This window comes from Pseudomonas fortuita (assembly GCF_026898135.2).
GTDB classification, from domain to species: Bacteria; Pseudomonadota; Gammaproteobacteria; order Pseudomonadales; family Pseudomonadaceae; genus Aquipseudomonas; species Aquipseudomonas fortuita.
Genome location: NZ_CP114035.2, coordinates 4630735 through 4686867, shown reverse-complemented (window position 1 = coordinate 4686867; position 56133 = coordinate 4630735). Strand labels below are relative to the sequence as shown.

The window sequence follows — 56133 nt, the reverse complement described above, 5'->3', positions numbered from 1 at the left end:
GGACAATGACGCAGGTAATCGGCAGCAGCGGTTTCATCCTTTTTACCTCTAGCGGTGGCTATGCGCGGTGGAACGATGCGGCGGCAAGCAAGTTCAACCTTGGCGACCGATGGCGCAGATGCGTTGTCAGCCAGCGAGGTGAGGCCGCGCCGTCATGTCTATTCCCAATGCCTTCATCACGGTCAGAAACGACTTCAGCGTGGGGTTGCCATGCTCGCTGAATGACCTGTAAAGCTGCTCTCGGGACAGCCCCGTCTCTTTCGCCAGTTCGCTCATGCCCTTGGCACGTGCAACCACGCCGACAGCTTTAGCGACATAGCTGGCATCGCCGGTTTCAAGTGCATCGGTCATGAACTGCGCGATTGCTTCAGGTGTAGTGAGGTACGCGGCAGGATCGAATTCAGAGAAGGTTTCAGTCATTTTGCATCCTCCACGAACGCAGAATCTGGTGGGCAACCTTGATGTCTCGCTTTTGACTGCTTTTGTCGCCGCCACAGAGCAGAATGACGAAGGTGCTGCCCGTCTGATGGAAGTACACCCGATAGCCGGGACCATAGTGAATTTTGAGCTCACTCACGCCATGGCCTACCGGAGATCCGTCGCCCGGCAGACCCTCCATCAACCGGTTGATCCGAGAAATGATTCGGGCTCTGGCGCTTAAGTCCCGTAGTCCGGTCACCCAATGCCTGAAACTGCTGGATTCGATTTTCTTCATCGAGTGAATGTAGTTTATAAACTACACCAGGCGAGGCAGCAAATGGTTTCTGTCTATTGCTACCTACGCGGCTTCAGACCGTGGCATCCATCCAGCCTTCATCTTTCGGAACACCGCTTGCGTCGGCAGGTCCCAACCTGTGTACCCCTTCCGTCCACAGCAGGAGCCCGTAGCCATGAGCATCGCTTACGATTGGGACCTGATCGAACGTTTGCTGCACGAAGTGCAGAACGGCGCCGGTCATAGCTTTACGCCACGCCCCTATGCCGAACAGCACGCCGCGGCCCAGGCCGCCAAGGGTGAGCCGGTGGGGGATCTGGATCACCTTAAAACCCACGCTTGTGAGTATGAAAAGCTGCTGTTCGAGCGTGGCTTCATCGAAAGCCGGCCTGAAGAAGAGGGCGGCAATGGCGAAAACTTTGTGCTGACCGAGCGTGGTTTACGCTTGCTGAGCCTGATCGACAGCAGCATCCCGGGCTTCGAACACCCGCGCCAGGTGCTGGACGAACAGGCGGATGCGCTGGATGAAGCCACCTTCGAACAGGTGTCTTCGAAGGCGCAGATCGCTTGAGGTCGTTTTGAGGCTGGCAACAGCGGGTAGGGAAGCCCGATAATCGGTAGCTTCTGAAGACTGCCGAGCCTATGCCCATGCCTGCGAACACCCCTGAGGCCCGCCTATGAGCGCGGTCCGCAAGAACCCAGACGCCTTTGCCTTTCAGGTGATGCTGGGGCTGTGCCTGATCTGGGGTTGCCAGCAGGTGCTGATCAAGACCGCCGCGGTCGACATTGCGCCGGTGATGCAGGCTGCGCTGCGCAATGGCATTGCCGCTGTGCTGGTGGCGCTGATGCTGTGCTGGCGCGGTGGCTGGGAGCAGGTTGGCATCACCTGGCGGGCCGGGTTGCTCGCGGGCGGGTTATTTGGCGTGGAATTCCTGTTCATTGCCGAGGGCCTGAAGCTGACGTCGGCGGCGCACATGTCCGTGTTCCTCTACACCGCGCCGGTTTTTACCGCGTTGGGCCTGCACTTTCGGCTGCCCAGCGAGCGCCTGCGGTTGTTGCAGTGGCTGGGCATTCTGTTGGCCTTCGGTGGCATTGCCATGGCGTTTGCTGGCGGCATGTCGTTCGAGGAAATGGATGGACGCATGCTGCTGGGTGATGCCTTTGGCGTGATCGCCGGGCTGGCCTGGGGCGCTACTACAGTCGTGGTGCGCTGCTCGCGGCTGTCGGAAGCACCGGCTACCTTGACCTTGTTCTATCAGCTGGCGGTGGGGTTTACAGGCCTGTTGCTGATTGCCTTGCTTAGCGGGCAGATCGGCGCTGTATCGCTGACACCCTTGGCGATGGGCAGTGTGCTGTTCCAGGGCATTGTGGTGTCGTTCATCAGCTACCTGACCTGGTTCTGGTTGCTGCGCAAGTACCTGGCGTCCAACCTGGCGGTGTTTTCGTTCATTACACCGCTGTTCGGGGTGACCTTTGGGGTGCTGCTGCTGGACGAGCCGCTAAGCGTCAATTTCGTGATCGGCGCGCTGTTGGTGTTGCTGGGCGTGGTTCTGGTGAGTGCCGAGCCTTGGGTGAAGCAACAATTGCGCAAGCTGGTGGGTTGAAGGTTGCCTGTGCCGGCGATAGGGCCGGTACAGGCAAAACCAATTAATCAGGCTGAGCGGGTTGCCGCCTGGCAACCTTGGATACGCTGCCCGCTGGAGATCACCAGCACGCCCGCCAGCCCCAGCCCCATCGCCGCCAGCATCAACGCCGGCTGCAGGCCGCCGCTGTAATGGCTGCTGACCGCCGCCAGCAACGGCCCGCTCAACTGCCCCAGGGCAAAGCACGCAGTCAGCAGCCCGGCATTGCGCTGTGTGGCATGCGGGGCCAGCTCCCGCGAGCGTTGCATCACCAATTGCATGCAGGCCAGGAACGGCCCGCCACACAGCACCACACCCAGCGCCAAACCGATCCCGCCGCCCACCAGGCAGGCCAGTACGCCCAGCCCTTGCAACCACAGGGTGGCGGTCAGCCAGACCGAGGTGCGCCCGTTACGGCGCAAGCTCACCAGCACCACCCCCAGCGCTGCCGCCAGGCCAAACGCCGGCCAGAACAGGTCGGCCATCCACTGCCCGCGGAACTGCTGGTTGGCCATTTGCGACAGGAAAGTGGCCGGCAGGATGTAACCCACGCCGTACAGCGTATATACCAGCGCCAGGCGGCCAATGCCGGCGCTGCGGGCCGGGCCCGGGTGCGCTGGCGAGGGAGTGGGGGCAGCTTGCAGAGCGCGTGGCAGCCAAGGCCGTACTGCCAGCAGCATCACCAGCGCAGCCACGGCGTAGATCAACCACAGTGCTGCCGAACCCAGCCCCAGCAGATGCGCCAGCAGTGCCAACAGCCCGGTCAGGGCAATGCCCAGGCCGGGGCCTGCAAACACCAAGGCACCCCGCCGTTGGCGGTTGTGGGCGTTGGCTACCTGCTGGCTGAGGCTGGTGATCATCACCAGCACCCAGGCACTGGCCACGCCGGTGCCAAAGCGCAGCAGCAGGTGGCTCCAGAAACCGTCGGCGGCCCATGAGGCCAGGGTCAGCAGTACGCACAGCCACAGCCCGCCGTGCAGGCGCAGGCGCACCTGGCCGGGTGTGCGAGCGAACATGGCGTCCACCGCGCCAATGAAATAGCCCAGGTAGTTGGCGGCCGCGACCAGCCCGGCGACCGTCAGATCGAACTGGCCTTCGGCGATCAGGTGCGGCAGTTGCGGTGTGAGGGCGAAACGGCCGATGCCCATGGCCATCATCAACGCCACGGCGCTGGCCAACAGTTGAGTGAGTGGCGACATGACAGGTCTCCTGCGTGGAATTAAGCGATGACTGGCAGGTTAGGGTGGTTTCATTTTCAATAAAATTGAATAATGATGATCAAGTTGTTCTGTTTTGGAGAATGCTGTGGAATTCAGCCAGCTGCGTATCTTTCAGGCTGTGGCCGAGGAAGGCTCAGTCACCCGTGCTGCAGAGCGCCTGCATCGGGTGCCGTCCAACCTGTCCACGCGCCTTCGCCAGCTTGAGGAGCAACTGGGTGTCGAGTTGTTCCTGCGCGAGCGCCAACGGCTGCAGCTGTCGCCGGCGGGCAAGGTGCTGCTGGAGTACGCCAACCGCCTGTCGGCCTTGCGCGACGAGGCGCTGGCCGCTGTACGCGGCGGCGAGCCGGCCGGCGACTTCGTGCTGGGGACCATGTACAGCACGGCTGCCACCCACCTGCCAGCTTTGCTGGCGCGTTATCACCAGGCCTACCCCGCAGTAAACCTGCAGGTGCGCGCAGCGCCCAGCGGCGAGCTGCTGGAGGGCCTGCTTGGCCACACCCTGGACGCTGCCCTGGTGGATGGCCCGCCGAACCTGGCCGGGCTGGATGGCGTGCCGTTGTGCGAGGAACAACTGGTGCTGATCACCAGCCCCGAGCACCCGGCGGTGCAAACCGCCAGGGATGTGGCGGGCAAGGCGGTGTTCACTTTCCGCCAGGGCTGTTCTTACCGCATGCGTCTGGAGGCGTGGTATGCCCATGCCCACACGCCCATGGGCCGGGTGATGGAGATCGAGTCGTACCAGAGCATGCTGGCCTGCGTGATCGCGGGCGCAGGCGTGGCGATGATGGCCCAATCGATGCTCGACAGCCTGCCTGGGCGTGACCGGGTGAGGGTGCACCGGCTGCAGCAGCCGTTCGATCAGGCGGTCACCTGGCTGATGTGGCGTCAGGGCATGCGTGGGGCGAATCTGCAGGCATGGATCGACCTGCAACAAAGCGAAACGATTAACCAGTCGTCGGAATGCGGCGCCAGGGCTTGATCCGCGTCAAAATGGCCCTTATCTGTAAGAGCATAGGCATGCGTAGTACAGGACATCAGGCTATGATCTGTATGAACCATCCCAGGATTGATTCGCCGTGAGGCTGACCCGTCAAGGGGGCATTATGAATAAACCACTGTCCAACTGGCTCCACGACCTGGCGGTCGCCCTGGGGCTGATTCCACCACCCTTGCAGCCGGTGCCGATCCCGACTGATGAAGAGCAGCGCAAACGCCAGCCGCGTCGCCGCTGATATAAGACAAAGGCCGCAGCACCTGGGTGGGTGCTGCGGCCTTTTTTGTGTCTTGGAGTTTAGTGTTATCCCTGCCGGCGATAGGGCTTGAGGCTAATGTCAGGCCAGATTCACCGCACCGACTGTTTTGCGAGACATCAGGCTAACCGCCACAAAGCTCACCAAGCCGATCGCCAGGCTGTAGTAGATCGGCGTATTGGCCTCCAGCCCGTCTTTGAACATGAACAGCAGCGCGGTGGCAAAGCCCAGCGACATGCTGGCAATCGCGCCAGCGGTGGTTGCACGCTTCCAGAAGATCGCCCCGATCAGCGGGATCAGCATGCCGCCGACCAGCAGGTTGTAGGCCAGGGTCAGCGCGTTGATCACATCGTTCACCATCAGCGCGATGCCCAGCACCACCAGGCCGGTGAGCAGGGTGAACAGGCGGCTCATGCCCAGGCTCGACTGCTTGCCGCCACGCAGCTTGGGCAGCAGGTCCTCGGTCACAGTGGTCGAGGCCGCCAGCAGGCCGGCGCTGGCGGTGGACATCATGGCCGCCAGGGCCGCGGCCATCAGCAAGCCACGGATGCCATCGGGCAGGGTGCTCTTGATCATCTCGGCAAAGGCATTGTTCGGGTTGGCCAGGTCGGGCATCAGCACATGCGCGGCCATGCCGATGGCGGCGCAGGCCAGGCCGTACACCACACAGTACACACCGGCGACGGTACCGGCACGCTGGCAAACCTTTTCGTCACGCGCAGTGAACACCCGCTGCCAGATGTCCTGGCCAATGAGGATGCCGAAGAAGTAGATCAGGAAGTAGGTGATGATGGTGTCCCAGCCAATGGTGGTCAGCTGGAAGCTGGCCGCTGGCAACTTGGCCACCAAGGTGTCCCAGCCACCTGCCTTGTACAGGCACACGGGCAACAGGATGAACATCAGGCCGACTGTCTTGATCACGAACTGGACGATGTCGGTAAGGGTCAGCGACCACATGCCGCCAATGGTGGAGTACAGCACCACCACACCGCCGCCGAGCAGCAGCGAAGCCCAGAAGGGCAGGTCCAGCAGCACCTGCAATACGGTGGCCATGGCCAGTGTCGAGGTGACGCCGATCATCAGCGCATAGGCCAGCATGATCACGGCGCTGGCCTGGCGTGCGGTCGGGTTGTAGCGTTGCTCAAGCACCTGGGTCACGGTGAAGATGCGCAGGCGCAGCAGCGGTTTGGCCAGGAACAGGTTGATGGCGATGATGCCCAGGCCAAGGGCCGCGCATAGCCAGAAGCCGGAGATGCCATGGACGTAGCCCAGGCGCACGGTGCCCACGGTAGAAGCACCACCAAGCACGGTGGTGGCCATGGTGCCCATGTACAGCACAGGGCCCAGGTTGCGCCCGGCTACCAGGTAGTCTTCATGGGTTTTTGCACGTCGCATGCCGTACCAGCCAAGCCCGAGCATGCCGGCGGTGTAGATCATTACAACAATGATGTCCAAGGCCATTGGGGTTCTCCCGATTATCTTTATTATGGCGAGATCGACCACGCGGGCGGCCACGGCCGCCGGCGGTCTTGTCGTGTTGTTGGCGGGCCTCTGTGGCCCTCCCTCATGGCTCCTGCCGGGGTGTAGCGGTGTTAACGACGCACGACGCCCGGAAGCACGCAGAGCATCTCGAACAGCAGGTTGGCACCGAGCAGCGAGGTATTGCCGGTGGTGTCGTAAGGCGGGGAGACTTCGACGAGGTCACAACCGATCAGGTCCAGGCCGTGGCAGCCGCGAATGATCTCCATCGCCTGGATGGTGGTCAAGCCGCCGATTTCCGGGGTGCCGGTACCGGGCGCCCAGGCCGGGTCGATGCCGTCGATGTCGAACGACAGGTACACCGGGCCGCCGCCGACCTTTTCCCGCACTTCGGCCATCAGCGGTTCCAGCGACTTGTGCCAGCACTCTTCGGCCTGGACCACGCGGAAGCCCTGGCGGCGGCTCCAGTTGAAGTCATCGGCGGTGTAGCCCTGGGCGCGCAGGCCGATCTGTACCACACGGTCGCAATCGAGCAGGCCTTCTTCCACGGCGCGGCGGAAGGTGGTGCCGTGGGCGATCTTCTCGCCGAACATGTGGTCGTTGACGTCGGCGTGGGCGTCGATGTGCACCAGCCCGATCTTGCCGTGCTTCTTGTGCAGCGCCCGCAGGATCGGCAGGGTGATGGTGTGGTCGCCGCCCAGGGTCATCGGGATGACATTGTGCTCGACGATTTCGTCGTAGGCTTCTTCGATGATGCGTACGGCGTCCAGCAGGTTGAAGGTGTTGATCGCCACGTCACCGATGTCGGCCACCGACAGCGAGTCGAACGGTGCGGCCCCGGTGGCCATGTTGTAGGGGCGGATCATCACCGACTCGGCGCGGATCTGCCGCGGGCCGAAACGGGTGCCGGAACGCAGCGAGGTACCGATGTCCAGGGGCACGCCGATGAAGGCAGCATCCAGGCCTTGAGCACTTTGCAGGTGGGGGAGACGGAGCATGGTGGCGATGCCGCCGAAACGCGGCATTTCGTTGCCGCCCAGTGGTTGGTGGAGAGTCTTGTCCACGGTGGGCCTCATCAGTCGGTCGATTGTTGTGTTTGTTCGAACCTGTGCCGCCGCGCGCCTCTCACGTGTGGTTTTGCCGGCGGGCAGGGACATTTCGGCCAAGTCTGCTGAAGGTAGTGCCGGGGAAGAATCGCTACCGACAAATACTTAGTTCAGGAATTTCTGAACTAAAGACGGGCAGAGCGGTTAGACTGCGCGCAAATACACCTGCGGAACCGTTGCACCATGGCCTCGACCTTGCCCGACCTGAAACTGCTGCGCATCTTTGTCAGCGTGGTGCGCCACCAGGGCTTCGCCAACGCCCAGCGCGAGTTGAACCTGTCGACCTCGGCCATCAGCACCTACATGAGCCAGTTGGAGGGCGCGCTGGGCATCGTGCTGTGCCACCGCGGCCGTGGCGGTTTCAGCCTGACCAGCAAGGGCGAGCTGTTCCACCAGGAGACCCTGCGGCTTCTGGCCGAACTGGATGGCTTCGAGCAGTATGCCGCTGCCCTCAAGGGCGAGTTGCGTGGCACCCTCAACCTCGGGGTTATCGACTCCACGGTCGGCGACCGGGCCTTGCCGTTGGCCGAAGCCATCGGCGCCTACAGCCAGGAGCACCCGGCGGTGCACCTGCACCTGTCGGTGTCCAGCCCTTACGAGCTGCAACTGGGCGTTCAGGACAACCGACTGGACCTGGCCATCGGTGCGTTCTCCTCGCGCATGAGCGGCCTGCTCTATCAGCCGTTGTACCGTGAACAGCACTGGCTGTATTGCAGCAGCCGCCACCCGTTGTATACCGAACGGCGCATCCCCGAGCCGGTAGTGACGCAGCAGCGCATGGTCGGGCGCGGCTACTGGAGCCAGGCCGAGCTGGCCCGGCATGGCTTCAAGCACAGCGCGGCGACGGTGGAGAGTATGGAAGCGCAGTTGATCCTGATCCTGTCCGGCGCCTATATCGGGTACTTGCCCGAGCACTATGCCCAGGCTTGGGTCGACAAGGGGGATTTGCGCGTGTTGTCGCCGTCCACCTTTGGCTACCAGGCGCCGTTCTCGCTGATCATTCGCCGTGGGCGTAGCCGTGAACCGCTGATCCAGACCTTCCGTGATCTGTTGAAAAGCCAGTTGAACGTGGGCTGAGCAGCGACGCATTCATGCATTCCGTCGGGCGACGTTAAATTCCGGCAAAAGCTGACCGCTAACCTGATAGCGCTCTGCTACATATCAACTTGCGCTGATGATTTTCCCCTTATTTCATCCTGCAAGGATCGCCCCGATGCGCATGAATTTGCCCGTCACTGAGCACGAAAGAACCTTCTCAAGCGATCAACGCCTGATTTCCACGACTGACCTCAACAGCCGCATCACCTACTGCAACGAAGCCTTCGTGGCGATCAGCGGATTTACCTATGACGAGCTGGTCGGCCAACCGCACAACCTGGTGCGTCACCCGGACATGCCTGCATCGGTGTTCGGGCATATGTGGGACACGATCAAGCAGGGCAAGCCGTGGATGGGGGTGGTCAAGAACCGGGCGAAGAATGGTGATTACTACTGGGTCAGCGCTTACGTCACGGCCATCTACGAGCAGGGCCGCATCAGTGGTTACGAGTCGGTGCGCTCGGTGCCCACGCGTGAGCAGATCCGCCGCGCCGAGGCGCTGTATGCGCGCCTGCGGGCCGACCGCGCAGCTGTGCCCTGGGCGGCGCGGCTGGGGCACGGGTTAGCCCATGGCTGGCCGTTGATAGCCGCAGGTCTGGTATCGGCAGGCGGTTACTTGTGGCTGCCGGCCTATGCAGCGCTTGGGGTGCTGATGGCCAGCCTGCTGTTGGCCTGGTACCTCGTCGAGCACCGGCAGAACCAGGCCATCCGCCGCACGTTGGCCGAGCATCCCAAAGCCTTCACCAGCCCGCTGGTGGCGCTGACCTACAGCGACAACCCGGGCCTGCAGGGCCAGCTTGACCTGGCCATCATCAGCGAGGAAGCGCGCTTGCAAACAGCCCTGACCCGCCTGGTGGACGCTGGCGTCGGGGTGAAGTCGCGGGCTGCGCAGTCCTCAGATTTGTCCGATGCCCAGGCGCAGATGCTTGACCGCCAGCGCAGCGAGACCGACCAATCGGCCACGGCCATTGCGCAGATGGCCGCAACCATCCAGCAGGTCACTCACAACGTGCAGAGCACGGCGCATGCGGCTGGCGATGCCGACCAACTGGCGCAGCATGGCAGCGAGCTCGCGCTGCAGAGCCTCAAGGCCATGGGCAGCATGAGCGATGCCGTCAACGACATCGGTCAGGCGGTCAATGCCCTGGCCGAGCAGACCCAGTCCATCGGCAGCGTGGTCGATGTGATTACCTCGATTGCCGAGCAGACCAACCTGTTGGCGCTCAACGCTGCCATCGAGGCGGCGCGCGCGGGTGAGCAGGGGCGGGGTTTTGCCGTGGTGGCCGATGAAGTGCGTTCGCTGGCACAACGTACCCGTGCATCGACCGACGAGATTCACCACATCATTGCTTCGTTGCGCGCGGGCGCGGAACGGGCGGTTAGCACCGCCAGCCGGGGTGAGCAGATCTCGCGGGACAGCGTGCACAGCGTCGAGGCGGTGCAGACGGCGTTGAGCGGGATTGCCCAGGCGGTCAGCCGCATCACCGGCATGAGCCAGCAGATGGCGACGGCGTCGGAGCAGCAAAGCCATGTGGCCGAGGACATCAACCAGCAGATCGTGAGAATTGCCCAGCTGTGTGACCAGAGTGCCGGGCAGGCCAGGCAGGGTGCAGAAATCAGCCAGGACCTGGAGCGCATGGCGGATTACCTGCACAGCCTGGCAGAGCGCTTCAACCGCTGAGATCGCTGGGGCCGCAAAGCGGGCCCCGGTTCTGTGGCACACTGTTCCCGCCAAGGAGAACCCCATGCCCAGACCCCGCTGCGAGCGCTGCCAGCGCCCGCTCGACCATTGCCTCTGCCCACTGATCCCCGCGCTCGACAGCCGCACCCGCGTCATCCTGCTGCAGCACCCCAGTGAAACCGCCCATGCCCTGAACACTGCGCGCTTTGCTGCCCTTGGCCTGAACAACGCCGAGCTGCGGGTGGGCGAGGTATTCGATGATCTGGGTGAATTGCTGGCAACGCCTGGTTACCGGCCGACCTTGCTGTTCCCGGGCGATGACGCTCAGGTGCTGACAGCCTATGGCAAGGTCGATGACACGCCGTTGCTGCTGATCGTGCCCGACGGCACCTGGCGCAAGGCGCGCAAGCTGCTGTACATGAACCCGCTGCTGGAAGGGTTGCCGCGGGTGACGCTGGGGGCAGTCGCGCCTTCGCGTTATCGGCTGCGCAAGGCGCCGGAGGCGGGGGCGCTATCGACCATAGAGGCAGTGGTGGGGGCTTTGAATGCGTTGGAGCAACCTGCCAGCTTCGATGCCCTGCTGGCGCCGTTCGAGGCGTTGATCGAGGGGCAGATCAGGGCCATGGGGGTGGAGACGTTCCAGCGTAACCATGGTGAGGGTTGAGGTGCCCGTGAGGGCCCTATCGCCGGCAAGCCAGCTCCCACAGTTACAGTGTCAAGGCTCATGCTTTTATTCCCACAGGCAACTGCACAAAGTTTGAAGCCTATGCAGTACCTGTGGGAGCTGGCTTGCCGGCGAAAGGGCCGCAAAGCGGCCCCCAGAACTTGAAGCCGATCAACGCATCTCAGGTAGACGCGCCTCGGTACGCACTTCCGTGGTAGCCAGCGCCTCTGGCGGCAGCGAAATACGCTGTTTGCTCAACAGCTCACCCATGGTCGCCAGCACGCGGTAGCGCGAGAATTCCTCGGTGTAGCGGACTTCGGTGTAACGGCGGTCGGCGTTGTACAGCTCGTTTTCACTGTCAAGCACGTCCAGCAGGGTACGCTGGCCCAGGCCGAACTGGTCCTGGTAAGCGGCGCGCACGCGCTTGGTGGTCTCGGCGTATTCACGCGCGGTAGGCAGCTGCTTGCTGGCATTGTTCATGGCGTTCCACGCCAGGCTCAGGTTTTCGGTCAGCTCACGCAGGGCGTTGTTGCGGATGTCCAGGGCCTGGTTGATCTTGTGCGCGTCAGACTGCAGGCGGGCCTTGTCGCTGCCGCCGCGGAACAGGTTGTAGTTCATCTCTACGCCGGCCTGCCAATCGTTGTTGTTGTGGCCTTTTTCGCCACCGGTGTTGTTGTTGGCACCGGTTGCAAGAATGGCGTCGAAGCGCGGGTAGAAGGTCGACTTGCCCACTTCGTATTGCTGCTCGGCGGCGTTGACGTCAGCCTGTGCCGATTTGATGTAGGGGTTGTTCTGGCGCATGCTGTCGCGCGCGCCGTCGAGGGTCTCAGGCACCTCGCCCTTGATGGTCGGCGGGCTTTCCAGTTCGTCCGGGGCACGGCCGATCACGCTGAAGAAGTTGGCCTCGGCATCGGCCAGGTCCACTTCGGCGGTATCCAGGTTGTTTTCCGCCAGGGCGCGACGGGCGCGGGACTGGTCGAGGTCGGCGGTGCTGCCAACGCCGCGCTCGTTACGCAGGCCGATCTGGTCGTTGACGCGCAGGTGGGCTTGCAGGTTGTTCTTGGCCAGGGTTACCAGCTCACGGCGCTTGAGCACTTCCAGGTATACCTCGATCGCACGCAGGGCGACATCCTGGGCAACTGCCTGGGTGTAGTAGGCGCGGGAGGTGGAAACCGCTTCGGTGCGGCCCACTTCGTTCGCGGTGTTGAAACCGTCGAAAATCATCTGCCGCAGGCGTAGCTCGGACTGGGTGTAGTTGAGGGTTTCCTTGTTGTGGTTACCCTCGGCACGGGTGGTGGCATTGTCCGAACGCTGGCGGCCATAGCCAGCAACCAAATCCACGGAAGGGTAGTAGCCACCACGCGCAAACTTGACGTCTTCATCGGCCGACAGCTTGCTGTTACGGTTGGAGCTTACCTGCGGGTGGTAGTCCACGGCGCTCTGGACGGCCTCGGTGATCGACATCGCCTGTACGTTGGCACTCGCCAGGGCCAACAGTAATGCACTGGTGATGGGGTTCAAAACGCGCATGGTACATCTCCCTGATCCTGGAATTGATCCTGCTGCTCGCCAAAAAAATGACGATAAAATTATCGCGTATAGTGTTGCAGGTTTTTAACAACACAGCTAAGTACATTCAACGCGATAGATAAGAAGATTTCTTCATATCAAATAGCCATATAAGACATATATTGTCTAACAAGGGCAGCGAAACTTTGTGCTGGCAAGCGCGCGAAAAGGCAAGAAAGCCAATGAATACAAGGCTTTTGTGTGGTTCCAGAACCATTTCGGATAAAGAAAACGACCGTTAGGCGAAAGTGATATTTGGCGACAAAAAAATGTCACTTCGGTGTGTGCAGGGTTTTCTGCCTGACGATATAGAGGCTTACCAATACAGCGCTGGTCAACATGAAGGCGCGGGCCCAGAACAGGGGCACCAGATAGCACGACAGGCCAATGCTGGCCCACATCAGGCCGATGGCGTAGACCTTGCCCTTGAGGGGGATGCCTTCACCACTGAGGTAGTCGCGGATCCATGGCCCGAGCTTCGGGTGATGGACCAGCCAGTGGTGAAAGCGCGGCGAACTGCGGGCAAAGCAGGCTGCCGCCAAAAGCAGGAAAGGGGTGGTGGGCAATACCGGAAGGAATATCCCCAACACCCCCAGCGCAACGCTGAGCCAGCCGATGGCCAGCAGCAGGTAGCGCACAGGCGACTCAGTGGTGGCGTGGCTTGAGCAGCGCCGGTTTTTCGTCAGGGGCGTGCAGCAGCAGGAACAATGCGCTCAGCGCCTCGGGGATCTGGACGATCATGTCATCCTGCAGGTTGGCGTTGCTGGCGATGTCGGCGAACTCTGGCTGTTCGTCGAACAGGCCAGAGCCCACCATGATCGGCAGCAACATTTCGCTGACTTCTTCTTCGGCGTTCTCGAACCAGGCCTCTTCACGCAGGAACACGCCTTCCATGAAGCCAATGCACCAGCCGCGCAGGTCGGAATCATCCGGCTCGTCGGTCAGGTCGAGGTCGCATGGCAGGTCGAATTCTTCGTCGCTGGCCAGCTGGCGGGCGATGTGCGCTTTCAACGCCACCAGGGTGGCTTCGATCTCGGTGCGCTGGGCCTCGCTGGCGTAGTGCGGCTCTTCGGCGAACAAGGCGTCGATCCATTCGCGCTCGGGCACGTCCTCGGCGTTGATCGACAGGGCGGTCAGGTAGCCGTGGGCGGCGACGTAGTCCAGCGCCTCTTCGTGCAGCTCGTCGGCGTCGAGGAAGGCTTGCAGGCGGGTCAGTTGCTCGGCGAAGGACATTACAGGGCTACCTTGGGGAATAAACGATACCGAATTCTAGCACCAAGCAAGGGTAGCGGGGTAAAGGGAACGTCTATCACCATGGTGCCCTGTGCAGTGCGGTGCTGCGGTATACTCCGCGATTTTTCATGCAGGGGCAGATTTTATCGGCCCCTGGCAAAAACCGCTTACGCATTTGGCGTGTGCGGAGCGGGTTTTTCGTCCAGCCTGTATGCAGGGTGGTACGGCGATTTGTGGAGTTGCACATGCTCGAACAGGCTCAGCGCGTTCTCAAGGACATCTTCGGCTACGACAGTTTCCGTGGGCGCCAGGCAGCAATCATCGAATGCGTGGCCAATGGCGGCGATGCCCTGGTGCTGATGCCCACTGGTGGCGGCAAGTCGCTGTGTTTCCAGGTGCCGGGGCTGCTGCGCCCGGGCCTGACGGTGGTGGTCTCACCGCTGATTGCGTTGATGGACGACCAGGTCGCCACGCTGGACGAACTGGGCGTGTCGGCTGCCGCGCTGAACTCTACCCTGACGGCGGAGCAGCAGCGTGAACTGGCCGGGCGCCTGCGCCGTGGCGAAGTGAAGATGCTGTACCTGGCGCCGGAGCGCCTGGTGCAGCCGCGCATGCTCGATTTCCTGCGCGATCTGGACATCTCGCTGTTTGCCATCGACGAGGCGCACTGCGTGTCGCAGTGGGGCCACGATTTCCGCCCCGAATACCTGCAACTGGGGCAATTGGCCGAGCTGTTCCCGCATGTGCCGCGCATTGCGCTGACCGCCACCGCCGATATGCGCACCCGCGAAGAGATTGTCCAGCGCCTGCACCTGCAAGGCGCCGAGCGCTTCCTGTCGAGCTTTGACCGGCCGAACATCTTCTATCGCATCGTACCCAAGGAAGCGCCGCGCAAGCAGCTGATGGCCTTCCTTGGCGAGCGCCGCGGCAACGCGGGCATTGTGTACTGCCTGTCGCGCAAGAAGGTCGACGAAACGGCAGCCTTCCTCTGTGATCAGGGTTTCCCGGCATTGCCTTATCATGCCGGCCTGGCTGCCGAGACCCGTTCTGCCAACCAGCACCGCTTCCTTAATGAGGAAGGGTTGATCATGGTCGCCACCATTGCCTTCGGCATGGGTATCGACAAACCCAACGTGCGCTTCGTTGCCCACCTCGACCTGCCCAAGTCGCTTGAGGCCTATTACCAGGAAACCGGCCGTGCCGGCCGGGACGGCTTGCCATCCGATGCCTGGATGGCCTACGGCCTGCAGGACATGGTCATGCTCAAGCAGATGCTGCAGAACTCCGAAGGAGACGAGCGCCACAAGCGCATCGAGCAGCACAAGCTCGACGCCATGCTGGCGTTGTGCGAAGAGACCCGCTGCCGCCGCCAGTCGTTGCTGGCCTATTTCGATGAAATCCTCGAGCAGCCGTGCGGGCACTGCGACAACTGTGTCGACAACATTCAGACCTGGGACGCCACCGAGCCGGCCCGTCAGGCGCTGTCGGCGGTTTTCCGCACTGGCCAGCGCTATGGTGTCGGCCACCTGGTCGATGTGCTGTTGGGCAAGGACAACGAGAAGGTGCGCAATTTCGGCCACGAGAAGCTGTCGGTGTTCGGCGTCGGCAAGGGCCTGGCCGAGGTCGAGTGGCGTTCGTTGTTCCGCCAGCTGGTGGCGCGTGGGCTGGTCGACATCGACCTGGAGGGCTATGGCGGCCTGCGCCTGTCCGACAGCTGCCGGCCACTGCTGCGCGGCGAGGTGACCTTGCAACTGCGTCGCGACCTCAAGCCGCAGACCACGGCCAAGACCTCATCGTCCAGCGGTGGCAGCCCGGCCAGCCAGTTGGTGCGTGCCGAGGAGCGCGAGCTGTGGGAAGCGCTGCGTACCCTGCGGCGCAAGCTGGCGGAGGAGCACAGTGTGCCGCCCTATGTCATCTTCCCCGACTCGACGCTGCTGGAAATGCTGCGCAGCCAGCCGGTCAGCCTCAGCGATATGGCCCAGGTCAGCGGTGTGGGGGCGCGCAAGCTGGAGCGTTATGGCCAGGCGTTCCTCGAGGTACTGAACAACAGCGGTGGCACCGAAGAGGCGCCGAAAGTGGTACTCGACCTGCGCCACGAACTGGTCAGCCTGGCCCGGGCCGGCATGACCCCGGCGCAGATCGCCGGGCAGCTCAACTGCAGCGAGAAGAACGTGTATAGCCTGCTGGCCGAGGCGTTGGGCCGCCAGGAGCTTAGCCTTGACCAGGCCCTCGACCTGCCGGAAGACCTGCTGATGGAAGTACAGGACGCCTTCCTGGATGGCGAGGGCGAACTGCCGCCGGTGTCGGCCATTGCGCCCCAGTTCGGGGCACGGGTGCCGGAGGGTGTGCTGTATTGCGTGCGTGCGGCGCTGGCGGCCGAGTTCGAGATGTGACGGGCAGTCAGATCGAGGGCAGAACCGCCATCTGCTGACCTTTGTCATGCTTTTTGACGATTATCGAACGGCGAAGGGCGCGCGAGCCTTGCCTCGTCGGAAAGGGCATGGTTAGCTGCCTAATAATTAGATCTGTTCAATGAGTTGCTTATGCCCCTGACCGACAACCAACACCGCTTCGGCATGCAGCTGGCCCAGATGTCCCGGGGCTGGCGTGCCGAACTGGACCGCCGCCTGGCCGGGCTCAACCTGTCCCAGGCGCGCTGGCTGGTGTTGCTGCACCTGGCGCGTTTCGAAGAAGCCCCTACTCAGCGTGAGCTGGCCCAGAGCGTGGGCGTTGAAGGCCCGACCCTGGCGCGCCTGCTCGACAGCCTGGAAGCACAAGGGCTGGTGCGCCGGCAGGCGGTGGTGGAAGACCGGCGGGCCAAGAAGATCTTGCTGTGCCCGCCGGCCAAGCCGCTGATCGACCAGATCGAAACCATCGCCAACCAGCTGCGGTTGGAGCTTTTCACCGGGGTGGACGAGGCAGAGTTGCAGGTGTGCATGCGGGTGCATGCCACGATCCTGTCCAACCTCGAGAAGTCCTGAGGGCCCCTGGGGTCGCTTTGCGGCCCCCGGCGAATCAGAAGGTATGCCCCAGGTTCAGGTACACCGCCTGCTCATGCGCACTGTTGGTGCCGTAGCTGAAGTTCAGCGGCCCCAGAGGCGTTTCCAGCCCCAGGAAGATGCTCGCCGCATTGATGTAGCCGCTGTCGAACTCGTTGTCGTTGTTCCACGCGCGCCCACGTTCCAGCGACCCGCCAATGTACAGCGGGAAGTCCAGCGGTACGTAGGCCCGTGGCGTCAGCCGGCGGTAATAGACCATGCGCAGCAGGCTCACGTTCTGCCCCGACACCGAGTCCTGGCGAAAGCCAGACAGCTCTCGTGCCCCACCCATCACGAAGCTGGACGTCACCACTTCGGTAGCGTCCAGGGTGCGCCCGTAGCGTCCGCCCAGCACGAAGGTGTTCGGCCCGCTACTGATGGCCTTGTCCAGGTTGAACAGCCACTGCCGGTAATCCTGGTCGGAGTCCAGCGATTTGTCGTACTTGCGCAAGGTCAGGCCAATGTCCTCACCGCTGTGCGGGAAATACACGTTGTCGAGGGTGTCGAACGAATACTTCAGTTCATAGAAGCCCTCGTTGAAGCTGACCTTGGGCAGGTCCTGGTCGCCAATGCGTACCTCGGCCTCGCCCCAGGCCTTGCCCACGCCCAGGCGTACTTCACCGTTGGTGCCAATCTGGCGGCCGAGGTTCAGGCCAAAGCCGTAGCGTTCCAGGCGGTACTCTGCGACGGGGTCGTTGTCCAGGGTGGCTTCGATGTTCTGTGAGCTGAAATCCAGGTACGGCGCAATGAAATAGCGCGAGCCAACGTCCAGCGGCTGGTAGAACTCGCTGTACAGTTCTTGCTGGTCGCCGATCTGGCCACGGGTCAGCCACTCGGCACCCAGGCTGTTGATGCCATTGACCCGGTAGCTGGCGCCCAGGTTGAAGGCGCTGTCACCGCGCAGGTCGTCCGAAAGGTTCAGGCCCAGGCGCAGGTAGTCGGTGCCGCCGCGTCGACCGCGGGCGTTGATCACCAAGGTGTTGTCGTTGCCCTTGTGCACCACGCGGTACTGCACCCGGTCGAAGTAGTCCAGGCCGTAGAGCGTGCCCATGTCGGTCTGCAGGCGGTCCAGCTCAAGGGGGGCGTCGATCGGCTGACGGATGTAAGAGCGGATCACGTCGTCGCTGACCTTGGAGTCGTTCTCGATCCGGATCGCGGTGATCACCGGCGTGCGCTGGCGTGGCGAGCGGGCCACGGCCAGGTTGCTGTCACCCTCAGGCTCGCGCAGGGCAGCCAGGCGTTGGTCGAGCAGGCGGGTGGCGCGGTAACCGGCGTCGATCATGTCCCGGGCACGGCCGAAGTCGGTCACGCCGAAGGCAGCTAGCGATGGCTGGATGAGGATGTCATCGCGCTGCAGGCTGGCCAGTTGTTCTTCCGAATTGCGCCGTGTCATCAGGGTAATCGACTGGTTGAGCACGTCGACCACGGTCAGCAGTTGCTTGCGATCGCGCAGCGGGGTACCGATGTCGACCACGATGGCCAGGTCCACGCCCATTTCGCGGGCCACGTCGACGGGGATGTTGTCGACCATGCCGCCGTCCACCAGCAGGCGGCCGTCCAGTTCGACCGGGGCAAACACGGCGGGGATCGACATGCTGGCACGGATGACCTGGGGCAGATGGCCGTGGCGGAACACCACCTTTTCGCCACTGGCGATGTCGGTGGCTACAGCGCGAAAGGGGATGGGCAGCTTGTCGAAATCGCGGGTATCGGCGGTGTGCGCCAGTTTGCTTTCCAGCAGCAGTGACAGGTTCTGCCCCTGGATCACCCCCAGCGGCAGGCCCAGGCTGCCGTCGTCGCGAAAGCTGAGCTTTTGCTTGACCAGGAAATCGCGATCATCCTGCTTGCGCCGGAACGGCACGTCCTTGCGCGGCGGGGCATCGGACAGCGCCTGTTGCCAGTCCAGGGTGGTGGCGAGCTTTTCCAGTTCTGCGACACTGTAGCCCGAAGCGTAAAGCCCGCCGACCACTGCGCCCATGCTGGTGCCGGCGATGGCGTCGATGCGCACGCCCTGTTCCTCCAGTGCCTTGAGCACGCCGATGTGGGCCAGGCCACGGGCCGCACCCCCCGACAACACCAAGCCGACCTTGGGCCTGGCAGGTTCCGCAGCGGCAGCCATGAATAAGGTGAGGGCGAGCAGCAAACAGCACAGCAAACGGCGCATCGTGAGTCTCAAACCGTGGGCTAAAGACCGCTAGTATAAGCGGCCCCTTACCTGGAGATGCCTCAGCATGGCCGACAACAAGCCCGAAATCGTCATCACTTATTGCACCCAGTGCCAGTGGCTGCTGCGCGCTGCCTGGCTGGCCCAGGAACTGCTCAGCACGTTTGCCGACGACCTTGGCCAGGTCGCGCTGTCACCGGGCACCGGCGGGGTCTTCTGCATTACCTGCAATGGCGTGCAGATCTGGGAGCGCAAGGCCGACGGCGGCTTCCCCGAGGCCAAGGTGCTGAAACAGCGGGTACGCGACCAGATCGACCCGCAGCGTGACCTTGGCCACAACGACCGCTGATCAGGCGCCCTCGGCCAGTGGCCGCTGCTTGGGTGGTTGTTCGCGGGTCATGCGGCTGGACAGCACGATGGCGAAGATGATCAGCGCGCCGCCCAGCAGCATGCGCAAGGTCGGGGTTTCGGCGAACACCACCCAGGCCACGGCAATGCCATAGACCGGCTCCATGCCGAACACCACGGCGGCGGTGCGCGCCTTGATCACCGCCAGGCTGGCGACGAACAGGCTGTGCGCCACGCCGGTGCAGAAGATGCCGAGCAGGGCGATCCACAGCCAGTCCATGGCCGCCACGCCTGCCAGACCTGGTGCGGCGAACGGCAGCAGGCACAGGCTTACCACCAGGTTCTGCCACAGGGCAGCCTGTACTGCTGGCAAACGCCCGGAGCCGGCGCGGTTGGTGAGGGACAGCAGCGAGAACAGCAGCCCTGACAGCAGTGCCCAGAGCAGGCCGCCAGTGGCCTCGCTGGCCAGGTCGAAATCTGGCGTGACCAGTATCAGGCCGATGCTGACCAGCAGCACCAGCACGGCCTCGTTGCGGCGGATGCGCTCGCGGAACAGCAGGCCTTCGAGGATGACGGTGAAGGCCGGGAAACTGGCGAAACCGAGGGTGGCGATGGCCACGCCGCCAACTTTGACGGCAATGAAGAAACTGACCCAGTGGCCGGCCAGCAGCACACCGCCGAGCAGCAGGCGACGGATATCCTGGCTGCTCAGGCGTTGCCAGCCCGGGCCGGTCAGGCTGGCGAACAGGGCCAGGGCGAGTACGGCGAAGGCGGCGCGGCCGAAGACGATGATCGCCGGGCTGGCAGTGGCGGCCAGTTTGCCGAAGACGCCGGTCAGGCCGAAGAACAGCGCGCCAATGTGCAGGGCGCCGAGGGCGGTGCGGTGGTTCATGGTGGTCCTTGCTCAAGATCTTTATCGACGTTGCCGGCCTCTTCGCAGCACAAGGCTGCTTCTACAGGGACTGTGCGTATTCTGTAGGAGCAGCCTTGTGCTGCGAAGAGGCCGGCACTGGCAAAGTGTAAAACCACAGGCCAACGATTTCTGTCGCAAGACTGCTGTCAGTTGTCGCCAGGCTCTCGCCGCAAAGCCATTGGCGTACACCCGAACGCCCGCAACATCGCCGCTGAAAACGCACTCTGCGAGCAATACCCCACCTGCGCCGCAATTTCACTCATCGGTAGCACGGTCTGCACCACCAGCCGCCGCGCCTTGAGCAAGCGCCGCTGGCGAATGTAGTCCATCGGTGTCATGCCGCATTCGGCAGTAAACCGCGCATGCAGCCGGGCGCCGGACAGCCCGGCGATGCGCGCCAGGTCGGCGACCTGCAACGGGTAGGCAGCATGCTGCTCGATATGGGCATCGAAGGCTGCATAGGGTAGGCGCTGGCTGGGGCGCACGTTGGCTGCTGCCGTGCAGTTGAGGCTGGCCAGCAACAGCGCTGCGCCTTGCCGGGCAATCAGCGGGTCGTCCATGGGGCTGGCCGCCAGCCAGTCCACCAACTGTTGCTGACGGTCGTCCAGGCCCAGCGCGGCGGGGCGGTCGAGCAGGCGGCGGCTGGCATCGGCATGCTCGCCCAGCTGCTCGTGCAGCCACTGCTCGCCAGGCACATCAAGCACCAGGCAGTGGCTGCCGCCATCGCTGGCGCAGGTGTGATGCGCGCCTGCCGGGACCACGACCAGCCCTTGCCGGTCGATCCCGGCGCCTTGCCCCTGTACCTCGAACTCCAGGCGGCCACGCAGGCCGAACACCAGTTGCGGGTGTTCGTGGCTGTGGGCGATCAGGCTGTCGCGGTAATGGCGCAGCGAGAGTATCGGGCCGGCGGTCATGGGGGCGTCCTCGCAGGGCAGATCCGCATTGTGCCTCATTCCCGGCAGGCGATCACCGGTAACCGTTTTGCCACGGCGCTGTCATGCGCGCCTGCCAGTCTCCAGCAAACTGCGCCGGAGCCTGTCCATGACCCATGCCGAACTCTCCCGTCCCTCGCGCAAGCAACGCGTGCGTACCCTGTGGATCTCCGATGTCCACCTGGGGACACGCGACTGCCAGGCCGAACACCTGTCGCAGTTCCTCAAGGGCTACCAGGCCGACCGCGTGTACCTGGTAGGCGACATCATCGATGGCTGGAAACTGCGCGGTGGCATTTACTGGCCACAAGCCCACACCAACGTGATCCGCCGCTTGCTGACCATGAGCAAGCGCGGTACCGAGGTGATCTACGTCACCGGCAACCATGACGAATTCCTGCGCCGCTACTCGAAGCTGATCCTGGGCAACATCCAGCTGGTGGATGAGGCCGAACACCTGACCGCCGATGGCCGCCGCCTGCTGGTGATCCATGGTGACCAGTTCGACGTGATTACCCGTTACCACCGCTGGCTGGCGTTTCTCGGTGATCGTGCCTACGGGTTCACGTTGGTGCTCAACCGTTGGCTCAACCACTGGCGTGCGCGGTATGGCTATGGTTACTGGTCGCTGTCGGCGTACCTGAAGCACAAGGTCAAGGGCGCGGTGAACTTCATCAGCGACTTCGAGGATGCCATTGCCCATGAGTGCACCCGGCGTGGTTTGCACGGGGTGGTGTGTGGGCATATCCACCATGCCGAGATCCGCAAGGTGGGCGAGGTGGACTACCTCAATTGCGGAGACTGGGTGGAGTCGTGCACGGCGCTGATCGAGCATTGGGATGGCCGTATGGAGCTGTATCGGTTGGCCGATGCCCAGGCGCGGGAAGCGCAGGCAGTGGCGGCGTCGCGTGAGCCGGCTTAGAGGCTGCAGAACCATGGGGCCGCAACCCGCCCTCAATGTCTATAGCCGGATCTTGCCCAGCAAGATATCCCGGAACATCACGAAATCCCCGGCCAGGCTGTACAGCGGGTAGGTGAAGGTCGCCGGCCGGTTCTTTTCGAAAAAGAAGTGCCCGACCCAGGCGAAGCCATAGCCGAACAGCGGCACGGCCAGCAAAAGCAACCATTTGCCACTGCCAATGGTGTAGGCCAGCAGCGCTATTACCAAGCTGGTGCCGACAAAGTGCAGGCGGCGGCAGGTGGGGTTGCTGTGCTCCCCCAGGTAGTAAGGATAGAACTCGGCAAAACTGCGATACTGCGCTGTGCGGTTCATGGCAGTGCTCCGGGATTAATACTTCTGGACAAGATGCACGGCGTGGAGCCTGATTCGAGTCTAGAGTGACTGACGGGGCCTACCAGTGACAATAGGCGCCAAATGAGTATCCTTGGGGTTCACCGCAGGAGCGGTCGGTAAAAAGAAGCCTGTCATGAGCGAAAGAACCACGTCAGCCAGCTGGGCATCAGGGATTGTGAAGGCGCTCGAACTGGAAGGGCTGGACTGCCCGTCCATGTTCAAGCAACTGGGGCTGGACTTCGCTGCCCTCGACGACCCCGATGCACGTTTTCCGCAAGATTCCATGACCCGGCTGTGGCAGCTGGCGGTGGAGCTGTCAGGCAATGAAGCCATTGGCCTGAACATGGCCCGCGTGGTACGGCCGGCTTCGTTCCATGTGGTGGGCTATGCATTGATGTCCAGCCGCACCCTGGCAGAAGGCTTCCAGCGCCTGGTGCGGTACCAGCGCATCATCGCCGAAAGCTCCGATCTCAGTTTTGTCCTTGGCGACGAGGGCTATTCGCTGATCCTGACGGTGCATGGCGACCATCTGCCCCCGACCCGGCACAGTGCCGAAGCATCGCTGGCCTGTGCGCTGGCGCTGAGCAAATGGCTCAGTGGGCGGCCGGTACAGCCGCGCCGGGTACTGGTGCAGGGGCCGCAGCCAAAGAATGTCGAGCCGTACAAAGTGGCGTTCCATTCGCCCCTGGTGTTCGGCGCGCCGCACGATGCGCTGGTGTTCGAACGGGCCGACATGGAGGCGCCGCTGCCGACTGCCAACGAGGCCATGGCGGTGCTGCACGACCGTTTTGCCGGGGAGTACCTGGCACGATTTTCCGAAAGCCGGGTTACCCACCGCGTGCGGCAGGTGTTGTGCCGCATCTTGCCGCAGGGGGAACCCAAGCGCGAAACCCTGGCCCAGGCCTTGCACTTGTCGCAGCGCACCTTGCAGCGGCGTCTGCAGGAGGAGGGCACCAGTTTCCAGAGCTTGCTTGATGACACCCGTCGCGAGCTGGCCGAGCAATACCTGGCCCAGCCGGGCATGACACTGCTGGAAACCGCCTACCTGCTGGGCTTTGCCGACCCCAGCAATTTCTACCGGGCATTCCGCCGCTGGTTCGATGCCACCCCAAGCGAGTACCGCGCCCGCCTCGGCACGGACGCCGAGGGGGTCAGTGACGCCAGAACGCCGGCATACACAGCACCAGCACCGTAATGATTTCCAGGCGGCCAAGCAGCATGCCGGCCGCCAGGATCCACTTGGCCGCGTCCGGCAGCGTGGCATAGTTGCCCGACGGGCCGATCACTTCACCCAAGCCCGGGCCTACACCCGAAACTGTGCCGGCAGCGCCGGTCAATGCGGTCATCCAGTCCACGCCCAGCAACGACAGCAACAGGGCCATGACGCAGATGGTGATGGCGAAGAAGAACGAGAACGTCAGAATCGAGCGCACGATGTCTTCGTCGAGGCGGTGGCCGTTGTATTTCTGCTTGATCACCGCACGCGGGTGGATCAGTTGGTTGAGGCTGGCCTTGAGCAGGATGTAGGCCACCTGGAAGCGGAAAATCTTGATACCGCCTGCGGTCGAGCCGGAGCAGCCGCCGACGAAGCCCAGGTAGAAGAACAGCATCAGCGAAAAGTTGCCCCACAGGCTGTAGTCGCCCAGGGCGAAGCCGGTGGTAGTGACCACCGAGGTCACGTTCAAGGCTACGTGGCGCAGGGCATCGAGCCAGTGCAGGTTGGTGCTGTACCAGTACCAGGTGCCCAGGACCAACCAGGTAACCACCAGCATGCCCAGCAAACCTTGCACCTGCTGGTCACGGATCAGCGCCCTGCGGTTGCCACGCAGGGTCGCGACGTAAAGGGTGAACGGCAGGCTGCCCATGATCATGACCACCACCGCGACCCAGTGCACGGCCGGGATATCCCATTTTGCCAGCGACTGGTCGGAGGTGGAGAAGCCGCCGGTGGAGATTGCCGACATGGCGTGGTTGATTGCATCGAACGGGCTCATCCCCGCCCACCAGAAGGCCAGCGAGCCGAGGATAGAGAAGCCGACGTACACCCCCACGATCGACTTGGCCACCATGTGCGAGCGTGGCATGACCTTTTCCGAGCGGTCGGACGATTCGGTCTGGAACAGGCGCATGCCGCCGATGCGCAGCAATGGCAGGATCGCCACCGCCATGGCGATGAAGCCGATGCCGCCGAGCCAGTGAAGCATCGAGCGCCACATGAGAATACCCGGCGACATGTTATCGAGCCCGCTGAGTACGGTAGCGCCGGTAGCGGTGATGCCCGACATGCTCTCGAAGAAGGCGTCGGTGTAGCTGATGTGCTGGGTCAGCAGGAACGGCAGGGCGGCAAACACGCACACCACCAGCCAGCTGCTGACCGTGAGCAGGTACATGTCACGCGGGCGCAGGTGGACATGCTCGGGGCGGCCCTGTACCACCAGGGCCAGGCCGGCGATGAAGGTGATCAGGCTCGACCAGAGGAAGGAGGGCATGTCACCAGTGCGCTCGAAGATCACCAGGGTCGCCATGGGCACAGCCATGCCGACGGCGAGGGTAATCAGGAAGATGCCGATGATGAAACCAATGATCCTTAAGGTCGGCAACGCCATGTGATCTGCTCTGACTCGAAACGGAAGGGCGCCATTCTACCTATGGGTCTGGTGATGTAAACGCTAGAATGGCCGCACATTCAACTGCCAGGAGGGTAGCCGATGGAGGCTCTCGACGCATTGCTCAACCGTGTTTCCGTGCCACGCCTGACTGACCCGGCACCCAATGCCGCACAGCGCGAGGCGCTGTTCCAGGCTGCCTTGCGCGCCCCGGATCATGGCCAGCTGCGACCATGGCGCTTCCTGACCATCGAGGGCCAGGGCCGTGAAAAGCTGGGTGAGCTGTTCGCTGAAGCGGTGCAGAACAAGGGCGAAGCCAGCCAGGCTGCGCTGGACAAGGCCCGCGCCATGCCGCTGCGGGCGCCGCTGCTGATCGTGGTGATCGCCAAGCTGCAGGACCACTTCAAGGTGCCCAAGTCCGAGCAGCGTCTGGCAGCCGGCTGTGCGGCGCACGGCATTCTGATTGCCGCGCATGCGCAAGGCATCGGGGCGGTGTGGCGTACCGGGGACATGGCCTTCGATGCCCATGTGCACAAGGGCCTGGGTCTGGCCCAGAATGAAGAGTTGATCGGTTACCTGTATGTCGGCACGCCGCTGACCGAGCCGCGCACTGCGCCGGTGCTGGACACTACCGAGTTCGTCAGCGCCTGGGGCGAGTAACGCAGCCTGGGGCTGATTTATTGCATCAGGGCCACTGGCCTCTTCGCGGGGCAAGCCCGCTCCCACAGGTACTGTGCGCTGCCTGATACCTGCACCGTACCTGTGGGAGCGGGCTTGCCCCGCGAAGAGGCCAGTGGCCTTTACATCACATCAACTGCCAGTAGCTTCAGCCAAAGGCAACTCCAGCCTGGCCACCAAGCCCCCCCTGTGGATGGTTGTCCGCGCTGCCTGATACCTGCACCGTACCTGTGGGAGCGGGCTTGCCCCGCGAAGAGGCCAGTGGCCTTTGCATCACATCAACTGCCAGTAGCTTCAGCCAAGGGCAACTCCAGCCTGGCCACAAAGCCCCCCCTGTGGATGGTTGTCCGCGCTGCCTGATACCTGCACCGTACTTGTGGGAGCGGGCTTGCCCCGCGAAGAGGCCAGTGGCCTTTGCATCACATCAACTGCCAGTAGCTTCAGCCAAGGGCAACTCCAGCCTGGCCACAAAGCCCCCCCTGTGGATGGTTGTCCGCGCTGCCTGATACCTGCACCGTACCTGTGGGAGCGGGCTTGCCCCGCGAAGAGGCCAGTGGCCTTTGCATCACATCAACTGCCAGTAGCTTCAGCCAAGGGCAACTCCAGCCTGGCCACCAAGCCCCCCCCTGTGGATGGTTGTCCGCGCTGCCTGATACCTGCACCGTACTTGTGGGAGCGGGCTTGCCCCGCGAAGAGGCCAGTGGCCTTTGCATCACATCAACTGCCAGTAGCTTCAGCCAAGGGCAACTCCAACCTGGCCACAAAGCCCCCCCTGTGGATGGTTGTCCGCGCTGCCTGATACCTGCACCGTACTTGTGGGAGCGGGCTTGCCCCGCGAAGAGGCCAGTGGCCCTTACATCACATTAACTGCCAGCAGCTTCAGCCAAGGGCAGCACCAGCCTGGCCACAACCCCCCCCTGTGGATGGTTGTCCGCGCTGCCTGATACCTGCACCGTACCTGTGGGAGCGGGCTTGCCCCGCGAAGAGGCCAGTGGCCTTTGCATCACATCAACTGCCAGTAGCTTCAGCCAAGGGCAACTCCAGCCTGGCCACAAAGCCCCCCTGTGGGTGGTTGTCCGCGCTGCCTGATACCTGCACCGTACCTGTGGGAGCGGGCTTGCCCCGCGAAGAGGCCAGTGGCCTTTGCATCACATCAACTGCCAGTAGCTTCAGCCAAGGGCAACTCCAGCCTGGCCACAAAGCCCCCCTGTGGGTGGTTATCCAGCACCAGTCTCCCGCCATGGCGCTCCGCCGCTTTGCGCGCAATCGCCAGCCCCAGGCCATGCCCTGGCGCGTCCTGCCCCGGCGCGCGGAAGAACGGCTCGCCCAGCTGCGCCAGATGCTCCGCTGCCGCCCCGGGCCCATGGTCACGCACGCTGATCACGATGTGGTCCTGCTCACGCACGGCGCTGACCTCGACCGGCTGCCCCACCGGGTTGAAGCGCAGGGCATTGCGCAGCAGGTTGTCGACGGCGCGCTCGATCAGCGTCGGCCAACCTTGCAGGGTCAACCCCGGCTGCGCCTCCAGGCGCACGTCCTGGTCCGGTGCGCTGAGCAAGGCGTCTTTGCGCACGCTGCCGAGCAGGGCATTGAGGTCGACCGGCTCGGCATGAGCCTGCTCCGCATCGACCCGGGCCAAGGCAAGGATTTCGCTGATCAGGTCTTCCAGCCGGTCGCACTCGCGGGTCAGGCGCGGCCACAAGGTCTCCCGCTGCTCAGGCCCGGCGCGCTCGGCCAAAGCCAGGGCAATGCGCAGCCTGGCCAGCGGCGAGCGCAACTCATGGGACACATCGCGCAGCAACTGGCGCTGGCTGCCAATGGTGCTTTGCAGGCGCGCGCCCATCTTGTTGAAGTCCTTGGCCAGCACGCCAAACTCGTCACGCCGTGCAGCCAGCTGCGCCAGGCTGTTCTGCTGGTAAGTGGTCTGCCCCAGGTCATGCACCGCGCTGCGCAGGCGGCTTAGCGGGCGGGTAATGGACAGGGTGACCAGCAGGCTGAACAGGGTCAGTACCACCAGCGCAATGCCCAAGGCACTGAGCGGCCACATCAGGCTTTCGCGGTGCCAGGCGTCCAGTGCAGGGTGGGGGATGCGGTAGATCAGCAGGTAGGTTTCGCCGGTCTCCGGGCTGGTGTATTCCTCGGTCAGCCGACGCCATGGCAGGCGCCGCTCGTCATTGTGCTGGCGTGCCTCGAAGGCCGCCGCACGGCGTGGGAAGGTGCCGGGCACCACGGCCTCGCCACTGTCATCGAGTACCTGCACGTCGATCTTGTAGCGATCTTTGCGCCGTTCCAGAAAGTGCTGTGCCGCATCCAGGCCTTGCTGCTCGTAATGCTTGGCCCACTTGCTGGCCAAGGTATTCAGGCCCGGGTGGCGGCTAAGGATCCAGGCATCCTGGTTGAGCATGTGGCCCAGCAGGATAGACAGGCCTGCGACCAGGGTGATAGCCAGCCAGAAACTGGCCAGGATGCGCCAGAACAGTGAACGCAAGTGCACCTCCTGTAAACGGTAAAAGCCCGGCCCGCGGGGAGGCGGGCCGGGCATCGGGCGGACAGCTTACTGAGCCTTGGTGCCTTTTTCAGCTTTCCAGGCCTGGAACTCCTGCCACTCGGCTTTCTTGGCGGCGCGTTCCTTTTGCAGTTCGTCGAACTTTTTCTGCTGTTCAGGTTTGAGCAGGTTGCGCACCGCAGTGTCGGTCTTGTCGCGGCTGGCTTGCAGCTCGTCTTTCATGGCTTTCTGGTCGGCGGCTGGCAGCTTGGCCAGGTAGCGCTCGGTGATGTCACGGCGCTGCTGCATCTGCTCGCCCATCAGCTTGCCGATCTGCTGGCGCTGGTCGCGGCTCAGGTCCAGTTGATGGAAAGGCGCATCACCGCGATGATGCGGGCCGTCGTGACGCGGGCCGCCTTCAGGCATGGCCATGGCCACGGTCGGCAGGGCGGCGGCGAACATCAGGGCGATAAGGGTCTTGCGCATGGTGTCTCTCCTTTCATAGGCCGGTGGTTACCGGATGAGCACAGTCTAGGGAGATCACCGTCAAGCGCAGTCAGGGGATGGTAAAGGCACTGTAAAGAACAGTTCCAAGCTCCAGGCTGCAAGTGAAGCCGATTGCGATCTTGCGCCTTCTTGTAGCTTGCAGCGAGTTACAGGCAGTAGTAATAGCCACGGCTACGCAGCGCCACGATACGTGGCCTGCCATCGGCATGCGGGCCGATCTTCTTGCGCAGGTTACTGACATGCATGTCCAGGCTGCGGTCGTACAGGGTCAGTTTGCGCCCCAGGCCGATTTGCGCCAGCTCCTGCTTGTCCAGCGGTTCGCCAGGCTGGCGCAGCAGGGCTTCAAGAATGCGGCTTTCGGACAGGGTCAGGGTCATTTCACGGCCGTCGATGCTGGCCACGCCGCGCGCAGGGCTGTACACCAGGTCGCCCAGTTCCACCTGGCTGGTGGTGGCGGTGGGGTGGCTGCGGCGCAACACTGCTCGCAGACGGGCCGTGAGCTCGCGCGGGTCGCAAGGTTTGGCCAGGTAGTCGTCGGCGCCCAGCTCCAGGCCAAGAATGCGGTCCAGCGGCTCGCCCCGTGCAGAGAGCATCAGCACCGGCAGCTCGGTGTGCTCGCTGCGCAATTGCTTGAGCAATTCCAGGCCGCTGCCATCGGGCAGCATCACATCCAGTACCACGGCCGCCGGAGCGTGCTCGGCCAGGGCCTGGCGTGCGCTCAGGCCATCATGGCACGCACGCACGGTGAACCCTTCCTGGGTCAGCCAGCTGCCGAGCAGCTCGCACAGTTCCTGGTCATCATCAATCAGTAACAGCTCGCTCATGACTCACTCAATTCAACCATTGACGGCGGCTATTCGGCCCGCCAGTGGCAAAGATACCGCAGACTGATGGCAGCCGTATAACTACTGGTGCCGTGTCAGCTTCTTCGCGGGCTTGCCCGCGAGGAAGCGACTTGGTCTCAGATCAAGGCAATACTTGCTTGAACGGCTTGACGACGACGTTGTCGTACACGCCCGCCGCAATGTAAGGATCGGCATCGGCCCAGGCCTGCGCCGCGGCCAGCGATTCGAATTCGGCAACGATCAGGCTACCGCTGAAACCGGCTTCGCCCGGGTCGTTGCTGTCGATGGCTGGGTGGGGGCCGGCCAGCACCACGCGGCCTTCGGCCTTGAGCTGCTGCAGGCGTTCGATGTGCGCCGGGCGGGCAGCCAGGCGCTTTTCCAGGGAGTTTGCGACGTCGCTGGCGATGATGGCGTAGAGCATGTCAATCCTTGGGTTTGGTAGTAGAAGGGTCGTCGTGCAGGTGGCGCGACAGGTACACGCCTTGCGCCACCAGGAAGATCACGGTCATGCCCAGGCTGCCGAACACCTTGAAGTCCACCCAGAAGTCCTGGAAGGTAAAGGCGACGAACAGGTTGGCCGCGCCGCAGAACAGGAAGAAACCGATCCAGGCAACGTTCAGGCGGGTCCAGACGGCATCGGGCAGGGTCAGGGCGTGGCCCATGATGCGCTTGATCAGCACCCGATCGCCGATGAAATGGCTGCCGGCAAAGCCCAGGGCGAACAGCCAGTTCACCACCGGCGCTTTCCACTTGAGGAAGGTTTCGCTATGGAAGGTCAGGGTCAGGCCGCCGAATACCAGGCAGGCCACCAGCGTCAGCCATTGGCCCTTTTCCAGCCTGCGTTGGCGCAGGAACAGCGCACCGTACACCACCAGCGAGCTGATGATCAGCATGGCCGTGGCACTGTAGATGCCGCCGAATTCGAAGCTGTGGCCGGCGACTTCCATGGGGCGCGGGTCAAGCTTGTAGACGATGAAGAACAGCAGCAGCGGGATGAAATCGATGAATTGTTTCACAATGGCAGCCAGAATCGGGATGTGACGGCATAATAACAAACATCGATTCCAGCGAAAGCGCTCTCCATGAATGTTGATCTGCACTGTCACAGCACGGCCTCCGACGGCGCCCTGTCGCCCTCGGTACTGGTTGCCCGGGCCCATGAGCACGGGGTGCAAACGCTGGCACTGACTGACCACGACACCCTCGAAGGCCTGCCCGAAGCCCGCCAGGCCTGCATTGAGCGGGGCATGCGCTGGGTCAGCGGGGTGGAATTGTCGTGCACCTGGGGTGGCGCGACCATCCATGTGCTGGGTTATGACTTCCCGCTGGACGCGCCGCCCTTGCTGGCGGCCATTGAAGCGCTGCACCGTGGCCGCTGGCTGCGCGCCGAAGAAATAGACAAACGGCTGGCAGCCAAGGGCATGCCCGGCACACTCGAGGGCGCCCGCGCCGTACAGCACGAGCTGGGCGACAGCGGCAACGCCCCGGCGCGCCCCCATTTTGCCGAGTACCTGGTGCGTGCCGGGCACGTCAAGGACCGCGGCGAGGCGTTTCGCAAGTGGCTGGGTGCCGGCAAGCTGGGCGACGTCAAGCAGCATTGGCCGACCCTCGACGAAACTGTCGCCACCCTGCGGCAGTCCAAAGCGTGGGTGAGCCTTGCACACCCCATGCACTACGACCTGACCCGCAGCAAGCGCAGAAGGCTGATTGCCGACTATATTCAGGCAGGCGGGCAGGCACTTGAGGTGGTCAACGGGATGATGCCGGCCGAGCAGGTGGGCACGATGTCCATCCTTACTCGTGAGTTCGGCCTGCTGGCAAGCGCTGGCAGTGACTTCCACGGCCCCGGCACCTGGGGAGAGATCGGTGCCTACCGGCCTTTGCCCGAGGATCTGCCACCTCTGTGGCGTCGATTCAGCCATGAACAGCCTTTGGCGCTATGAACAGGATGACTACGTGAGCCAATTTTTCCAGATTCATTCGGAGAACCCACAAGCGCGGCTGATAAAACAGGCCGTCGAGATCATCCGCAAGGGTGGCGTGGTGGTTTACCCGACCGACTCGGCCTACGCGCTGGGCTGCCAGATTGGCGATAAAAACGCCATCGAGCGGGTTCGGCGCTTGCGCCAGTTGGACAAGCAGCACAACTTCACGCTGCTGTGCTGCGACTTGTCGCAAATGGGGTTGTTCGCCAAGATCGATACGTCTACGTTCCGCCTGCTCAAAGCGCACATTCCGGGGCCTTATACCTTCATTCTCAATGCCACCCGCGAGGTACCGCGGTTGCTGATGCACGAGAAACGGCGGACCATTGGATTGCGCGTGCCATCCAACCCGATCGTGCTGGCTCTGCTAGAAGAGCTGGGCGAGCCGTTGATGAGCGTGAGCCTGATCTTGCCGCCCGAAACAGAGCCGATGACCGACCCCTACGAGATCCGTCAGCGCCTGGAGCACCATGTCGATCTGATCATCGATGGCGGTTTTGGCGACCTCAAGGCGTCGACCGTCATTGACCTCACTGGCGATGAGCCCGCGCTGATCCGCGAAGGCTGCGGCGACCCCACGCCGTTTATGGTCAACGCGTGAGCCAGATGGAGGCGCCCGAGGCACCGGCTGAGCAGGCCGAGTCGCCTCGGCAGTTGCAACTGGCCCTGGTCTACGGCGAAGCCCTGACCGAAATGCCGCTGGACCTGTACATTCCGCCGGATGCCCTGGAAGTCATCCTGGAAGCCTTCGAAGGGCCGCTCGACCTGTTGCTGTACCTGATCCGCAAGCAGAACATCGACATCCTTGACATCCCGGTGGCGGAAATCACCCGCCAGTACATGGGCTACGTGGAACTGATGAAAAGCGTGCGCCTGGAGTTGGCTGCCGAGTACCTGGTGATGGCCGCCATGCTCGCCGAGATCAAGTCGCGCATGCTGCTGCCGCGTTCGGCCGATGTCGAGGAGGAGGAGGGCGACCCGCGCGCCGAGCTGATCCGCCGTCTGCAGGAGTACGAACGTTTCAAGGCCGCAGCCGAGGGCATTGACGACCTGCCAAGGGTGGGCCGCGAGGTCGTTGTGCCGCGTCTGGAAGCACCGCAGGCCAAGGTCCGCAAGCTGTTGCCGCAGGTCAGCCTGGAAGAGTTGCTGATGTCCATGGCCGAGGTCATGCGCCGCAACGACCTGTTCGAAAGCCATCAGATCAGCCGTGAGACCTTGTCCACCCGTGAGCGCATGAGCCAGGTGCTGGAGCGCCTCAAGGGCGGTGCTTTCGTGCCGTTCGGCGACCTGTTTGCCGCCGAAGAGGGCAAGCTGGGTGTGGTGGTGACCTTCATGGCGGTTCTCGAACTGGTGAAGGAATCGCTGATCGAACTGGTGCAGAATGAACCCTTCGCCGCTATCCATGTGCGGCTTCGCCCAGCGCTTGTTGAAGAACCTGATGAACCTGAATGACCCCCGCGACCTGGCGTCACTGATCGAAGCTTTTTTGCTGGCTTCGGGCAAGCCGCAATCCCTGGAGCGCCTGTACGAACTGCTCGAAGAGGCCGAGCGCCCCGAGCCCCAGGTGTTCAAGCAGGCCCTTGAGGTGCTGGGCAAGTCGTGCAGCGGCCGTGCCTTCGAGCTCAAGGAAGTGGCCAGCGGCTACCGCCTGCAGATTCGCGAGGACTTTGCGCCCTGGGTCGGGCGCCTGTGGGAAGAGCGCCCGCAGCGTTATTCGCGCGCGCTGCTCGAAACCCTGGCCCTGATCGCCTACCGCCAGCCCATCACCCGTGGCGAGATCGAAGACGTGCGGGGCGTGGCGGTGAACAGCAATATCATCAGGACCATGGTCGAGCGCGAGTGGATTCGCGTGGTTGGCTACCGCGAAGTGCCCGGGCGGCCAGCGATGTTTGCCACCACCAAGGCGTTTCTCGACCATTTCAACCTCAAGAGCCTGGATGAGCTGCCGGCCCTGGCCGAGCTGCGCGAAATGGAGCCGGAGCCGCTGCTCGACCCGGATGATGCGCCAGTGCCCGCGCACCTGCAGGCGTTGGCAGATGCCAGCCTTGGGGAAGAAGACGTTTCTGAGCCAAAGGACGAAACCAGCTTCCGTAGTTTGCTGGTGGAGCTGGATGCCATGGAGGAGGGGTTGAAGATCGATTTTGATGACTTGCGCGAGGAGGAGCCTGAGGCTTCTCTGGGGGAAGAGGGCAAGTTACAGCCCTGATTCTTCTCTTGGCGACAGGGCCAGTGAGATCAACACAAGACCACTAGGCTGAAACCTCTCCCAATGCGTGCAAAACCCTCTAACCTCCAGTGCGTTCCATTGCCGAACCGCGTATGATGCGCGGCCTTTTGGCGCGTTCGTCGCCAAGAACCTGTTTTCATTCCTACACCGGGAGGTGCCCAGATGAGTGAGCAAGACCTGCAAGATACCGAGATCACCCCACCCGCTGGCGAAAAGCTGCAGAAAGTGCTGGCGCGCATTGGCGTGGGTTCGCGCCGTGACGTCGAGGCCTGGATCAGCCAGGGCCGCATCAAGGTCAACGGCGTCGCAGCCACCCTTGGCCAGCGCGTCGACCTGCACGACGCCATTGCCGTAGACGGCAAGCTGATCAAGCGCGAAGAGGCCGCCGAGGCCACTCGCCGGGTGATCATGTACAACAAGCCTGATGGTGAAATCTGCACCCGCGACGACCCTGAAGGCCGCCCGACCGTGTTCGACCGCCTGCCACGGCCAAAAGAGGGCCGCTGGATCAACATCGGCCGCCTCGACATCAACACCACCGGCTTGCTGCTGTTCACCACCGACGGTGAGTTGGCCAACCGCCTGATGCACCCGTCCTACGAGATGGACCGAGAGTACGCGGTACGGGTGCGTGGTGAAGTCGACGACGAGATGATCGAGCGCCTGAAAGCCGGCGTGATGCTGGAAGACGGCCCGGCGAAGTTCACCGACATCCAGAAGGCACCGGGTGGCGAAGGTTTCAACCACTGGTACCACTGCGTGGTGATGGAGGGCCGTAACCGTGAGGTGCGTCGCCTGTGGGAATCCCAGGGCATGGTGGTCAGCCGCCTGAAGCGCGTGCGTTTCGGCCCGGTGTTCCTCAACTCTGACCTGCCGATGGGCCGCTGGCGTGAAATGACCCAGGGCGAAATCGACATCCTGGCCGCCGAAGTGGGCCTGCAGCCAGTAGCGCTGCCTGCCATGAAGCTCAAGGCCAAGGACAAGATGGAGCGCCTGCAGCGCAAGTCGACCCGCCCGCTGGGCCGTGGCGAGCGCGTGCGCAACCTGCGCCCGGCTCACGAAGGTGCTGCTACCGGCGAGCGTCCGGCGCGTCAGCCGCGTGAAGAGGCCCCGCGTAAACCTAACCGTGGCAGCACGGTGGCCGAGCGCCCGAGCGAGATGCGCAAACGTACCGGCAAGCCTGAGGGTGACAAGCCGGCAGGCCGTGGTCGCGGCAAGCCGCGTGGCTGATAAGTCAGTGTGGTAATCAAGAAACCAGCCTTCGGGCTGGTTTTTTTATGCCTGTAGGGGCGCGGCCGCTTCGACAGCTACCGCGTCAATTTGAGGTCTTGCGCGGTCCTTGTAGCGGCCTTGACGGGGCGCTGGACCGGTCGGAAAGGGCCGCATAGCGGCCCCAAGATATTGAACAAAAAAGATTTTTCGGACGACTGGCAAGTTCCTGAACCGCCGTGTAAAGAAATTTATACGAATGTAGCCGTTTTCAGTCCGCATTTCAGATCGCGCCCGGTCGTGTAAACAAACCTTGCCGGCGTCCATGTGCCAAAGCCGCGCCCCTGGCCCGACCCACCCTTGCCCAAACCCCCGTCCCCACGGTGTTATAGCCACCATTGCCGTGTGCAACAGCCCGTCCACAGCGCCGGGCTGACAAAACAACAAATGGAGGCGCCATGTACGCCGATCACTCCGCCTTTGAAGGCCCACACCACAGGATCGCTGCGTTTTTTCCGGATGGAAGGACGCAACGCGTTGACGCCTGCGCGTTTGCAGGGGTATACAGTGCGCCGCGTTTTACCTGTGACCCTCTTGCGTACCGCGCACTCTTGATCACGCCTGGTTGACCCGCTCCGGCGGCACCTGAGGTCAAGAAACCCAAGGTAACCACCTTGCTCATTCCGCTGCGCCACGAGCGCGGTGGGTCCGATTCCGTCACAGATAAAAACAATGCAGGTGACTTCGTTCATGAGTGGACAAAACATGCATTCAGGCGAGCTCAAGCGGGGCCTGAAGAACCGCCATATCCAGTTGATCGCCCTTGGTGGTGCGATTGGTACCGGCCTGTTCCTCGGCTCGGCAGGCGTGATGAAATCCGCCGGCCCGTCAATGATCCTTGGCTACGCCATTTGCGGCTTCATCGCTTTCATGATCATGCGCCAGCTTGGCGAAATGATTGTTGAAGAGCCGGTGGCCGGCTCGTTCAGCCATTTTGCCCACACCTACTGGGGTGGTTTCGCCGGCTTCCTGTCGGGCTGGAACTGCTGGGTGCTGTACATCCTGGTCGGCATGTCGGAGCTTTCGGCGGTCGGCAAGTATGTTCACTACTGGTGGCCGGAGATCCCGACCTGGGTCACGGCGGCGGCGTTCTTCGTGCTGATCAACGCCATCAACCTGATGAACGTGAAGTTCTTCGGTGAAGCCGAATTCTGGTTTGCCATCATCAAGGTCGTGGCCATCGTCAGCATGATCGGCCTGGGTGCCTACCTGCTCACCAGTGGCAGCGGTGGCCCGGACGCCACCATCGCCAACCTGTGGTCGCATGGCGGTTTCTTCCCGAACGGTGTCAGCGGGCTGGTAATGGCCCTGGCGTTCATCATGTTCTCCTTCGGTGGCCTGGAAATGCTCGGCTTCACCGCTGCCGAGGCTGACAAGCCGAAGACCGTGATCCCCAAGGCGATCAACCAGGTCATCTACCGCATCCTGATCTTCTATGTCGGTGCGCTGGTGGTGCTGCTGTCGTTGACCCCGTGGGACAACCTGGTTGCCAGCATCGATGCCTCGGGTGGCAGCTATGGCAGCAGCCCGTTCGTGCAGGTGTTCTCGCTGCTGGGCAGTGATGTGGCCGCCCACTTGCTGAACTTCGTGGTGCTGACCGCAGCGCTGTCGGTGTACAACAGCGGCACCTACTGCAACGCCCGCATGCTGCTGGGCATGGCCGAGCAGGGCGATGCCCCGGCGTCGCTGGCCAAGGTCGACAAGCGTGGCGTGCCAGTGCGTTCGATCCTGGTGTCGGCCGCGGTGACCTTTGTCGCCGTGCTGCTCAACTACCTGATGCCTCAGAACGCCCTGGAGCTGCTGATGTCGCTGGTAGTGGCCACCCTGGTGATCAACTGGGCGATGATCAGCTATTCGCACCTCAAGTTCCGTCAGCACATGGACCGTACCGGCCAGAAGCCGCTGTTCAAGGCGCTGTGGTACCCCTACGGCAACTATGTGGTACTGGCCTTCGTGGTGCTGATTCTGGGCATCATGCTGATGATTCCGGGCATCCAGGTTTCGGTGTATGCGATCCCTGTGTGGCTGTTTGCGATGTTTGTTGTCTACATGGTCAAGCCGCGCCGCAGGATGAATGCCGGTGGGGTGGCGGGTACCGCAGCCAAGTAAGCAACCCAACGTAGTAAGAAGAAACCCCAAGCCAGGTGACCGGCTTGGGGTTTTTTATTGCCTGTGCCGGCCTCTTCAGATCTGTTCCAGCAACCAGCCCCTGAATGCCCGTAACGACGGCAAGGCCTCATTCCTGGGCGGGTAGATCAGGTAGTAACTGCGCTGGCTGGCAAACGCCACCCCAGGGCTGTACAGCTCTGCCTTGGCCAACTCCTCCTCTACCAGAATGCGCGGCACCAGGCCAATGCCAATCCCGGCGCGCACTGCCTGAATCAGGTGCGAAGTCAGCTCAAAGCTCGGCCCCAGGCGCATCGACCGGTGCGGCAGGCCATGGTGCGAGAACCACTCGCCCCAGGCGTGCGGGTTGTTCGCCACATTCAGCAGCACCTCTTCGCTGATCCTTGCCGGGCTCCAGGCCTGGCTGTCCGCGGCGGCCTCTGGCGGCAGGATCACCACCAGTTCCTCGGCATGCAGGCGATGGCAGATGAGCCCCGGCAGATCGTGGCTGGCCACACCGATGGCCGCATCGATTTCGCTGGTGTCGAAGTTGATGGCTTCGATGCGTGAATGAATGTGCACCAGCATGCCTGGGTGGGCGTTATAGAACGCATGCAACCTCGGCAGCAGCCATTTCGAGCCGAAGGTAGGCAGCGTGGCCAGGCGCAAGGTGCCTACCCCTGACTGGTAGGCCAGTGCCTGCAGGGTGGCGCTGCGGATGCGCCCCAGTGCCTCACTGAGCTCGCGCTGGTACAGGCGGCCGACATCGGTCAGTTGCACCTGGCGGCCCTCGCGGCGGAACAGGGTCAGGCCCAATTGCTGTTCCAGCGCCTGCACCTGGCGGCTGACCGCGCTCTGGGTCAGTGACAGCTCGGCAGCGGCGCGGGTGTAGCTTTCATGCCGGGCGGCGGCCTCGAATGCCAGCAGCAGCGACATGGAAGGTGTCAGGTGGCGGTAATTCATTCATGAAAGTCATTGATAGCGGCAGGATTATCCGTTTGCCCTTGAGGCGAAACTACAGGAACATTGGCCTATACGTCATCCCCGCATGGCAACACTTATGCTGCGGTGACAGGAATCCCGTGAATTAGCCAATATCAAGAGGCCATCCTTCGATGATCGCCCAGCTGCCGACCGTTGCACCGAGCGCCGACTACCCAGAATTCCTCGAAGCCTTGCGCAACAGCGGCTTCCGTGGCCAGATCAGTGCCGACTACGGCACCCGCACCGTACTGGCCACCGATAACTCGATCTACCAGCGGTTGCCCCAGGCGGCGGTGTTCCCGCTGGACGCCGATGATGTGGCGCGGGTTGCCACGCTGATGAGCGAGGCGCGCTTCCAGCAGGTCAAGCTGACCCCGCGCGGCGGTGGCACCGGCACCAACGGCCAGTCGCTGACCGATGGCATCGTCGTCGACCTGTCGCGGCACATGAACAAGATCCTCGAAATCAATGTCGAGGAGCGCTGGGTACGGGTGCAGGCCGGTACGGTGAAGGACCAGCTCAATGCTGCGCTCAAACCGCACGGTCTGTTCTTCGCCCCCGAGCTGTCCACCTCCAACCGCGCCACCGTTGGCGGCATGATCAATACCGACGCCAGCGGGCAGGGCAGTTGCACCTATGGCAAGACCCGCGACCACGTGCTGGAGTTGCACAGCGTGCTGCTCGGTGGCGAGCGCCTGCACAGCCTGCCGATTGACGATGCCGCGCTGGAACAGGCCTGTGCCGACCCCGGCCGGGTCGGCGAGGTGTACCGCATGGCCCGCGACATTCAGGAAACCCAGGCTGAGCTGATCGAAGCCACCTTCCCCAAGCTCAACCGTTGCCTGACCGGCTACGACCTGGCGCACCTGCGCGATGAGCAGGGCCGTTTCAACCTCAACAGCGTGCTGTGTGGCGCTGAGGGCTCGCTGGGCTATGTGGTTGAAGCCAAGCTCAACGTGCTGCCGATCCCCAAGTACGCGGTGCTGGTCAACGTGCGCTACACCAGTTTCATGGATGCCCTGCGCGACGCCAACGCGCTGATGGCGCACAAGCCGCTGTCGATCGAAACCGTCGACTCCAAGGTGTTGATGCTGGCGATGAAAGACATCGTCTGGCACAGCGTTGCCGAATACTTCCCGGCCGACCCCGAGCGCCCGACCTTGGGTATCAACCTGGTGGAGTTCTGTGGCGATGAGCCGGCCGAGGTCAACGCCAGGGTGCAGGCCTTTGTCGAACACTTGCAGGCGGACACCAGCGTCGAGCGGCTGGGGCATACCTTGGCCGAAGGCGCCGAGGCGGTCACCCGTGTCTACGTCATGCGCAAGCGCTCGGTGGGCCTGCTGGGTAACGTCGAGGGCGAGGTGCGCCCGCAGCCGTTTGTCGAAGACACCGCGGTGCCGCCGGAGCAGCTGGCCGACTACATCGCCGACTTCCGCGCGCTGCTCGATGGCTACGGCCTGGCCTACGGCATGTTCGGCCACGTCGATGCCGGCGTACTGCACGTGCGCCCGGCGCTGGACATGAAAGACCCCGCGCAAGCTGCGTTGGTCAAGCCGATTTCCGATGCAGTGGCGGCGCTGACCAAAAGTTACGGTGGCTTGCTGTGGGGCGAACACGGCAAAGGCCTGCGCTCCGAGTACGTGCCGGAGTACTTCGGCGAGCTGTACCCGGCGCTGCAGCGCCTGAAAGGTGCCTTCGACCCGCACAACCAGCTCAACCCGGGCAAGATCTGCACTCCGCCGGGCAGCACCGAGGGCCTGACCCCGGTCGATGGCGTGACCCTGCGCGGCGACCTCGACCGCACCATCGATGAGCGTGTGTGGCAGGATTTCCCCAGTGCCGTGCACTGCAACGGTAACGGCGCCTGCTACAACTACGACCCCAACGACGCCATGTGCCCGTCGTGGAAGGCCACCCGCGAACGCCAGCATTCGCCCAAGGGCCGTGCTTCGTTGATGCGCGAGTGGCTGCGCCTGCAGGGCGAGGCGAACATCGACGTGCTGGCCGCGGCGCGCAACAAGGTGTCGTGGCTCAAGGGCCTGCCAGCGCGGCTGCGCAACAACCGCGCACGCAGCCAGGGGCAGGAAGATTTCTCCCATGAAGTGTACGACGCCATGGCCGGTTGCCTGGCGTGCAAGTCGTGCGCCGGGCAGTGCCCGATCAAGGTCAACGTGCCGGATTTCCGTTCACGCTTCCTTGAGCTGTACCACGGCCGCTACCAGCGCCCGCTGCGTGACTACCTGATCGGCTCGCTGGAGTTCAGCATTCCGTACCTGGCCCACGCGCCAGGGCTTTACAACGCGGTGATGGGGTCGAAGTGGGTAACCCGGCTGCTGGCCGACAAGATCGGCATGGTCGACAGCCCGCTGATCAGCCGTTTCAACTTCCAGGCCACCCTGACCCGCTGCCGCGTTGGTGTGGCCAGCGTACCGGCCCTGCGTGAACTGACCCCGGCCCAGCGCGAGCGCAGCATCGTGCTGGTGCCGGACGCCTTTACCCGCTATTTCGAAACGCCGCTGCTGTCGGCCTTCATCGACCTGGCCCATCGCCTCGGTCATCGGGTGTTCCTGGCGCCGTACAGCGCCAACGGCAAGCCGCTGCACGTGCAGGGTTTCCTTGGCGCATTCGCCAAGGCGGCGATCCGCAACGCCACCCAGCTCAAGGCCCTGGCCGACTGTGGCGTGCCGCTGGTGGGCCTGGACCCGGCGATGACCCTTGTGTATCGCCAGGAATACCAGAAAGTGCCGGGGTTGGAAGATTGCCCTAAGGTGCTGTTGCCGCAGGAGTGGCTGATGGATGTGCTGCCCGAGCAGGCGCCGACCGCGCCGGGCAACTTCCGCCTGATGGCCCATTGCACCGAAAAGACCAACGTACCGGCCAGCACAAGGCAGTGGGAGCAGGTGTTTGCCCGGTTGGGCCTGAAGCTGGTTACCGAGGCGACGGGTTGCTGCGGCATGTCCGGTACCTACGGGCATGAGGCGCGTAACCAGGAAACATCGCGGACCATCTTTGAGCAGAGCTGGGCCACCAAGCTGGACAAGGAGGGGGAGCCGCTAGCAACGGGCTACTCGTGCCGTAGCCAGGTCAAGCGCATGACCGAGCGCAAGATGCGCCACCCGCTGGAAGTGGTGTTGCAGTACGCCCAGCGTTAACCTTCAGGGGCTCGGGGCTGCTTTGCAGCCCATCGCCGGCAAGCCAGCTCCCACAGGATCACCACAGGCCTGAACTTTGTGGTGATCCTGTGGGGGCCGGCTTGCCGGCGATAGGGCCAGTGCAGGCAATGCAAGGGTCAGGCTTCTTGCCCCCGATCTCTAGGCCGCCGCGCCTGCCTGTACAAATACAGGCTCAACACCAGCCCGCAAGCCGCGGCAGCCGCCGCAAACAGAAACATCGAAGCAAACCCGAACCCCGCCGCCACCGCGCCCACCAGTGGCCCGGTCACCCCCAGCGACAAATCGATGAACAGCGAATACGCCCCCACCGCCGCGCCGCGGTTGGCCGCCGACACCTGGTTCACCGCCTCCACGCCCAATGCCGGGAACACCAGCGAGAAACCAAACCCGCTCAGTGCTGCACCCGCCAATGCCAGTTCGGCACTGGGGGCCAGCCACAGCATCAGCAGCCCGAGTGTTTCCACCGACAGGCAGGCAATCGCCACCCGGAACCCGCCAATCCGGTTGATCAGGTTGCCGAACAGCAATCGCGCGCTGATGAAGCTGGCGCCGAACAGGCTCAGGGTCAACGCCGCATCGGCCCAGCCACGGCTGGCGTAGTACAGGGTGATGAAGGTGGCGATGGTGCCAAAGCCGATTGAGCCCAGGGCCAGTCCCGAGCCATGCGGGAACACCTTGCCCAGCACCCGCAGGAACGGCAGGCGTACACCGCTGACAATAGGCGCGGCCCGCTTGGGCCAGGCCAGCAGCAGGCCGAGGGCGCACAGCAGGATGATGCTGACGCCCATGCTCCACAGCCCCAGGCTCTTGACCATCAGTACGCCCAGCGGAGCGCCGATGGCCAGGGCGCCATAGCTGGCGATGCCGTTCCAGGAGATGACCTTGGCGGTGTTTTCGGCGCCTACCCGGCCGATGCCCCAGCCAATAGCGCCCGAGCCCACCAGGCTTTCGGCGCTGCCCAGCACCAGGCGGCCAACCAGCAGGCAGGTCAGGCTCAGCCAAGGCAGGTGGGTAAGGAAGGCGCACGCCAGCATGAACACCCCGCTAAGCCCGCAGCCGACCAAGCCATACATGACTGCTTTCTTGCTGCCATGGTTGTCGATGATGCGGCTGGCGGTAGGGCGGCTGAGCAGGGTGGCGAGGTACTGCACGCTGATCACCAGGCCGGCGACTACGGCGCTGAAACCCAGGTCGTTATGCACATAGCCGGGCAACACGGCCAGTGGAATGCCGATGTTCAGGTAGCCGATGAAGGTGAAGAGGACGATGGAGACGACTTGCAGGGTGACCGCAAGGGGGCGCGGTGAGTCGGGCATGGGGACCTACGTGTGTTCAGGACGGTGTGAAAACGTGATGACGGGGGTAGCCCGCAGGTCAGCCGTTTTCACACAGTCGGGGATGCGCAGTTATTCCTGGTCAGCGCTGGATTGATCGTCACCATCCTGCTCGACGGCAGCTGCCGGTTCGGCGTGAACGGTCACGGATGGCTCTTCTGGGTTCAGGCTTGGGAAGGGAAGATTCGGGATTTCGTGCATCTCGTCGTTCCTCGCAAGTGTGAGTGAAAAGTCTGCGCCAGGCGCGGTTGAAGCTTCGCAAAGCTGGGGCAGGATACACAAGTCTGGATGACAGTTTGGATTTTTTACCGGTCGCTTGTCGGTTTTGCGGGCGAACAGCGCACATTTTTCCTGCAAATAATTGGGGCCGCTTCGCGCCCCTTCGCGGGCTTGCCCGCTCCCACAGGGACCGCGAAAACCAGGGGCGCGCGCCGTCTTTGTGGGGGCGGGCAAGCCCGCGAAGGGGCGCGCAGCGGCCCCACTTCCTAAGCGATTACTTACGGCCTTCAGCCGTTTCAGCCACTTTGTCAGTGCGTGCGCACATGATGAAGTCGTTGCGGTGCAGGCCTTTGATCGAGTGGCTCCACCAGGTCACGGTAACTTTGCCCCACTCGGTCAGCAGCCCCGGGTGGTGGCCTTCGGCTTCGGCGATTTCGCCCACGGCGTTGGTGAACGCCAGGGCGTGCTTGAAGTTCTTGAACAGGAACACGCGCTCAAGCTCCATGTGGCCGTCACGCACTTCGATGTTCCAGTCCGGGATTTCGCGAATCAGTTCGGCCAGCTCGTCGTCGGAGACTTTCGGTGCGTCGGCGCGGCAGGCTTCGCAATGGGCTTGATTCAAGGCATTCATGAGATGTTTTCCGGTTCGAGTTGTTATCGGCAAGGTTGATCAGGCAGCGACCTTGGGTGGAAACTTCGGCGCGTGCAGGCCCAGCTGCATGGCTTTGTGGACCATGCCCATGATGTCTTCGTGGGCCAGGTCGAACAGGCGCTTCATGTTCGGCAGCACGAAATACACCGGCTGCAGGATGTCGATGCGGTATGGCGTACGCATGGCTTCGATCGGGTCGAAGGCCTGGTGCTCAGGCGCGTCAGACAGACTGTAGACGGTCTCTTTCGGCGACGAGAGAATGCCGCCGCCATAGATCTTGCGGCCTTGCGGGGTTTCCATCAGGCCAAACTCGATAGTCATCCAGTACAGGCGCGCAAGGTAGACGCGTTGTTCCTTGGTCGCGGCCAGGCCGAGCTTGCCGTAGGTATGGGTGAATTCGGCGAACCATGGGTTGGTCAGCAGCGGGCAGTGGCCGAAGATCTCGTGGAAGATATCGGGCTCTTGCAGGTAGTCCAGCTCCTCCGGGGTACGAATGAAGGTGGCAACCGGGAAGCGCTTGCTGGCCAGCAGTTCGAAGAAGGTCTGGAAGGGGATCAGTGCCGGTACCCGGGCAACTTGCCAGCCGGTGGTGGCGCCCAGCACCTTGTTGACCTCGCCCAGTTGCGGGATACGGTCATGGGGCAGCTTGAGCTGGTCGATGCCGTCCAGGTATTCCTGGCACGCGCGGCCCTCGATCACTTTCAGCTGGCGGGTGATCAGGGTGTTCCATACCGCGTGCTCTTGCTGCGGGTAATCGATAAAACCATGCGCATCGGGCTCGCGTGCCACGTATTGCGTCTGTTTCATGAGGCTCTCCTGGTGAGGGCTTTTCTTGTTATGTGCAGGACATGACTCAGTAATATCCCCGCCCGGATCGGTTTGCACGATGGACCGCACGCCCTGTCGCGCGTTTTCACCCTCATTTTCGTAACGATAATTTTACAAAATGCGGCAGGTGTCGGAAAATCCGAGGCATCTGGCTGATGGTTACACTATTTTTGTCAGCTTCTCTTTACAAATTTTCTGCGCGGTGTTGAAAAACATTGGCGCTTCGCGGGCCCCACATGCGTATCAAAGTCCATTGCCAGAACCGGATTGGCATTCTGCGCGACATCCTCAACCTGCTGGTGGAGTACGGCATCAACGTGCTGCGTGGCGAGGTGGGCGGTGACCATGGCAACGCCATCTACCTGCATTGCCCGAACCTGATCAATCTGCAGTTCCAGGCATTGCGGCCCAAGTTCGAGGCGATTGCCGGCGTGTTCGGCGTCAAGCGCGTAGGGCTGATGCCCAGCGAGCGCCGCCACATGGAGCTGAATGCGCTGCTGGGGGCGCTGGATTTCCCGGTGCTGTCGATCGACATGGGCGGCAGTATCGTCGCCGCCAACCGCACGGCGGCGCAGCTGCTGGGGGTGCGGGTGGATGAGGTGCCGGGCATGCCGCTGGCACGCTATGTGGAAGACTTTGACCTGCCGGAGTTGGTGCGGGCCAACAAGTCGCGCATCAATGGCATGCGTATCAAGGTCAAAGGTGATGTGTTTCTGGCCGATATCGCGCCGCTGCAGTCCGAGCACGATGACAGTGAGGCGTTGGCGGGTGCGGTACTCACCCTGCACCGTGCAGACCGCATCGGCGAGCGTATCTACAACGTGCGCAAGCAAGAGCTGCGCGGCTTCGACAGCATCTTCCAGAGCTCGCGGGTGATGGCCGCCGTGGTACGTGAGGCGCGGCGCATGGCACCGCTGGATGCACCCTTGCTGATTGAAGGCGAGACCGGCACTGGCAAGGAGCTGCTGGCGCGCGCCTGCCATTTGGCCAGCCCGCGCGGGCAGTCGCCGCTGATGGCGCTCAATTGCGCCGGGTTGCCCGAGTCGATGGCCGAGACTGAACTGTTCGGTTACGGTCCCGGCGCGTTCGAAGGGGCGCGGGCCGAGGGCAAGCTGGGGCTGCTGGAGCTGACCGCCGGCGGCACGCTGTTTCTTGACGGAGTAGGGGAGATGAGCCCGCGCCTGCAAGTGAAGCTGCTGCGCTTTCTGCAAGACGGCTGCTTCCGCCGGGTAGGCAGCGATGAAGAGGTGTACCTGGATGTGCGGGTGATTTGCGCGACCCAGGTGGATTTGTCGGAACTGTGTGCCCGTGGCGAGTTTCGCCAGGACCTGTATCACCGCCTGAACGTATTGTCGCTGCACATTCCGCCTTTGCGTGAATGCATGGATGGGTTGGAAGGGCTGGTACAGCACTTTCTCGATCAGGCCAGCCGGCAGATCGGCTGCGCCATGCCCCGCCTGGCGCCAGCAGCAATGGAAAAACTTGGGCAATACCATTGGCCGGGTAATGTAAGGCAGTTGGAAAACGTATTGTTTCAGGCGGTTTCTTTATGTGACGGCGGCGTGGTCAAAAGCGAGCATATTCGCTTGCCGGATTATGGCGTGCGGCAACCGTTGGGTGAGTTTTCGCTGGAAGGGGATCTTTCGCAGATTGTCGGGCGCTTTGAAAAGGCGGTACTGGAAAGTTTGATGGGGGAGTTTTCGAGTAGTCGGGCTTTGGGGAAAAGATTGGGTGTTTCGCACACGACAATTGCCAACAAGTTGAGGGATTACTCGCTTAACAAGTCTGCGGATTAGTTGTCAGGCAAAGAACTTGGGACTGCTTCGCAGTCCTTTCGCGGCGCAAGGCCGCTCCTACAGGTACGGCGCGGGTTTGAGGATTGCGCAATACCTGCAGGAGCGGCCTTGTGTCGCGATAGGGGCCCGCAGGGCCCCGATTCACAAGGTATCAGCCGTTGGAGCAGCCGTTCCCCATCACGCGGTATTCGAGAATGTGCTTCTGGCCCTGGGAGTCCTCGTAGGTCATGCGGGCTGGCACGACTTCGCACACATTGGGCACTTCGCTCATGGAGATGACGCGGGCAATGTCCAGGTGTTGCGAGTAACTGTATTGTTCAACCGGAATCTGCTCGGCATCTTTGGCTTCGCCGGCCATCGCCGCGCCGCAAAGACTGCCAAGTACCAATACCAGTAAAGCTTTCATTTTCTATTTACCTGTCTAAGGTCGTGAGGGGGCACGCGGCGCTTATGGCGCCGCGAGTACAGCGAGTTTTAACTATCGGGATGAAATGGAGATTAACGCTTGCCTTCGTGGGGGCTGTTACCAGTTGTTAATCGCCTTGCCGTTGCTGGCGAGGTGAATTTTATGGCGGTGGCCAAGGCTGAAACAGTGGGTCTTTTGATAAAGTGTTTTGACAGAATCTGTAACAATCCCCTGTTAACCGCCTCTTTTTTTTCGACGCAGGGTCTGTAATGCCCGGGCCAGAGCGCTTGGGCGGAACGGGCGTACCAAATTACTACCAACGTCGAATGGCTTTTGTCGCTCTGGTACAGTTACAAACGGTTCCATACAAAAACAACTATTACACCGAGGTAACACAGATGAGTGCGGCTCCACTGTATCCCGTTCGTCCCGAGGTTGCGGCCACTACCCTGACCGACGAGGCCACCTACAAGGCCATGTACCAGAAATCGGTGATCAACCCGGACGGCTTCTGGCGCGAGCAGGCCCAGCGTATCGACTGGATCAAACCGTTCACCAAGGTCAAGCAAACCTCCTTTGATGACCATCACGTCGATATCAAATGGTTCGCCGACGGCACTCTGAACGTTTCCTCCAACTGCCTGGACCGCCACCTTGAAGAGCGTGGCGACCAGCTGGCAATCATCTGGGAGGGCGACGACCCTTCCGAGCACCGCAACATCACTTACCGTGAGCTGCACGAGCAGGTCTGCAAGTTCGCCAACGCCCTGCGTGGCCAGGACGTGCACCGTGGTGATGTGGTCACCATCTATATGCCGATGATCCCAGAGGCCGTGGTCGCCATGCTGGCCTGTGCCCGTATCGGTGCGATCCACTCGGTGGTCTTCGGTGGCTTCTCCCCTGAGGCCTTGGCTGGCCGCATCATCGATTGCGAGTCCAAAGTGGTGATCACCGCCGACGAAGGCGTACGTGGCGGCCGTCGTACCCCGCTCAAGGCCAACGTCGACCTGGCGCTGACCAACCCTGAAACCAAAAGCGTACAGAAGATCATCGTGTGCAAGCGCACCGGTGGTGAGATTGCCTGGCACCAGCACCGCGACATCTGGTACGAAGACCTGATGAAAGTGGCCTCCAGCCACTGCGCGCCAAAAGAAATGGGTGCTGAAGAAGCGCTGTTCATCCTTTATACCTCCGGCTCTACGGGCAAGCCCAAGGGTGTGCTGCACACCACCGGTGGTTACCTGGTGTATGCCGCGCTGACCCACGAGCGCGTGTTCGACTACCGCCCGGGCGAGGTCTACTGGTGCACCGCCGACGTCGGCTGGGTCACTGGCCACAGCTATATCGTCTACGGCCCGCTGGCCAATGGCGCCACCACCTTGCTGTTCGAGGGCGTGCCAAACTATCCGGACATTACCCGCGTGTCGAAGATCGTCGACAAGCACAAGGTCAACATCCTCTACACCGCCCCAACCGCCATTCGCGCGATGATGGCCGAAGGGCAGGCCGCCGTTGAGGGGGCCGATGGTTCCAGCCTGCGCCTGCTTGGCTCGGTGGGCGAGCCGATCAACCCTGAGGCCTGGAACTGGTACTACAAGACCGTTGGCAAGGAGCGGTGCCCGATCGTCGACACCTGGTGGCAGACCGAGACCGGCGGCATCCTGATCAGCCCGCTGCCGGGCGCTACCGGCCTCAAGCCGGGCTCGGCAACCCGTCCGTTCTTTGGCGTGGTGCCTGCGCTGGTGGACAACCTGGGTAACCTGATCGAGGGCGCGGCCGAAGGCAACCTGGTGATCCTCGACTCCTGGCCGGGCCAGTCGCGTTCGCTGTACGGCGACCACGACCGCTTCGTCGACACCTACTTCAAGACGTTCCGTGGCATGTACTTCACCGGTGACGGTGCGCGCCGCGACGAAGATGGCTACTACTGGATCACTGGCCGTGTGGATGACGTGCTCAACGTGTCTGGCCACCGTATGGGTACTGCCGAAATCGAAAGCGCCATGGTGGCGCACTCGAAAGTTGCCGAGGCGGCAGTGGTTGGCGTGCCGCACGACATCAAGGGCCAGGGCATCTATGTGTATGTCACCCTGAATGCCGGTGTCGAGGCCAGCGAGCAACTACGCCTGGAGCTGAAGAACTGGGTGCGCAAGGAAATCGGCCCGATTGCCTCGCCGGACGTGATCCAGTGGGCGCCGGGGTTGCCGAAGACGCGTTCGGGCAAGATCATGCGCCGTATCCTGCGCAAGATTGCCACCAGTGAGTATGATGCTTTGGGCGATATCTCCACCTTGGCCGACCCGGGTGTGGTGCAGCACCTGATCGATACCCACAAGGCCATGAGCCTGGCTTCGGCCTGATAGCCTCGCCGCTTACGCGGTGGGAGCGCCACGACCAGACTAAACCCCGCCCGGGCAACCGGCGGGGTTTTTGCTTTACTGTTACCCGACATTCATCGGTAACTGTTCTGTCACCGGTCCCGCACAGGTTCGGGGCGCGAAGAAACACATCTGGCCCGTTTTGGTGCATTTGCGTAGCCAATTTATGCAACACAGCACGCTCCACTTGCCGTAGTACAAGGCTTTGCCAATAATAGGCCCAGGAATTGCTAGGTCTATAGGTTCTATTTCTTGCGCTCTTGCATATTTTGCATTGGCTGTCAACATTGCCCGCAGCGGTTTCAGGCGCTTCTGTAAGTAGTTGTCGCTTTGAAGAAATATCGACTACCGGGCTGTCGCTAAAATGCCACTCACTCGCTCGTGGTCTGCGACCTTGGTCGAACCCTGCGCGGCTCGCGTTGTACCCATTCGCATATCGGGCAGTTGTTACCTGCCTTGTATTGCCCCGTACCGATGGAGTTACCTGATGAAGAAGCTCGCACTGCTTGGCGCCCTGGCGCTGTCTGTGTTTTCCCTGGTGTCGCAGGCCGATGAAAAACCACTGAAAATCGGCATTGAAGCCGCCTACCCACCCTTCGCCTTCAAGCAGCCTGACGGCAGCATCGCCGGCTTCGACTACGACATCGGCAACGCCCTGTGCGAAGAGATGAAGGCCAAGTGCACCTGGGTCGAGCAGGAGTTCGACGGCCTGATCCCTGCGCTTAAGGTGCGTAAGATCGACGCCATTCTGTCCTCCATGTCGATCACTGAAGACCGTAAGAAGTCGGTCGACTTCACCAAGCGCTACTACCTCACCCCGGCGCGCCTGGTCATGAAGGACGGCACCGCTGTCAGCGACAGCCTGGATGAGCTCAAAGGCAAGAAGATCGGTGTGCAGCGTGGCTCGATCCATGACCGCTTCGCCAAGGAAGTGCTGGGCGCCAAAGGGGCCACCGTGGTGCCTTACGGCACCCAGAACGAAATCTATCTGGACGTGGCGGCCGGTCGCCTCGACGGCACCGTGGCTGACGCCACCCTGCTGGAAGACGGGTTCCTCAAGACCGACGCCGGCAAGGGCTTCGCCTTCGTAGGCCCGGCTTTCACCGACGCCAAATACTTCGGTGACGGCATCGGCATTGCCGTACGCAAGGGCGACAAGGCCAACGTCGACCGCATCAACGCGGCTATCGACGCCATCCGTGCCAACGGCAAGTACAAAGAAATCGAGAAGAAGTACTTCAACTTCGATATCTACGGTCCAGACTCGAACTAAGACGTCGGGTTTCACCTGTGCAATGGTGCAAACAGCAGAAGCTCTGAGGTTTGCACCATTTTTCATTCTCTAGGTCGAGGACCTCATCATGTTGAAAGGCTACGGGGCAGTCATCCTCGACGGGGCGTGGCTGACGCTGCAGCTCGCCCTGTCGTCGATGGCCCTGGCCATCGTGCTCGGCCTGATCGGTGTGGCGCTGCGCTTGTCGCCGGTGCGCTGGCTGGCCTGGCTGGGCGATCTGTATTCCACGGTGATCCGTGGTATTCCGGACTTGGTCCTGATCCTGCTGATCTTCTACGGCGGGCAAGACATCATCAACCGGGTGGCGCCGTTGCTCGGCTACGAAGACTACATCGACCTCAACCCGCTGGTTGCGGGTATTGGCACGTTGGGCTTCATCTTTGGCGCGTACCTGTCGGAAACCTTCCGCGGTGCCTTCCTCGGCATTCCCAAAGGCCAGGCCGAAGCGGGCGTGGCGTATGGCATGAGCAACCGCCAGGTGTTCTTCCGCATCCAGGTGCCGCAAATGATTCGCCTGGCGATCCCGGGCTTCACCAACAACTGGCTGGTGCTGACCAAGGCCACCGCGCTGATCTCGGTAGTCGGCCTGCAGGACATGATGTTCAAGGCCAAGCAGGCGGCCGACGCCACCCGCGAGCCTTTCACCTTCTTCCTGGCGGTGGCGGCCCTGTACCTGGTGCTGACCAGTGTCTCGCTGCTGGCCCTGAAGTATCTCGAGCGCCGCTACTCGGTAGGCGTCAAGGTGGCTGAACTATGATCTTCGACTACAACGTCGTCTGGGAGGCATTGCCGATGTACTTCGGCGGCCTGCTGACCACCCTCAAGCTGCTGGCGATTTCGCTGTTCTTCGGCCTGCTGGCGGCCATTCCGCTGGGCCTGATGCGCGTGTCCAAACAGCCTGCGATCAACCTCGTGGCATGGCTCTACACCTACGTGATTCGCGGCACGCCAATGCTGGTGCAGCTGTTTCTGATCTACTACGGCCTGGCGCAGTTCGAGGCGGTACGCGAAAGCTTCCTGTGGCCGCTGTTGTCCAGCGCCACGTTCTGCGCCTGCCTGGCGTTCGGTATCAATACCAGTGCCTATACCGCCGAAATCATCGCCGGCAGCCTCAAGGCCACGCCGCACGGCGAGATCGAGGCGGCCAAGGCCATGGGCATGTCACGCATGAAGATGTACCGGCGCATCCTGCTGCCGTCGGCCCTGCGCCGCGCGCTGCCGCAGTACAGCAACGAAGTGATCATGATGCTGCAGACCACCAGCCTGGCGTCGATCGTCACCCTGATCGACATCACCGGTGCCGCACGCACGGTCAATGCCCAGTACTACCTGCCTTTCGAGGCCTATATCACGGCGGGCGTGTTCTACCTGTGCCTGACCTTCATCCTGGTGCGCCTGTTCAAGATGGCCGAACGCCGCTGGCTCGGCTACCTGGCGCCGCGCAAGCACTGACCGCTTTGTGAGAATCGACAGCATGTACAAACTCGAAGTCCAAGACCTGCACAAGCGCTACGGCAGCCATGAAGTGCTAAAGGGCGTGTCCCTGGCGGCCAAGGCCGGCGACGTCATCAGCATTATCGGCTCCAGCGGTTCGGGCAAGTCGACCTTCCTGCGCTGCATCAACCTGCTGGAGCAGCCGCACGCTGGCAAGATCCTGCTCAACAACGAAGAACTCAAGCTGGTCGCCGCCAAGGACGGTGCGCTGAAGGCCGCCGACCCTCGCCAGCTGCAGCGCATGCGCTCGCGCCTGTCGATGGTGTTCCAGCACTTCAACCTGTGGTCGCACATGACGGCGCTGGAGAACGTGATCGAAGCGCCGGTCCATGTACTGGGTGTGAACAAGAAAGAAGCCCTTGAAAAGGCCGAGCACTACCTGGCCAAGGTGGGGGTGGCCCACCGCAAGGACGCTTTCCCCGGGCATATGTCGGGCGGTGAGCAACAACGTGTGGCAATTGCCCGGGCCTTGGCCATGGAGCCGGAGGTCATGCTGTTCGATGAGCCGACTTCGGCGCTCGACCCGGAGCTGGTGGGGGATGTGCTCAAGGTCATGCAGGCGCTGGCTCAGGAGGGCCGGACCATGGTGGTGGTGACTCACGAAATGGGGTTTGCTCGTGAGGTGTCCAACCAGCTGGTGTTCTTGCACAAAGGCCTGGTGGAAGAGACCGGCTGCCCTCGCGAAGTACTGGCCAACCCGCGGTCGGAGCGCCTGAAGCAGTTCCTCTCGGGCAGCCTGAAGTAAAAGCTGCATTTTTGCACCAGAATAGGGCATGCTGCGCTGCGAGCGCAGCCTGACCCGGCGCACAGACTCGAACGACCTCAGGTTTCGGACCGCACCCTATGACCACCCAGCGAATCGGTTTTCTCATCTGGCCCAGCACCAAGCCCTTGACCCTGGCGCTGGCCGAGGAAGTGTTGCAGGTGGCGCAGCGGGTGCATCCGGATGTGGTTTACGAACTGGCCTTTCTACAGGCGGAGCCAGCGCAAGAAGGCGGTTGGCGCCTGCCCGGCGAGCCGTGGGCCGGCCGCCTGGAGGGGTGCCACAAACTGTTCCTGGTTGCTGATGAGCCGCCTGCGGCGGTAGGGGCGTCCCTGTCGACTGCGCTCAAGCAGCTGGCGCGCAGTGGCTGCATGATCGCCGGCTTGTCTGCAGGGGTTTATCCGCTGGCGATGCTGGGCCTGCTCGACGGTTACCGGGCTGCGGTGCACTGGCGCTGGCAGGACGATTTTGCCGAACGCTTCCCCAAGGTCATCGCCACCAGCCACCTGTTCGACTGGGACCGTGATCGCCTGACGGCCTGTGGCGGCATCGCCGTGGCCGACCTGCTGCTGGCAGTGCTGGCCCGTGACCACGGGGCGGAGCTGGCGGGTGCGGTGTCGGAAGAACTGGTGGTGGAGCGCATCCGTGAGGGTGGCGAGCGTCAGCGCATTCCGCTGCAAAACCGCCTGGGTTCGAGTCATCCCAAACTGACCCAGGCGGTGCTGTTGATGGAAGCCAACATCGAAGAACCGCTGACCACCGACGAGATTGCTCAGCATGTGTGCGTGTCGCGTCGCCAGCTGGAGCGTATCTTCAAACAGTACCTGAACCGCGTGCCTAGCCAGTACTACCTGGAGCTGCGGCTCAACAAGGCGCGGCAGATGCTGATGCAGACCAGTAAGTCGATCATCCAGATCGGCTTGTCCTGTGGCTTCTCCTCGGGGCCGCATTTTTCCAGTGCCTATCGCAACTTCTTTGGCGCCACGCCACGGGAAGACCGCAACCAGCGACGCAGCAGCAGCCCGTTCGAACTGAGCTCGGCGCCTGCCGAAAAGGGCTGAAACGTTGCTGTCAGTGCTGGCCCTTTCGCGGGGTAAGCCCGCTCCCACAGATGCTCGTTGCCATCTGATTCAGTAGTGAATCTGTGGGAGCGGGCTTGTCCCGCGAAAGGGCCGGTGCAGGCAGCGTTCAATCCCAATGTGAACACCCGTTCACCCAGCATCCTCTCTCCCGTACACTGCGCGATTGCGACAGTGTTTGTCGCATTGCCGAAAGCCTTGTCAAAACTGGGTTTTGCGCTGTAACAAGTTGTCGCTTGGCCGCAAGGACAGGCGCGGATCAGTCCTTACAATCCCCCCATCGCTCGCCCACTTCCAGGCCAGCGTTCCTCTTCAGGAGACTCAGATGTCCGTTGAGCAAGCCCCGGTGCAACGTGCCGATTTCGACCAGGTCATGGTCCCCAACTATTCTCCGGCGGCCTTCATTCCTGTGCGAGGCGAGGGTTCCCGTGTGTGGGACCAGTCGGGTCGCGAGCTGATCGATTTTGCCGGTGGCATCGCGGTAAACGCCCTGGGCCACTGCCACCCGGCACTGGTCAAGGCCCTGACCGACCAGGCCAACACGCTCTGGCACGTATCCAACGTGTTCACCAACGAGCCGGCCCTGCGCCTGGCTCACAAGCTGGTGGACGCTACCTTTGCCGACCGGGCGTTCTTCTGCAACTCCGGCGCCGAGGCCAACGAGGCCGCTTTCAAGCTGGCCCGTCGCGTCGCCCATGACCGCTTCGGCCCGGAAAAGCACGAAATCATCGCCACGGTGAACAGCTTCCACGGCCGCACCTTGTTCACCGTCAGTGTTGGTGGGCAGCCGAAGTACTCCGACGGTTTCGGTCCGAAGATCACTGGCATCAGCCACGTGCCGTACAACGACCTGGAAGCGTTGAAGGCAAAGATTTCCGACAAGACCTGCGCCGTGGTGATCGAGCCGATCCAGGGCGAGAGCGGCGTGGTGCCGGCCGACAAGGCCTACCTGGAAGGCGCGCGCAAGCTGTGCGACGAGCACAACGCCCTGCTGATCTTCGACGAAGTGCAGACTGGCGTGGGCCGTACCGGTTCGCTGTATGCCTACCAGCACTACGGCGTGACGCCCGACATCCTGACCAGCGCCAAGAGCCTGGGCGGGGGCTTCCCGATCGGCGCCATGCTGACCACCACCGAACTGGCCAAGCACCTGGCGGTCGGCACACACGGCACCACCTACGGCGGTAACCCGCTGGGCTGCGCCGTCGCCTGCGCGGTGCTGGATGTGGTCAATACCCCTGAAACCTTGGCCGGCATCAAGGCCAAGCACGCACGCTTCAAAACCCGCCTGGAACAGATCGGCCAGAAGTACAACCTGTTCACCCAGGTACGTGGTGTTGGTCTGCTGATCGGCTGCGTACTTGCCGAGGCTTGGCAGGGCAAGGCCAAGGACGTGCTCAACGCTGCCGAGAAAGAAGGCGTAATGGTGCTGCAGGCCGGCCCGGACGTGGTCCGTTTTGCGCCAAGCCTGGTGGTTGAAGACGCCGACATCGATGAAGGCCTGGACCGCTTCGAGCGCGCTGTGGCTGCCTTGACCAAAGGCTGATCCGCCTGCGGTCCCGTCGCCGGCCCAGGCCACTAGCGGGCCTGGCCGGCGATAACCGATTCCACTGCAGGTGCCTGTGTACCTGCCGTTTTTCCGTGCCGCGGTGAGCGGCCCGTATTCCAAAGGAGTGACACCATGCTGGTGATGCGCCCCGCGCAAATGGCTGATCTGAACGAAGTGCAGCGCATGGCTGCAGACAGCCCCATTGGTGTCACCTCGCTGCCGGACGACGCTGCTCGCCTGGGCGACAAGATCGCCGCTTCCGAGACTTCCTTCGCCGCCGAGGTCAGCTTCAACGGCGAGGAAAGCTACTTTTTTGTGCTTGAAGACAGCGAGACCGGCAAGCTGGCCGGCTGCTCGGCCATTGTCGCTTCGGCTGGCTACTCCGAGCCGTTCTACAGTTTTCGTAACGAAACCTTCGTGCATGCCTCGCGCGAACTGAAGATCCACAACAAGATCCACGTGCTGTCGCTGTGTCATGACCTGACCGGCAACAGCCTGCTGACCAGCTTCTATGTATTGCCGGAGCTGGTGAACAGCGGCTGGGCCGAGCTCAATTCGCGCGGTCGCCTGCTGTTCATGGCCGCGCACCCGGAGCGTTTCGCCGACTCGGTAGTGACCGAAATCGTCGGTTACAGCGACGAGAATGGCGAATCGCCGTTCTGGGATGCCATCGGCCGCAATTTCTTCGACCTTAACTACTCCGACGCCGAGCGCCTGTGTGGCCTGAAGAGCCGCACTTTCCTCGCCGAACTGATGCCGCATTACCCTATCTACGTGCCGCTGCTGCCCGATGAGGCGCAGGAAGCCATGGGGCAGGTGCACCCGCGCGCGCAGATCACCTTCGACATCCTCATGCGCGAAGGCTTCGAGACCGAGCATTACATCGACATTTTCGACGGCGGCCCGACTCTGCATGCGCGCACTTCGGGCATTCGCTCGATTGCCCAGAGCCGCTCGGCGCCGGTGAAAATCGAGGACGCGCCGGGCAAGGGGGGGCGCCCGTACCTGGTGTGCAACGGCCAGTTGCAGGACTACCGCGCAGTGCTGCTGGACCTGGACTGGGTGCCCGGCAAGCCGGTGTGCCTGAGCCTGGCTGCGGCCGATGCGCTGGGTGTGGGCGAGGGTGGCAGTGTGCGCCTGGTCGCAGTCT

At 62.6% G+C, this 56133-nt stretch carries 54 protein-coding genes (2 of these 54 cut by a window edge); 29 read left to right on the top strand and 25 right to left on the bottom strand.

The window, feature by feature from the left end; translation table 11 throughout:
• The 3 genes from OZ911_RS21430 to OZ911_RS21420 all read right to left on the bottom strand — a co-directional run.
• On the bottom strand, positions 1-37 hold the 5' portion of the coding sequence (locus tag OZ911_RS21430; protein ID WP_016488544.1) for a hypothetical protein. The gene continues 236 nt to the left of window position 1, outside the view; the window shows 37 of its 273 coding nt (coding positions 1-37); the start codon lies at positions 35-37; its stop codon lies off the left edge, out of view.
• An 89-nt stretch (positions 38-126) separates the two neighbouring features.
• Complete coding sequence (locus OZ911_RS21425; protein WP_016488543.1) at positions 127-420, bottom strand: addiction module antidote protein; 294 nt, start codon at positions 418-420, stop codon at positions 127-129.
• Positions 413-715: a type II toxin-antitoxin system RelE/ParE family toxin gene (locus tag OZ911_RS21420; protein ID WP_023047767.1), complete on the bottom strand. Its 303-nt coding sequence runs from the start codon at positions 713-715 to the stop codon at positions 413-415. Before OZ911_RS21420 ends, OZ911_RS21425 begins: the two co-directional genes overlap by 8 nt.
• A gap of 175 nt (positions 716-890) precedes the next feature.
• Here OZ911_RS21420 and OZ911_RS21415 point away from each other — a divergent pair, with 175 nt between their 5' ends.
• Together OZ911_RS21415 and OZ911_RS21410 are read left to right on the top strand one after the other, a co-directional pair.
• Entirely contained in the window at positions 891-1286 is a 396-nt protein-coding gene (locus OZ911_RS21415; protein ID WP_016498447.1) for a hypothetical protein, read from the top strand.
• Between the two features lie 106 nt (positions 1287-1392).
• Positions 1393-2319: a DMT family transporter gene (locus tag OZ911_RS21410; RefSeq protein WP_023047766.1), complete on the top strand. Its 927-nt coding sequence runs from the start codon at positions 1393-1395 to the stop codon at positions 2317-2319.
• A 47-nt stretch (positions 2320-2366) separates the two neighbouring features.
• Here the strand turns inward: OZ911_RS21410 and OZ911_RS21405 are convergent, their stop codons facing one another.
• Positions 2367-3536, bottom strand: coding sequence for an MFS transporter (locus OZ911_RS21405; protein WP_070086856.1), 1170 nt, complete (start codon positions 3534-3536; stop codon positions 2367-2369).
• Between the two features lie 106 nt (positions 3537-3642).
• Between OZ911_RS21405 and ptrR the strand changes: the two genes are divergently transcribed.
• Entirely contained in the window at positions 3643-4536 is an 894-nt protein-coding gene (gene ptrR, locus OZ911_RS21400; protein ID WP_016488538.1) for a putrescine utilization regulator PtrR, read from the top strand.
• Positions 4537-4660: 124 nt separating this feature from the next.
• Positions 4661-4789, top strand: coding sequence for a PA1414 family protein (locus OZ911_RS21395; RefSeq protein ID WP_009683677.1), 129 nt, complete (start codon positions 4661-4663; stop codon positions 4787-4789).
• A 99-nt stretch (positions 4790-4888) separates the two neighbouring features.
• On the opposite strand, the gene OZ911_RS21390 is transcribed toward OZ911_RS21395, so the two are convergent.
• Positions 4889-6268 (bottom strand): sodium:solute symporter family protein, encoded by a 1380-nt coding sequence (locus tag OZ911_RS21390; RefSeq protein WP_016488537.1) that lies wholly within the window; start codon positions 6266-6268, stop codon positions 4889-4891.
• Positions 6269-6399: 131 nt separating this feature from the next.
• Positions 6400-7350 carry an agmatinase gene (gene speB / locus OZ911_RS21385; RefSeq protein WP_016498452.1) on the bottom strand — a complete coding sequence of 317 codons (951 nt, stop codon included), beginning with the start codon at positions 7348-7350 and terminating at the stop codon, positions 6400-6402.
• 225 nt (positions 7351-7575) lie between these two features.
• Between speB and OZ911_RS21380 the strand changes: the two genes are divergently transcribed.
• From OZ911_RS21380 to OZ911_RS21370, 3 genes are all read left to right on the top strand, one after another.
• Complete coding sequence (locus OZ911_RS21380) at positions 7576-8469, top strand: LysR family transcriptional regulator (RefSeq protein ID WP_016488535.1); 894 nt, start codon at positions 7576-7578, stop codon at positions 8467-8469.
• 136 nt (positions 8470-8605) lie between these two features.
• Positions 8606-10171, top strand: coding sequence for a methyl-accepting chemotaxis protein (locus tag OZ911_RS21375; RefSeq protein WP_070086855.1), 1566 nt, complete (start codon positions 8606-8608; stop codon positions 10169-10171).
• A 64-nt stretch (positions 10172-10235) separates the two neighbouring features.
• On the top strand, positions 10236-10835 hold the full coding sequence (locus tag OZ911_RS21370; protein ID WP_070086854.1) for a tRNA-uridine aminocarboxypropyltransferase: 600 nt from the start codon (positions 10236-10238) through the stop codon (positions 10833-10835).
• A 171-nt stretch (positions 10836-11006) separates the two neighbouring features.
• Here OZ911_RS21370 and OZ911_RS21365 read toward each other — a convergent pair whose 3' ends face one another.
• The 3 genes from OZ911_RS21365 to OZ911_RS21355 form a co-directional block, all read right to left on the bottom strand.
• On the bottom strand, positions 11007-12365 hold the full coding sequence (locus OZ911_RS21365) for a TolC family outer membrane protein (RefSeq protein WP_016488532.1): 1359 nt from the start codon (positions 12363-12365) through the stop codon (positions 11007-11009).
• Positions 12366-12676: 311 nt separating this feature from the next.
• Positions 12677-13042, bottom strand: a complete 366-nt coding sequence (locus OZ911_RS21360) for a YbaN family protein (protein ID WP_016488531.1) — start codon at positions 13040-13042, stop codon at positions 12677-12679.
• A 7-nt stretch (positions 13043-13049) separates the two neighbouring features.
• Complete coding sequence (locus OZ911_RS21355; RefSeq protein WP_010955200.1) at positions 13050-13637, bottom strand: YecA/YgfB family protein; 588 nt, start codon at positions 13635-13637, stop codon at positions 13050-13052.
• Between the two features lie 245 nt (positions 13638-13882).
• On the opposite strand from OZ911_RS21355, the gene recQ reads away from it, so the two are divergent.
• Together recQ and OZ911_RS21345 are read left to right on the top strand one after the other, a co-directional pair.
• Complete coding sequence (recQ, locus tag OZ911_RS21350) at positions 13883-16030, top strand: DNA helicase RecQ (RefSeq protein ID WP_016488530.1); 2148 nt, start codon at positions 13883-13885, stop codon at positions 16028-16030.
• A 150-nt stretch (positions 16031-16180) separates the two neighbouring features.
• Entirely contained in the window at positions 16181-16618 is a 438-nt protein-coding gene (locus OZ911_RS21345; RefSeq protein ID WP_016488529.1) for a MarR family transcriptional regulator, read from the top strand.
• A 34-nt stretch (positions 16619-16652) separates the two neighbouring features.
• Here the strand turns inward: OZ911_RS21345 and OZ911_RS21340 are convergent, their stop codons facing one another.
• Positions 16653-18839, bottom strand: a complete 2187-nt coding sequence (locus OZ911_RS21340; protein ID WP_268968467.1) for a patatin-like phospholipase family protein — start codon at positions 18837-18839, stop codon at positions 16653-16655.
• Between the two features lie 67 nt (positions 18840-18906).
• On the opposite strand from OZ911_RS21340, the gene OZ911_RS21335 reads away from it, so the two are divergent.
• Positions 18907-19188: an Rdx family protein gene (locus OZ911_RS21335; protein WP_016488527.1), complete on the top strand. Its 282-nt coding sequence runs from the start codon at positions 18907-18909 to the stop codon at positions 19186-19188.
• Here OZ911_RS21335 and OZ911_RS21330 read toward each other — a convergent pair whose 3' ends face one another.
• Positions 19189-20079 (bottom strand): DMT family transporter, encoded by an 891-nt coding sequence (locus OZ911_RS21330; RefSeq protein ID WP_023049202.1) that lies wholly within the window; start codon positions 20077-20079, stop codon positions 19189-19191.
• 167 nt (positions 20080-20246) lie between these two features.
• Complete coding sequence (locus tag OZ911_RS21325) at positions 20247-21014, bottom strand: helix-turn-helix domain-containing protein (RefSeq protein ID WP_070087026.1); 768 nt, start codon at positions 21012-21014, stop codon at positions 20247-20249.
• Between the two features lie 127 nt (positions 21015-21141).
• Between OZ911_RS21325 and OZ911_RS21320 the strand changes: the two genes are divergently transcribed.
• Positions 21142-21954, top strand: a complete 813-nt coding sequence (locus OZ911_RS21320) for a UDP-2,3-diacylglucosamine diphosphatase (RefSeq protein ID WP_023047725.1) — start codon at positions 21142-21144, stop codon at positions 21952-21954.
• A 39-nt stretch (positions 21955-21993) separates the two neighbouring features.
• Here OZ911_RS21320 and OZ911_RS21315 read toward each other — a convergent pair whose 3' ends face one another.
• The gene (locus OZ911_RS21315; protein WP_016488523.1) at positions 21994-22305 is read right to left on the bottom strand and encodes an Mpo1-like protein; all 312 of its coding nucleotides are present in this window, start codon (positions 22303-22305) and stop codon (positions 21994-21996) included.
• Between the two features lie 154 nt (positions 22306-22459).
• Here OZ911_RS21315 and OZ911_RS21310 point away from each other — a divergent pair, with 154 nt between their 5' ends.
• Positions 22460-23521, top strand: coding sequence for an AraC family transcriptional regulator (locus tag OZ911_RS21310; protein ID WP_016488522.1), 1062 nt, complete (start codon positions 22460-22462; stop codon positions 23519-23521).
• Here the strand turns inward: OZ911_RS21310 and OZ911_RS21305 are convergent.
• Complete coding sequence (locus OZ911_RS21305) at positions 23478-24932, bottom strand: TrkH family potassium uptake protein (protein ID WP_016488521.1); 1455 nt, start codon at positions 24930-24932, stop codon at positions 23478-23480. The genes OZ911_RS21310 and OZ911_RS21305 overlap by 44 nt on opposite strands.
• Positions 24933-25034: 102 nt before the next feature.
• Here OZ911_RS21305 and OZ911_RS21300 point away from each other — a divergent pair, with 102 nt between their 5' ends.
• Positions 25035-25592: an NAD(P)H nitroreductase gene (locus OZ911_RS21300; protein WP_016488520.1), complete on the top strand. Its 558-nt coding sequence runs from the start codon at positions 25035-25037 to the stop codon at positions 25590-25592.
• Positions 25593-26763: 1171 nt separating this feature from the next.
• Here the strand turns inward: OZ911_RS21300 and OZ911_RS21295 are convergent.
• The 5 genes from OZ911_RS21295 to OZ911_RS21275 form a co-directional block, all read right to left on the bottom strand.
• The gene (locus tag OZ911_RS21295) at positions 26764-28104 is read right to left on the bottom strand and encodes a sensor histidine kinase (RefSeq protein ID WP_060519137.1); all 1341 of its coding nucleotides are present in this window, start codon (positions 28102-28104) and stop codon (positions 26764-26766) included.
• Between the two features lie 60 nt (positions 28105-28164).
• Positions 28165-28581 carry a Spy/CpxP family protein refolding chaperone gene (locus OZ911_RS21290; RefSeq protein ID WP_016488518.1) on the bottom strand — a complete coding sequence of 139 codons (417 nt, stop codon included), beginning with the start codon at positions 28579-28581 and terminating at the stop codon, positions 28165-28167.
• Between the two features lie 167 nt (positions 28582-28748).
• On the bottom strand, positions 28749-29426 hold the full coding sequence (locus tag OZ911_RS21285; protein WP_016488517.1) for a response regulator transcription factor: 678 nt from the start codon (positions 29424-29426) through the stop codon (positions 28749-28751).
• A gap of 142 nt (positions 29427-29568) precedes the next feature.
• On the bottom strand, positions 29569-29868 hold the full coding sequence (locus OZ911_RS21280; protein ID WP_016488516.1) for a YciI family protein: 300 nt from the start codon (positions 29866-29868) through the stop codon (positions 29569-29571).
• Between the two features lies 1 nt (position 29869).
• A complete protein-coding gene (locus tag OZ911_RS21275; RefSeq protein ID WP_023048351.1) occupies positions 29870-30463 on the bottom strand; it encodes a septation protein A in 594 nt (197 codons plus the stop codon).
• Between the two features lie 66 nt (positions 30464-30529).
• Here OZ911_RS21275 and OZ911_RS21270 point away from each other — a divergent pair, with 66 nt between their 5' ends.
• From OZ911_RS21270 to OZ911_RS21245, 6 genes are all read left to right on the top strand, one after another.
• Positions 30530-31390, top strand: a complete 861-nt coding sequence (locus OZ911_RS21270) for a PHP domain-containing protein (RefSeq protein WP_016488514.1) — start codon at positions 30530-30532, stop codon at positions 31388-31390.
• 13 nt (positions 31391-31403) lie between these two features.
• Positions 31404-32033 carry an L-threonylcarbamoyladenylate synthase gene (locus OZ911_RS21265; RefSeq protein ID WP_033732044.1) on the top strand — a complete coding sequence of 210 codons (630 nt, stop codon included), beginning with the start codon at positions 31404-31406 and terminating at the stop codon, positions 32031-32033.
• Positions 32030-32884 carry a segregation and condensation protein A gene (locus OZ911_RS21260; RefSeq protein ID WP_023048349.1) on the top strand — a complete coding sequence of 285 codons (855 nt, stop codon included), beginning with the start codon at positions 32030-32032 and terminating at the stop codon, positions 32882-32884. The genes OZ911_RS21265 and OZ911_RS21260 overlap by 4 nt, the downstream gene beginning before the upstream one ends.
• Positions 32871-33638: an SMC-Scp complex subunit ScpB gene (scpB, locus tag OZ911_RS21255; RefSeq protein ID WP_024717734.1), complete on the top strand. Its 768-nt coding sequence runs from the start codon at positions 32871-32873 to the stop codon at positions 33636-33638. The genes OZ911_RS21260 and scpB overlap by 14 nt, the downstream gene beginning before the upstream one ends.
• 183 nt (positions 33639-33821) lie before the next feature.
• Complete coding sequence (gene rluB / locus OZ911_RS21250; protein WP_016488510.1) at positions 33822-34889, top strand: 23S rRNA pseudouridine(2605) synthase RluB; 1068 nt, start codon at positions 33822-33824, stop codon at positions 34887-34889.
• 729 nt (positions 34890-35618) lie between these two features.
• Positions 35619-37037: an amino acid permease gene (locus OZ911_RS21245; RefSeq protein WP_161775555.1), complete on the top strand. Its 1419-nt coding sequence runs from the start codon at positions 35619-35621 to the stop codon at positions 37035-37037.
• A 75-nt stretch (positions 37038-37112) separates the two neighbouring features.
• On the opposite strand, the gene OZ911_RS21240 is transcribed toward OZ911_RS21245, so the two are convergent.
• Entirely contained in the window at positions 37113-37997 is an 885-nt protein-coding gene (locus OZ911_RS21240) for a LysR substrate-binding domain-containing protein (RefSeq protein WP_016488508.1), read from the bottom strand.
• 152 nt (positions 37998-38149) lie between these two features.
• Here OZ911_RS21240 and ydiJ point away from each other — a divergent pair, with 152 nt between their 5' ends.
• Positions 38150-41170, top strand: a complete 3021-nt coding sequence (gene ydiJ / locus OZ911_RS21235; RefSeq protein ID WP_023048271.1) for a D-2-hydroxyglutarate dehydrogenase YdiJ — start codon at positions 38150-38152, stop codon at positions 41168-41170.
• Positions 41171-41307: 137 nt separating this feature from the next.
• Here ydiJ and OZ911_RS21230 read toward each other — a convergent pair whose 3' ends face one another.
• The 4 genes from OZ911_RS21230 to phhA form a co-directional block, all read right to left on the bottom strand.
• A complete protein-coding gene (locus tag OZ911_RS21230; RefSeq protein ID WP_016488506.1) occupies positions 41308-42507 on the bottom strand; it encodes an MFS transporter in 1200 nt (399 codons plus the stop codon).
• A 90-nt stretch (positions 42508-42597) separates the two neighbouring features.
• A complete protein-coding gene (locus OZ911_RS21225) occupies positions 42598-42726 on the bottom strand; it encodes a hypothetical protein (RefSeq protein ID WP_016488505.1) in 129 nt (42 codons plus the stop codon).
• Between the two features lie 292 nt (positions 42727-43018).
• Positions 43019-43375 (bottom strand): 4a-hydroxytetrahydrobiopterin dehydratase, encoded by a 357-nt coding sequence (locus OZ911_RS21220; RefSeq protein ID WP_016488502.1) that lies wholly within the window; start codon positions 43373-43375, stop codon positions 43019-43021.
• Positions 43376-43414: 39 nt separating this feature from the next.
• Positions 43415-44203, bottom strand: coding sequence for a phenylalanine 4-monooxygenase (gene phhA / locus OZ911_RS21215; protein ID WP_016488501.1), 789 nt, complete (start codon positions 44201-44203; stop codon positions 43415-43417).
• Between the two features lie 257 nt (positions 44204-44460).
• Here phhA and OZ911_RS21210 point away from each other — a divergent pair, with 257 nt between their 5' ends.
• Positions 44461-46020 (top strand): sigma-54-dependent transcriptional regulator, encoded by a 1560-nt coding sequence (locus OZ911_RS21210; RefSeq protein ID WP_070086776.1) that lies wholly within the window; start codon positions 44461-44463, stop codon positions 46018-46020.
• 151 nt (positions 46021-46171) lie between these two features.
• Here OZ911_RS21210 and OZ911_RS21205 read toward each other — a convergent pair whose 3' ends face one another.
• On the bottom strand, positions 46172-46426 hold the full coding sequence (locus tag OZ911_RS21205) for a DUF2790 domain-containing protein (protein WP_003254526.1): 255 nt from the start codon (positions 46424-46426) through the stop codon (positions 46172-46174).
• A 398-nt stretch (positions 46427-46824) separates the two neighbouring features.
• On the opposite strand from OZ911_RS21205, the gene acs reads away from it, so the two are divergent.
• From acs to aruF, 8 genes are all read left to right on the top strand, one after another.
• Positions 46825-48786 (top strand): acetate--CoA ligase, encoded by a 1962-nt coding sequence (gene acs / locus OZ911_RS21200; RefSeq protein ID WP_016488499.1) that lies wholly within the window; start codon positions 46825-46827, stop codon positions 48784-48786.
• Positions 48787-49291: 505 nt separating this feature from the next.
• On the top strand, positions 49292-50077 hold the full coding sequence (gene aotJ / locus OZ911_RS21195) for an L-arginine-binding protein AotJ (RefSeq protein WP_016488498.1): 786 nt from the start codon (positions 49292-49294) through the stop codon (positions 50075-50077).
• 88 nt (positions 50078-50165) lie between these two features.
• A complete protein-coding gene (locus OZ911_RS21190; RefSeq protein ID WP_016488497.1) occupies positions 50166-50855 on the top strand; it encodes an ABC transporter permease in 690 nt (229 codons plus the stop codon).
• On the top strand, positions 50852-51550 hold the full coding sequence (locus tag OZ911_RS21185; protein WP_016488496.1) for an ABC transporter permease: 699 nt from the start codon (positions 50852-50854) through the stop codon (positions 51548-51550). The genes OZ911_RS21190 and OZ911_RS21185 overlap by 4 nt, the downstream gene beginning before the upstream one ends.
• A gap of 22 nt (positions 51551-51572) precedes the next feature.
• The gene (locus OZ911_RS21180; protein WP_016488495.1) at positions 51573-52337 is read left to right on the top strand and encodes an ABC transporter ATP-binding protein; all 765 of its coding nucleotides are present in this window, start codon (positions 51573-51575) and stop codon (positions 52335-52337) included.
• A gap of 98 nt (positions 52338-52435) precedes the next feature.
• Positions 52436-53416, top strand: coding sequence for a transcriptional regulator ArgR (gene argR, locus OZ911_RS21175; RefSeq protein WP_016488494.1), 981 nt, complete (start codon positions 52436-52438; stop codon positions 53414-53416).
• A 343-nt stretch (positions 53417-53759) separates the two neighbouring features.
• On the top strand, positions 53760-54980 hold the full coding sequence (locus OZ911_RS21170; RefSeq protein WP_016488493.1) for an aspartate aminotransferase family protein: 1221 nt from the start codon (positions 53760-53762) through the stop codon (positions 54978-54980).
• A 135-nt stretch (positions 54981-55115) separates the two neighbouring features.
• A protein-coding gene (gene aruF / locus OZ911_RS21165) for an arginine/ornithine succinyltransferase subunit alpha (protein WP_016488492.1) crosses the window boundary here: on the top strand, positions 55116-56133 show its 5' portion. Its footprint extends 2 nt past the window's final position; 1018 of the gene's 1020 nt are visible here — the first part of the coding sequence; the start codon lies at positions 55116-55118; the stop codon is cut by the window's right edge — 1 of its three bases falls inside, at position 56133.

What these genes read in the sequence shown, in the direction of transcription:
- OZ911_RS21425 (WP_016488543.1), bottom strand. Translation starts at nt 420, where the DNA reads ATGACTGAAACCTTCTCTGAATTCGATCCTGCCGCGTACCTCACTACA.
- OZ911_RS21420 (WP_023047767.1), bottom strand. Translation starts at nt 715, where the DNA reads ATGAAGAAAATCGAATCCAGCAGTTTCAGGCATTGGGTGACCGGACTA.
- OZ911_RS21415 (WP_016498447.1), top strand. Translation starts at nt 891, where the DNA reads ATGAGCATCGCTTACGATTGGGACCTGATCGAACGTTTGCTGCACGAA.
- OZ911_RS21410 (WP_023047766.1), top strand. Translation starts at nt 1,393, where the DNA reads ATGAGCGCGGTCCGCAAGAACCCAGACGCCTTTGCCTTTCAGGTGATG.
- OZ911_RS21405 (WP_070086856.1), bottom strand. Translation starts at nt 3,536, where the DNA reads ATGTCGCCACTCACTCAACTGTTGGCCAGCGCCGTGGCGTTGATGATG.
- OZ911_RS21395 (WP_009683677.1), top strand. Translation starts at nt 4,661, where the DNA reads ATGAATAAACCACTGTCCAACTGGCTCCACGACCTGGCGGTCGCCCTG.
- OZ911_RS21390 (WP_016488537.1), bottom strand. Translation starts at nt 6,268, where the DNA reads ATGGCCTTGGACATCATTGTTGTAATGATCTACACCGCCGGCATGCTC.
- OZ911_RS21380 (WP_016488535.1), top strand. Translation starts at nt 7,576, where the DNA reads ATGGCCTCGACCTTGCCCGACCTGAAACTGCTGCGCATCTTTGTCAGC.
- OZ911_RS21375 (WP_070086855.1), top strand. Translation starts at nt 8,606, where the DNA reads ATGCGCATGAATTTGCCCGTCACTGAGCACGAAAGAACCTTCTCAAGC.
- OZ911_RS21370 (WP_070086854.1), top strand. Translation starts at nt 10,236, where the DNA reads ATGCCCAGACCCCGCTGCGAGCGCTGCCAGCGCCCGCTCGACCATTGC.
- OZ911_RS21365 (WP_016488532.1), bottom strand. Translation starts at nt 12,365, where the DNA reads ATGCGCGTTTTGAACCCCATCACCAGTGCATTACTGTTGGCCCTGGCG.
- OZ911_RS21355 (WP_010955200.1), bottom strand. Translation starts at nt 13,637, where the DNA reads ATGTCCTTCGCCGAGCAACTGACCCGCCTGCAAGCCTTCCTCGACGCC.
- recQ (WP_016488530.1), top strand. Translation starts at nt 13,883, where the DNA reads ATGCTCGAACAGGCTCAGCGCGTTCTCAAGGACATCTTCGGCTACGAC.
- OZ911_RS21345 (WP_016488529.1), top strand. Translation starts at nt 16,181, where the DNA reads ATGCCCCTGACCGACAACCAACACCGCTTCGGCATGCAGCTGGCCCAG.
- OZ911_RS21340 (WP_268968467.1), bottom strand. Translation starts at nt 18,839, where the DNA reads ATGCGCCGTTTGCTGTGCTGTTTGCTGCTCGCCCTCACCTTATTCATG.
- OZ911_RS21335 (WP_016488527.1), top strand. Translation starts at nt 18,907, where the DNA reads ATGGCCGACAACAAGCCCGAAATCGTCATCACTTATTGCACCCAGTGC.
- OZ911_RS21330 (WP_023049202.1), bottom strand. Translation starts at nt 20,079, where the DNA reads ATGAACCACCGCACCGCCCTCGGCGCCCTGCACATTGGCGCGCTGTTC.
- OZ911_RS21325 (WP_070087026.1), bottom strand. Translation starts at nt 21,014, where the DNA reads ATGACCGCCGGCCCGATACTCTCGCTGCGCCATTACCGCGACAGCCTG.
- OZ911_RS21320 (WP_023047725.1), top strand. Translation starts at nt 21,142, where the DNA reads ATGACCCATGCCGAACTCTCCCGTCCCTCGCGCAAGCAACGCGTGCGT.
- OZ911_RS21315 (WP_016488523.1), bottom strand. Translation starts at nt 22,305, where the DNA reads ATGAACCGCACAGCGCAGTATCGCAGTTTTGCCGAGTTCTATCCTTAC.
- OZ911_RS21310 (WP_016488522.1), top strand. Translation starts at nt 22,460, where the DNA reads ATGAGCGAAAGAACCACGTCAGCCAGCTGGGCATCAGGGATTGTGAAG.
- OZ911_RS21305 (WP_016488521.1), bottom strand. Translation starts at nt 24,932, where the DNA reads ATGGCGTTGCCGACCTTAAGGATCATTGGTTTCATCATCGGCATCTTC.
- OZ911_RS21300 (WP_016488520.1), top strand. Translation starts at nt 25,035, where the DNA reads ATGGAGGCTCTCGACGCATTGCTCAACCGTGTTTCCGTGCCACGCCTG.
- OZ911_RS21290 (WP_016488518.1), bottom strand. Translation starts at nt 28,581, where the DNA reads ATGCGCAAGACCCTTATCGCCCTGATGTTCGCCGCCGCCCTGCCGACC.
- OZ911_RS21285 (WP_016488517.1), bottom strand. Translation starts at nt 29,426, where the DNA reads ATGAGCGAGCTGTTACTGATTGATGATGACCAGGAACTGTGCGAGCTG.
- OZ911_RS21280 (WP_016488516.1), bottom strand. Translation starts at nt 29,868, where the DNA reads ATGCTCTACGCCATCATCGCCAGCGACGTCGCAAACTCCCTGGAAAAG.
- OZ911_RS21270 (WP_016488514.1), top strand. Translation starts at nt 30,530, where the DNA reads ATGAATGTTGATCTGCACTGTCACAGCACGGCCTCCGACGGCGCCCTG.
- scpB (WP_024717734.1), top strand. Translation starts at nt 32,871, where the DNA reads ATGAACCTGAATGACCCCCGCGACCTGGCGTCACTGATCGAAGCTTTT.
- rluB (WP_016488510.1), top strand. Translation starts at nt 33,822, where the DNA reads ATGAGTGAGCAAGACCTGCAAGATACCGAGATCACCCCACCCGCTGGC.
- OZ911_RS21245 (WP_161775555.1), top strand. Translation starts at nt 35,619, where the DNA reads ATGAGTGGACAAAACATGCATTCAGGCGAGCTCAAGCGGGGCCTGAAG.
- OZ911_RS21240 (WP_016488508.1), bottom strand. Translation starts at nt 37,997, where the DNA reads ATGAATTACCGCCACCTGACACCTTCCATGTCGCTGCTGCTGGCATTC.
- ydiJ (WP_023048271.1), top strand. Translation starts at nt 38,150, where the DNA reads ATGATCGCCCAGCTGCCGACCGTTGCACCGAGCGCCGACTACCCAGAA.
- OZ911_RS21230 (WP_016488506.1), bottom strand. Translation starts at nt 42,507, where the DNA reads ATGCCCGACTCACCGCGCCCCCTTGCGGTCACCCTGCAAGTCGTCTCC.
- OZ911_RS21225 (WP_016488505.1), bottom strand. Translation starts at nt 42,726, where the DNA reads ATGCACGAAATCCCGAATCTTCCCTTCCCAAGCCTGAACCCAGAAGAG.
- OZ911_RS21220 (WP_016488502.1), bottom strand. Translation starts at nt 43,375, where the DNA reads ATGAATGCCTTGAATCAAGCCCATTGCGAAGCCTGCCGCGCCGACGCA.
- phhA (WP_016488501.1), bottom strand. Translation starts at nt 44,203, where the DNA reads ATGAAACAGACGCAATACGTGGCACGCGAGCCCGATGCGCATGGTTTT.
- OZ911_RS21210 (WP_070086776.1), top strand. Translation starts at nt 44,461, where the DNA reads ATGCGTATCAAAGTCCATTGCCAGAACCGGATTGGCATTCTGCGCGAC.
- OZ911_RS21205 (WP_003254526.1), bottom strand. Translation starts at nt 46,426, where the DNA reads ATGAAAGCTTTACTGGTATTGGTACTTGGCAGTCTTTGCGGCGCGGCG.
- acs (WP_016488499.1), top strand. Translation starts at nt 46,825, where the DNA reads ATGAGTGCGGCTCCACTGTATCCCGTTCGTCCCGAGGTTGCGGCCACT.
- aotJ (WP_016488498.1), top strand. Translation starts at nt 49,292, where the DNA reads ATGAAGAAGCTCGCACTGCTTGGCGCCCTGGCGCTGTCTGTGTTTTCC.
- OZ911_RS21190 (WP_016488497.1), top strand. Translation starts at nt 50,166, where the DNA reads ATGTTGAAAGGCTACGGGGCAGTCATCCTCGACGGGGCGTGGCTGACG.
- OZ911_RS21185 (WP_016488496.1), top strand. Translation starts at nt 50,852, where the DNA reads ATGATCTTCGACTACAACGTCGTCTGGGAGGCATTGCCGATGTACTTC.
- OZ911_RS21180 (WP_016488495.1), top strand. Translation starts at nt 51,573, where the DNA reads ATGTACAAACTCGAAGTCCAAGACCTGCACAAGCGCTACGGCAGCCAT.
- argR (WP_016488494.1), top strand. Translation starts at nt 52,436, where the DNA reads ATGACCACCCAGCGAATCGGTTTTCTCATCTGGCCCAGCACCAAGCCC.
- OZ911_RS21170 (WP_016488493.1), top strand. Translation starts at nt 53,760, where the DNA reads ATGTCCGTTGAGCAAGCCCCGGTGCAACGTGCCGATTTCGACCAGGTC.